Origin of the sequence: Exiguobacterium alkaliphilum 12/1 (genome assembly GCF_000714435.1) — a bacterium.
Taxonomy (GTDB): domain Bacteria; phylum Bacillota; class Bacilli; order Exiguobacteriales; family Exiguobacteriaceae; genus Exiguobacterium; species Exiguobacterium alkaliphilum.
Genome location: NZ_JJMW01000064.1, coordinates 1 through 57,671, shown reverse-complemented (window position 1 = coordinate 57,671; position 57,671 = coordinate 1). Strand labels below are relative to the sequence as shown.

General features: G+C 55.2%; 55 protein-coding genes, 2 pseudogenes and 2 other annotated features (1 of these 59 running past the window's edge). Of the genes and pseudogenes, 12 read left to right on the top strand and 45 right to left on the bottom strand.

Going from position 1 to position 57,671, the window contains the following annotated elements; all coding sequences use genetic code 11:
• A protein-coding gene (locus RT52_RS13715) for a DASH family cryptochrome (RefSeq protein WP_034817977.1) crosses the window boundary here: on the bottom strand, positions 1-694 show its 5' portion. 521 nt of this gene lie to the left of the window's left edge; the window shows 694 of its 1,215 coding nt (coding positions 1-694); the start codon lies at positions 692-694; its stop codon lies beyond the left edge, outside the window.
• A 342-nt stretch (positions 695-1,036) separates the two neighbouring features.
• On the opposite strand from RT52_RS13715, the gene RT52_RS13710 reads away from it, so the two are divergent.
• On the top strand, positions 1,037-1,684 hold the full coding sequence (locus tag RT52_RS13710) for a YczE/YyaS/YitT family protein (RefSeq protein WP_034817976.1): 648 nt from the start codon (positions 1,037-1,039) through the stop codon (positions 1,682-1,684).
• Between the two features lie 47 nt (positions 1,685-1,731).
• Here the strand turns inward: RT52_RS13710 and RT52_RS13705 are convergent, their stop codons facing one another.
• Positions 1,732-2,766, bottom strand: a complete 1,035-nt coding sequence (locus RT52_RS13705; RefSeq protein WP_034818029.1) for a zinc-binding dehydrogenase — start codon at positions 2,764-2,766, stop codon at positions 1,732-1,734.
• Positions 2,767-2,850: 84 nt separating this feature from the next.
• On the bottom strand, positions 2,851-4,563 hold the full coding sequence (locus RT52_RS13700) for an ABC transporter ATP-binding protein (protein WP_034817975.1): 1,713 nt from the start codon (positions 4,561-4,563) through the stop codon (positions 2,851-2,853).
• 118 nt (positions 4,564-4,681) lie between these two features.
• On the opposite strand from RT52_RS13700, the gene RT52_RS13695 reads away from it, so the two are divergent.
• Positions 4,682-5,032 carry an iron-sulfur cluster biosynthesis family protein gene (locus RT52_RS13695; RefSeq protein ID WP_034809652.1) on the top strand — a complete coding sequence of 117 codons (351 nt, stop codon included), beginning with the start codon at positions 4,682-4,684 and terminating at the stop codon, positions 5,030-5,032.
• Positions 5,029-5,220, top strand: coding sequence for a hypothetical protein (locus RT52_RS13690; RefSeq protein WP_034817974.1), 192 nt, complete (start codon positions 5,029-5,031; stop codon positions 5,218-5,220). The genes RT52_RS13695 and RT52_RS13690 overlap by 4 nt, the downstream gene beginning before the upstream one ends.
• Before the next feature lie 110 nt (positions 5,221-5,330).
• On the opposite strand, the gene RT52_RS13685 is transcribed toward RT52_RS13690, so the two are convergent.
• From RT52_RS13685 to secD, 8 genes and pseudogenes are all read right to left on the bottom strand, one after another.
• Positions 5,331-6,473 (bottom strand): hypothetical protein, encoded by a 1,143-nt coding sequence (locus RT52_RS13685; protein ID WP_034817973.1) that lies wholly within the window; start codon positions 6,471-6,473, stop codon positions 5,331-5,333.
• A gap of 108 nt (positions 6,474-6,581) precedes the next feature.
• On the bottom strand, positions 6,582-8,354 hold the full coding sequence (aspS, locus tag RT52_RS13680) for an aspartate--tRNA ligase (RefSeq protein ID WP_034817972.1): 1,773 nt from the start codon (positions 8,352-8,354) through the stop codon (positions 6,582-6,584).
• Entirely contained in the window at positions 8,351-9,631 is a 1,281-nt protein-coding gene (gene hisS / locus RT52_RS13675; RefSeq protein ID WP_034809658.1) for a histidine--tRNA ligase, read from the bottom strand. Before hisS ends, aspS begins: the two co-directional genes overlap by 4 nt.
• A 39-nt stretch (positions 9,632-9,670) precedes the next feature.
• Positions 9,671-9,906 (bottom strand) — a binding site (T-box leader).
• A gap of 38 nt (positions 9,907-9,944) precedes the next feature.
• Complete coding sequence (gene dtd / locus RT52_RS13670) at positions 9,945-10,388, bottom strand: D-aminoacyl-tRNA deacylase (RefSeq protein ID WP_034809659.1); 444 nt, start codon at positions 10,386-10,388, stop codon at positions 9,945-9,947.
• A 16-nt stretch (positions 10,389-10,404) separates the two neighbouring features.
• The gene (locus RT52_RS13665) at positions 10,405-12,594 is read right to left on the bottom strand and encodes a RelA/SpoT family protein (RefSeq protein ID WP_034817971.1); all 2,190 of its coding nucleotides are present in this window, start codon (positions 12,592-12,594) and stop codon (positions 10,405-10,407) included.
• Between the two features lie 187 nt (positions 12,595-12,781).
• Positions 12,782-13,300 carry an adenine phosphoribosyltransferase gene (locus tag RT52_RS13660; protein ID WP_034809662.1) on the bottom strand — a complete coding sequence of 173 codons (519 nt, stop codon included), beginning with the start codon at positions 13,298-13,300 and terminating at the stop codon, positions 12,782-12,784.
• A gap of 1 nt (position 13,301) precedes the next feature.
• The gene (recJ, locus tag RT52_RS13655) at positions 13,302-15,596 is read right to left on the bottom strand and encodes a single-stranded-DNA-specific exonuclease RecJ (protein ID WP_034817970.1); all 2,295 of its coding nucleotides are present in this window, start codon (positions 15,594-15,596) and stop codon (positions 13,302-13,304) included.
• 102 nt (positions 15,597-15,698) lie between these two features.
• Positions 15,699-17,916 (bottom strand): annotated as a pseudogene (secD, locus tag RT52_RS17685) (protein translocase subunit SecD).
• Positions 17,917-18,141: 225 nt separating this feature from the next.
• On the opposite strand from secD, the gene zupT reads away from it, so the two are divergent.
• Positions 18,142-18,996, top strand: coding sequence for a zinc transporter ZupT (gene zupT, locus RT52_RS13645; RefSeq protein ID WP_034817969.1), 855 nt, complete (start codon positions 18,142-18,144; stop codon positions 18,994-18,996).
• A gap of 73 nt (positions 18,997-19,069) precedes the next feature.
• Here zupT and RT52_RS13640 read toward each other — a convergent pair whose 3' ends face one another.
• On the bottom strand, positions 19,070-20,842 hold the full coding sequence (locus tag RT52_RS13640) for a methyl-accepting chemotaxis protein (protein WP_034817968.1): 1,773 nt from the start codon (positions 20,840-20,842) through the stop codon (positions 19,070-19,072).
• Between the two features lie 177 nt (positions 20,843-21,019).
• Between RT52_RS13640 and RT52_RS13635 the strand changes: the two genes are divergently transcribed.
• Positions 21,020-22,171 (top strand): FAD-dependent oxidoreductase, encoded by a 1,152-nt coding sequence (locus RT52_RS13635; RefSeq protein WP_034817967.1) that lies wholly within the window; start codon positions 21,020-21,022, stop codon positions 22,169-22,171.
• Positions 22,172-22,195: 24 nt separating this feature from the next.
• Here RT52_RS13635 and yajC read toward each other — a convergent pair whose 3' ends face one another.
• The 8 genes from yajC to RT52_RS13595 form a co-directional block, all read right to left on the bottom strand.
• Positions 22,196-22,474, bottom strand: a complete 279-nt coding sequence (gene yajC / locus RT52_RS13630; protein ID WP_034817966.1) for a preprotein translocase subunit YajC — start codon at positions 22,472-22,474, stop codon at positions 22,196-22,198.
• Positions 22,475-22,555: 81 nt separating this feature from the next.
• Positions 22,556-23,701 carry a tRNA guanosine(34) transglycosylase Tgt gene (gene tgt / locus RT52_RS13625; protein ID WP_034817965.1) on the bottom strand — a complete coding sequence of 382 codons (1,146 nt, stop codon included), beginning with the start codon at positions 23,699-23,701 and terminating at the stop codon, positions 22,556-22,558.
• Positions 23,698-24,756, bottom strand: a complete 1,059-nt coding sequence (queA, locus tag RT52_RS13620) for a tRNA preQ1(34) S-adenosylmethionine ribosyltransferase-isomerase QueA (RefSeq protein WP_034817964.1) — start codon at positions 24,754-24,756, stop codon at positions 23,698-23,700. Before queA ends, tgt begins: the two co-directional genes overlap by 4 nt.
• 4 nt (positions 24,757-24,760) lie before the next feature.
• Positions 24,761-25,756 (bottom strand): Holliday junction branch migration DNA helicase RuvB, encoded by a 996-nt coding sequence (gene ruvB / locus RT52_RS13615; RefSeq protein ID WP_034817963.1) that lies wholly within the window; start codon positions 25,754-25,756, stop codon positions 24,761-24,763.
• 10 nt (positions 25,757-25,766) lie between these two features.
• A complete protein-coding gene (ruvA, locus tag RT52_RS13610; protein ID WP_034818028.1) occupies positions 25,767-26,354 on the bottom strand; it encodes a Holliday junction branch migration protein RuvA in 588 nt (195 codons plus the stop codon).
• An 83-nt stretch (positions 26,355-26,437) separates the two neighbouring features.
• Positions 26,438-27,517 carry a quinolinate synthase NadA gene (gene nadA / locus RT52_RS13605; RefSeq protein ID WP_034817962.1) on the bottom strand — a complete coding sequence of 360 codons (1,080 nt, stop codon included), beginning with the start codon at positions 27,515-27,517 and terminating at the stop codon, positions 26,438-26,440.
• The gene (gene nadC / locus RT52_RS13600) at positions 27,480-28,349 is read right to left on the bottom strand and encodes a carboxylating nicotinate-nucleotide diphosphorylase (protein WP_034817961.1); all 870 of its coding nucleotides are present in this window, start codon (positions 28,347-28,349) and stop codon (positions 27,480-27,482) included. The genes nadA and nadC overlap by 38 nt, the downstream gene beginning before the upstream one ends.
• Positions 28,303-29,736: an L-aspartate oxidase gene (locus RT52_RS13595; protein WP_034817960.1), complete on the bottom strand. Its 1,434-nt coding sequence runs from the start codon at positions 29,734-29,736 to the stop codon at positions 28,303-28,305. Before RT52_RS13595 ends, nadC begins: the two co-directional genes overlap by 47 nt.
• 95 nt (positions 29,737-29,831) lie before the next feature.
• Here RT52_RS13595 and RT52_RS13590 point away from each other — a divergent pair, with 95 nt between their 5' ends.
• The 4 genes from RT52_RS13590 to RT52_RS13575 all read left to right on the top strand — a co-directional run bounded on the left by RT52_RS13590 (position 29,832) and on the right by RT52_RS13575 (position 33,060).
• Positions 29,832-30,962: a cysteine desulfurase family protein gene (locus tag RT52_RS13590; protein WP_156028825.1), complete on the top strand. Its 1,131-nt coding sequence runs from the start codon at positions 29,832-29,834 to the stop codon at positions 30,960-30,962.
• A complete protein-coding gene (locus RT52_RS13585) occupies positions 30,940-31,479 on the top strand; it encodes a transcription repressor NadR (RefSeq protein WP_034809685.1) in 540 nt (179 codons plus the stop codon). The genes RT52_RS13590 and RT52_RS13585 overlap by 23 nt, the downstream gene beginning before the upstream one ends.
• Before the next feature lie 111 nt (positions 31,480-31,590).
• Positions 31,591-32,172, top strand: coding sequence for a DedA family protein (locus RT52_RS13580; RefSeq protein ID WP_034817958.1), 582 nt, complete (start codon positions 31,591-31,593; stop codon positions 32,170-32,172).
• Positions 32,173-32,283: 111 nt separating this feature from the next.
• The gene (locus RT52_RS13575) at positions 32,284-33,060 is read left to right on the top strand and encodes an NUDIX domain-containing protein (protein ID WP_034817957.1); all 777 of its coding nucleotides are present in this window, start codon (positions 32,284-32,286) and stop codon (positions 33,058-33,060) included.
• Positions 33,061-33,096: 36 nt separating this feature from the next.
• Here the strand turns inward: RT52_RS13575 and RT52_RS13570 are convergent, their stop codons facing one another.
• The 25 genes and pseudogenes from RT52_RS13570 to RT52_RS17680 all read right to left on the bottom strand — a co-directional run.
• Positions 33,097-34,362 carry a hemolysin family protein gene (locus tag RT52_RS13570; RefSeq protein ID WP_034817956.1) on the bottom strand — a complete coding sequence of 422 codons (1,266 nt, stop codon included), beginning with the start codon at positions 34,360-34,362 and terminating at the stop codon, positions 33,097-33,099.
• A 42-nt stretch (positions 34,363-34,404) separates the two neighbouring features.
• Positions 34,405-35,694, bottom strand: coding sequence for a GTPase ObgE (gene obgE, locus RT52_RS13565; protein ID WP_034809692.1), 1,290 nt, complete (start codon positions 35,692-35,694; stop codon positions 34,405-34,407).
• Positions 35,695-36,135, bottom strand: a complete 441-nt coding sequence (locus tag RT52_RS13560; RefSeq protein WP_034809695.1) for a Spo0B domain-containing protein — start codon at positions 36,133-36,135, stop codon at positions 35,695-35,697. It lies immediately after the preceding gene.
• A 66-nt stretch (positions 36,136-36,201) separates the two neighbouring features.
• Positions 36,202-36,483 (bottom strand): 50S ribosomal protein L27, encoded by a 282-nt coding sequence (gene rpmA, locus RT52_RS13555; RefSeq protein WP_016508537.1) that lies wholly within the window; start codon positions 36,481-36,483, stop codon positions 36,202-36,204.
• Between the two features lie 12 nt (positions 36,484-36,495).
• A complete protein-coding gene (locus tag RT52_RS13550; RefSeq protein ID WP_034809697.1) occupies positions 36,496-36,831 on the bottom strand; it encodes a ribosomal-processing cysteine protease Prp in 336 nt (111 codons plus the stop codon).
• A gap of 3 nt (positions 36,832-36,834) precedes the next feature.
• Complete coding sequence (gene rplU / locus RT52_RS13545) at positions 36,835-37,143, bottom strand: 50S ribosomal protein L21 (RefSeq protein WP_016508528.1); 309 nt, start codon at positions 37,141-37,143, stop codon at positions 36,835-36,837.
• Positions 37,144-37,158: 15 nt separating this feature from the next.
• Positions 37,159-37,230: a sequence feature (ribosomal protein L21 leader region), on the bottom strand.
• 55 nt (positions 37,231-37,285) lie between these two features.
• The gene (locus RT52_RS13540; RefSeq protein WP_034809699.1) at positions 37,286-38,608 is read right to left on the bottom strand and encodes a ribonuclease E/G; all 1,323 of its coding nucleotides are present in this window, start codon (positions 38,606-38,608) and stop codon (positions 37,286-37,288) included.
• Positions 38,609-38,651: 43 nt separating this feature from the next.
• The gene (gene minD, locus RT52_RS13535) at positions 38,652-39,509 is read right to left on the bottom strand and encodes a septum site-determining protein MinD (protein ID WP_051622741.1); all 858 of its coding nucleotides are present in this window, start codon (positions 39,507-39,509) and stop codon (positions 38,652-38,654) included.
• A 5-nt stretch (positions 39,510-39,514) separates the two neighbouring features.
• The gene (locus RT52_RS13530) at positions 39,515-40,186 is read right to left on the bottom strand and encodes a septum site-determining protein MinC (protein WP_034809700.1); all 672 of its coding nucleotides are present in this window, start codon (positions 40,184-40,186) and stop codon (positions 39,515-39,517) included.
• A 2-nt stretch (positions 40,187-40,188) separates the two neighbouring features.
• Positions 40,189-40,683, bottom strand: coding sequence for a rod shape-determining protein MreD (gene mreD / locus RT52_RS13525; protein WP_051622742.1), 495 nt, complete (start codon positions 40,681-40,683; stop codon positions 40,189-40,191).
• 1 nt (position 40,684) lies between these two features.
• Entirely contained in the window at positions 40,685-41,575 is an 891-nt protein-coding gene (mreC, locus tag RT52_RS13520) for a rod shape-determining protein MreC (RefSeq protein ID WP_034817955.1), read from the bottom strand.
• 13 nt (positions 41,576-41,588) lie between these two features.
• Complete coding sequence (locus tag RT52_RS13515) at positions 41,589-42,626, bottom strand: rod shape-determining protein (RefSeq protein ID WP_034809705.1); 1,038 nt, start codon at positions 42,624-42,626, stop codon at positions 41,589-41,591.
• Between the two features lie 202 nt (positions 42,627-42,828).
• Complete coding sequence (locus RT52_RS13510) at positions 42,829-43,665, bottom strand: DUF2785 domain-containing protein (RefSeq protein ID WP_034817954.1); 837 nt, start codon at positions 43,663-43,665, stop codon at positions 42,829-42,831.
• A gap of 115 nt (positions 43,666-43,780) precedes the next feature.
• Positions 43,781-44,221, bottom strand: a complete 441-nt coding sequence (locus tag RT52_RS13505; RefSeq protein ID WP_034817953.1) for a hypothetical protein — start codon at positions 44,219-44,221, stop codon at positions 43,781-43,783.
• A 62-nt stretch (positions 44,222-44,283) separates the two neighbouring features.
• Positions 44,284-44,913, bottom strand: coding sequence for a RadC family protein (gene radC, locus RT52_RS13500; protein WP_034817952.1), 630 nt, complete (start codon positions 44,911-44,913; stop codon positions 44,284-44,286).
• 23 nt (positions 44,914-44,936) lie between these two features.
• The gene (locus RT52_RS13495; RefSeq protein WP_034817951.1) at positions 44,937-45,524 is read right to left on the bottom strand and encodes a Maf family protein; all 588 of its coding nucleotides are present in this window, start codon (positions 45,522-45,524) and stop codon (positions 44,937-44,939) included.
• A gap of 136 nt (positions 45,525-45,660) precedes the next feature.
• A complete protein-coding gene (locus RT52_RS13490) occupies positions 45,661-46,368 on the bottom strand; it encodes a hypothetical protein (protein WP_024369860.1) in 708 nt (235 codons plus the stop codon).
• Positions 46,365-47,936, bottom strand: a complete 1,572-nt coding sequence (gene pilM / locus RT52_RS13485) for a pilus assembly protein PilM (RefSeq protein WP_034817950.1) — start codon at positions 47,934-47,936, stop codon at positions 46,365-46,367. The genes RT52_RS13490 and pilM overlap by 4 nt, the downstream gene beginning before the upstream one ends.
• 12 nt (positions 47,937-47,948) lie before the next feature.
• Positions 47,949-48,710, bottom strand: a complete 762-nt coding sequence (locus RT52_RS13480; protein WP_245175554.1) for a prepilin peptidase — start codon at positions 48,708-48,710, stop codon at positions 47,949-47,951.
• Positions 48,711-48,782: 72 nt separating this feature from the next.
• The gene (locus RT52_RS13475) at positions 48,783-49,280 is read right to left on the bottom strand and encodes a prepilin-type N-terminal cleavage/methylation domain-containing protein (protein ID WP_051690375.1); all 498 of its coding nucleotides are present in this window, start codon (positions 49,278-49,280) and stop codon (positions 48,783-48,785) included.
• Positions 49,281-49,420: 140 nt separating this feature from the next.
• Positions 49,421-50,638 (bottom strand): type II secretion system F family protein, encoded by a 1,218-nt coding sequence (locus tag RT52_RS13470; RefSeq protein WP_034817948.1) that lies wholly within the window; start codon positions 50,636-50,638, stop codon positions 49,421-49,423.
• A gap of 4 nt (positions 50,639-50,642) precedes the next feature.
• A complete protein-coding gene (locus RT52_RS13465; protein ID WP_034817947.1) occupies positions 50,643-51,680 on the bottom strand; it encodes a type IV pilus twitching motility protein PilT in 1,038 nt (345 codons plus the stop codon).
• Positions 51,681-51,684: 4 nt separating this feature from the next.
• Positions 51,685-53,343: a GspE/PulE family protein gene (locus tag RT52_RS13460; protein WP_034817946.1), complete on the bottom strand. Its 1,659-nt coding sequence runs from the start codon at positions 53,341-53,343 to the stop codon at positions 51,685-51,687.
• Between the two features lies 1 nt (position 53,344).
• Entirely contained in the window at positions 53,345-53,629 is a 285-nt protein-coding gene (locus RT52_RS13455; protein WP_034817945.1) for a hypothetical protein, read from the bottom strand.
• Between the two features lie 191 nt (positions 53,630-53,820).
• Positions 53,821-54,057 (bottom strand): annotated as a pseudogene (locus RT52_RS17680) (G5 domain-containing protein); the annotation flags it as partial.
• A gap of 960 nt (positions 54,058-55,017) precedes the next feature.
• On the opposite strand from RT52_RS17680, the gene RT52_RS13445 reads away from it, so the two are divergent.
• From RT52_RS13445 to RT52_RS13435, 3 genes are read left to right on the top strand one after another with little or no spacing between them, the layout of a single operon-like run.
• Positions 55,018-55,467 (top strand): type IV pilus modification PilV family protein, encoded by a 450-nt coding sequence (locus RT52_RS13445; protein WP_034817943.1) that lies wholly within the window; start codon positions 55,018-55,020, stop codon positions 55,465-55,467.
• A complete protein-coding gene (locus RT52_RS13440; RefSeq protein ID WP_081852726.1) occupies positions 55,406-55,969 on the top strand; it encodes a prepilin-type N-terminal cleavage/methylation domain-containing protein in 564 nt (187 codons plus the stop codon). Before RT52_RS13445 ends, RT52_RS13440 begins: the two co-directional genes overlap by 62 nt.
• Positions 55,970-55,987: 18 nt before the next feature.
• Entirely contained in the window at positions 55,988-57,643 is a 1,656-nt protein-coding gene (locus tag RT52_RS13435; RefSeq protein ID WP_034817942.1) for a hypothetical protein, read from the top strand.
• Positions 57,644-57,671: the final 28 nt, after the last annotated feature.

Genomic DNA, 57,671 nt, shown 5'->3' with positions numbered 1-57,671 from the left:
CGTTCGCAAGGTAAGCGGATAGTTTCGAAGAATCGTCGACCCCAAACCCGTTGCGCGTCTCTTTGTACGTCCGGACCGGCCCGTTCAAATAGTGGGCCAGTCGTTCCCGCCCGGCCCGCTCCCCGCCTTGAAACGGGAACGCCGATCGTTTGTCCGTCTCGACCGGTCCGTGATCGATTGGAAAGTCAACCGGCGAAGTGGCCTCCGTGTACGCACGTTCAATCAACCGATTCGGCGCGGCGTCCGACTCGATCTTCTTTCGAAACTCGGTGAACAAAAACGGCATCCGCTCAAACGGAATCTCGTCACGCGGATAGAGGGTGAATCCGTCGAACACCTGCCACTCGCCTCGCCAAGCGCTCTTGACGTCTCGCTCGATGCGGCGCTCATTAAAGCCAATCGAGGATTGGAACACCAGTCGATCATTGGGGTCAAGGACGTCTAGCGGATGACCGACATGGACGTAGAGCGGGATATCGAGCGCTTTAAGTGAACCGGCTAAATCTTCGAGCGTCTCCTTTAAAAACTGCAGGCGCCGTCGTCCGAGCGGGATGACACCGTACCGGTTTTCCTTCAACTCATCGGGCCGAATCACGTAATGGCCTTCAATCGGGTCGTCATGTCGGAGCGCTTCTTCAAGCGGCAAATGATCATCGACGCGAAGGTCGTTGCCATACCAAATAATCGTCTTCATCTTTACACCTCCACTCTCATTATGACGCCATCGTCAGACGACGAAACGGTCAAACCTGCAAAGGATATGTTTTCAATTCTGCAACTCGTGGAATATATGTCTTTAGAAGAGAAAGGGGTGCTACAACATGGCTAGAAAAGGGAAATTCGGTACATTGATTAAAGTCGCGACGGCGGTCGCACCGTTCGTCTACGATTATTATAAAAAGAACAAGGCGAAAAAATCGCCGACACCTAAAAAATAATCACGAACGCTTCAGACTTCGTCTGAGGCGTTTTTTTCTTGCCTGCCGTTCGAATGTGATATGATGATGGAACATTTTAGGGAATCGAGGCGACACACATGCAGGCGGTATGGGTTCAATCTTTACGCATCACATTGAAGTGGGCATTATTCATGGGCGGCTTGTTCCTGCTCGCCCTCGGGTCATCGATGATGATCACGGCCGATCTCGGCGTGTCGACATGGGACGTGCTCCATCTCGGCCTCGCCCGTCATACCCCCATCTCGGTCGGGACGATCATTCTTCTCGTCGGGCTACTGCTCGTCTTCGTTAAATATCTGCTCGACCGCATCCGTCCGCAGTTCGGCACCCTCGTCAACGCCATCTTCGTCGGGGTGTTCATGAACCTCATCCTCGACCACCATTGGTTGCCGCGACTTGACGGCATCGCCTTGAACGTCGGGTGGCTCGTCCTCGGCATCTTCGTGATTGGCATGGGAGCGGGACTATACGTCGCCATCGGTTACGGAGCCGGCCCGCGTGACGGGTTGACGCTCGCCTTGGCAGACCGCTTCCATACGTCGGTCCGCATGATGCGAACGTGGATGGAACTGACGGCCTGCCTGATCGGCTGGGTGCTCGGCGGACCGGTCTTTTTCGGGACGGTGCTGTCGATTTTCTTGATTGGTCCGTTCTTTCAGTTTTGGCTCGAACAGTTTCGTCGGCTCGTCTCGGTCATCGACCGGGCGAAAGTCGATCCAGCATGAAAAAGCGAGGAGATTGGACGTCACCGTCCGGTCTCCTCGCTTTTACGTTATGGGACGAGCACAATTTTTCCGAACTTGCCCTGTTGCTTGAAATACGTCTGGGCGTCACGCGCTTCATCAAGCGGGAACGTGCGATCGACGATGGGACGGATTTCCCCCGCCTGAATCGCTTGAAGCATCGCGTTAAACTCCGAGCGCGTACCGAGTACTGAACCGTACATTGTGATGTGCTTCAAATAGAGCGTCCGGAAATCGAGATGCGTCGTCTGACCGCCGGCCGAGCCTGAGATGCAGAACTTCCCGCCGTTCTTCAACACGTCGAGCGCCGTCTTGAACAAGGCGTCCCCGACGACGTCGAGCACCGCATCGACCGGTCCCCCGTTCGCCTCGACAATGTCATCAGCGAGCGTCTCGGATCGATACGAGAAGACGCGGCTCGCGCCGAGTTCTTTCAGTTTCGCCTCATCTTTCAAATCCCCGACGATGGCGAATACGTTCGCACCGTGGACGTTCGCCGCGATTTGGACGTTGAACAACCCGACCCCACCGCTCGCCCCCGTGACGACGATCGTCTGCCCCGGCTGAATCTCGATCTGTTCGTTCATATGCCACGCCGTCAACCCGCTCACCGTGAACGCGGCGCTTTCGACGAAACTGTCGAGCGGCATGTCGTAGCAGAGGTCTGCCGGCCAGGTGACGTATTCGGCATAGCCCCCGTCATATTCGGAGCCGATGAACGACATATCGTCTGCGATATGTTCGCCGCCGTCTGGTCCGCTCGACGTGAACGGGAACAGGATGACACGGCGACCGACCATCGTGTCATCGACACCACCGCCGACGTCCACGATCTCGCCCGTAATATCAGAACCCGGGATCCGGGGGAACTGGACCCCTTCCGGACGCCAACCCGATTCTTTGTCCGTCCCGTACGCCCCTTCCCGCATCCAAATCTCCGTATTGTTGATCCCGCAGGCTTTGACGCGCACGAGCACCTCTCCTTGTTTCGGTTTCGGGGCCGGGATGTCGACGACCTGTAACTGGTCGACATCGCCATAACCGATGACTTGAACGGCTTTCATCATCTATTTCCTCCTCGTCTTCATTTGATTGTCTATACCCATCTAACGCGCGATAGCCACCAGAAGTTTGGTGGCTGCTCGCTATTACAATTGCTGGCGGCGAAGCAGCCCGGCGAAGACGCCGCCTTTTTCGCTCAGTTCGTCATGCGTCCCGTCCTCGACGATCCCGTCCGCTGTGACGACGAGGATGCGGTCCGCATTTTTCACCGTCGCGAGACGGTGGGCGATGATGAGCGTCGTCCGGTCGGCCGCGAGTTCATTGAGCGAGTCTTGAATGATCGCTTCCGTCTCTGTGTCGAGCGCCGACGTCGCCTCATCTAGAATGAGGATCGGTGGGTTTTTGAGGAACATCCGGGCGATGGCGATGCGCTGTTTCTGTCCACCTGACAGTTTCAAGCCGCGTTCCCCGATTTGTGTGTCGAGCCCGTATTGCAACTCGTCAACGAGCGAATTCAAGTGCGCCTTCTCGACCGCATGCATGATCTCCTCGTCCGTCGCGTCGAGCTTGCCGTAGGCGATATTCTCACGGAGCGTCCCGGCGAACAAGAAGACGTCTTGTTGCACGATCCCGATTTGACGACGGAGGCTCTCTTTCGTCATGTCACGGATGTCCATACCGTCGATCGTGATCACCCCGTCCGTCACGTCGTAGAAGCGCGGGATGAGCGAACAGATCGTCGTCTTCCCGGCCCCACTCGTCCCAACGAGGGCGACCGTCGTACCCGAATTGATGTCGAGGTCGATGTCAGTCAACACTTGGCGGTAGTCTGAATAGCCGAACGAGACGTTTTGGAAAGCGATATCGCCTTTCAGTGTCTTCACGTCGACCGCGTCCGGACGGTTCTCGATGTCCGGCGCCTCATCCAACAGTTGCGTGAAGCGTTTGAAGCCGGCCATCCCTTTCGGATACATCTCGAGGAGCGCCGTGATCTTCTCAATCGGTTTGATGAGCAGGTTCATGTAGAGGATGAACCCGACGAGCTGTCCATAAGACAGTTGACCTTGATACGTCAAGTACGCCCCGTAGACGAGGACGAGTAACGTCATAAGTCGCGTCGTGATGTAAATGCCCGCGAGCGACTTACTCATGACACGGTACGCCTCGATCTTCGAGCCGCGATAGAAGTTGTTGTCTTTTTGGAACCGGTTGATCTCGAACGTCTCGTTCGTGAACGATTGGACGACACGTGCCCCAGAGACGCTGTCTTCGACCCGCGCGTTCACTTCGCCGATGTTCGTATACATCTTTTGCCACGCCTTATTCATGTTCTTGTTGGCGTATGTGATTATCGCGACCAAGAACGGAACGGCGACGACCGTGACGAGTGCGAGCTGCGGATCGATTGTGAACATGATCCCGAACGCGCCGAGGAGCGTCATGATGGCGATGAAGAAATCTTCTGGCCCGTGGTGCGCCACTTCGCCGATATCGAACAAGTCGTTCGTCACCCGGCTCATCAGATGGCCGGTCTTATGATTATCGAAGAATCGGAACGATTGTTTATGGATATGGGTGAACAGCTCTTCCCGCATATCGGTCTCGATGTTGATCCCGAGTTTGTGTCCCCAATAGTTGACGACGTATTGCATCATCATGGCGAGTATGTAAAGGATGAGTAGACCGATGCTGACGATGATAATCCAGTTCCATTCCCCACCTGGCAATAGATCATCGATGAACCACTGGACGGCGAGCGGGAACCCAAGTTCGAGCAGACCGACGAGGATGGCGAATGAGAAATCAAGGATGAATAACTTCTTATGTGGACGGTAATAACTAAAAAAACGTGAAATCATGTCGTTTCCCCCTTCTAAACAAATAGTTTACGCCTTTTTGCAGGAAGTGGAAAATGGGAAGCACGTCTTTTTCAATCTTTTTTCAGTCGCGGTATAATACAAGTAAGGAGTGATTCAGATGAACGTACAGATTACTGACAGCGCCAAGGCACGCATCGACGCCTTGAAAGGTGAACGTGACGGACAGATGCACTTGTTTTATGAGACGGAAGGTTGTGGTTGCGGCAATAGCGGCATCTTCGAGATTCGCTACGTGACCGAGACGACATCGGAGGACGTCGAGATTGACTCGAACGTCGGACCGATCCTCATCAAAAACTGGACGAAAATCTTTTTGGACGAGGATATGATCATCGACTATCGTGACGATAAGCGGACGCTCGTCTTGAAGAGCAACGGCCAAGTGTTCAACTCGAACTTGCTCGTGACCGACGGGACCGGTTGCCAGTTGAACGTGCCAAGCCGATGAAACAAGCGTTACGAAACTATCCGAGCCTCTGGCTTTGGTTCCTCCTCAGCTTCGGACTCGGCTTGTTCGGAATTTACCTTGCCTTCACGGATTCCGTCTATTCGATGACGGCCGTGATCGCCTCGCTGTTCGCGTTCGGATTCGCGCTTCAGCAGACGGCGAAGAAGATGAGTGACCAAGAGGAGTAGAAGAGAAAAGCGGACTGGCCTTCGCTACTCTTATTCGCAAAAAAATATTGTGTTATTAAGAAGAGCAGAAAGACGCCACTCCAAAAAACGGAGTGACGTCTTTTAACGTTTCAATCAACTTGAATCGTATTAAACGTAATCAACCCATCCTCTTTGAGTACACCATAGGCCACACGCCCGTCGACGTAAATTGGTTTCGACGTCGTCCCGCTCGTGTTCGGTAACGTCGCTACACTTTCTTGGCCTAGGTCTGCAATCAACAACCGATTCATCCCTTCCCGGAAAAGGATCCGGTCGTCGTCTAGGAAACGAAACGCATCAAACGTTATTTTCGTCTGTGATCCTCTATATTCAAACGTCTGGGAAGAGGATTTCGAGACAAACTCCGTTCGGCCTTCTTTGCCGAGCGCGACATAATCGGTCCCCATCCCAAAATCAATCAATGCGCCCATCTCTTCGTCAAACGAACCATCGATCGACACGAGCCTCGTCGTTTTGTCCCCTTGATCGAAAAAGCTCTGATGGATCAGCGCACCATCCACACTACCACGGTAGTCGAATGGGTATTCCCCGTCTCGTTTCTCCCCTTCTTGGAGCGTGTACGTCCGTAACGCTTCAACCGACCCTATCGTCGGCGAATACTGCACCAGACTTGACGTCGTCACTGTCTCTGACGCCACATAGTCGACCCACATAAAGCCGCCTTCTGAAGTGACCACATTAGGAGGGGGAGTCTGAAACGCGCTGATGCCTTCGTAAAGTTCAGTCGGTTTCGTTTCACTCATCTTCATCCGAAAGATCGTCCAGGCAAAAGCTTCACCCTCAATTATGTCGTACTCGAGCCAAACCAATTCGTCATCGATGCCGACGAGATTGCCAATCGTTTTGGACGTTTTGTAAATCGATTGGTTCGACGCTTGTTCCGTGTCATAGACGAACACTTCATGCGTCGCCTCACCCGTCGTATACGTATAGACAATCCGCGTGTCGACAAGATGCTCCGGTGCGATCATCGGTGTTTGATCAGCGAAGAATAGCGACAGGTCATACGTCATCATTTCCCCGACTGACTCGATTTCCCCGGCGCTAGATAACAAAGTCGTGTCCTCATGCTCTGGAACTGATTTTGTCACCGTCTCATCGACGGATTTCTCGGTTTGTGGTGTTGCTTTCGATTCTGCGAAGCAACCGGACAAGGCGACCGACACGGCCATCGTGAGTCCGACCCATATCATGCTTTTGTTTCGTTTCATAATTATCCCCTACTATACATACAATTTATTCCATAATCATAACATCATTTCCCTTCTTTAGATATACGAAAAAAGACCCGCCAATTGACGGGTCCTTGTGACGAACACTTATTTCTTCTCTTTCACGGCTGTGCGAATCGACAACTCCTCGAGTTGTGCGTCCGCGACCGGGCTCGGTGCTTGTGTGAGCAAGTCGCTCGCCGACGCCGTTTTCGGGAAGGCGATCGTGTCACGAAGGTTCGAACGACCCGCGAGGATCATGACGAGACGGTCGAGACCGAGCGCGATACCCGCGTGTGGCGGTGTGCCGTATTCGAACGCTTCGAGCAAGAAGCCGAACTGGTCGACCGCTTCTTGTTCGGTGAAGCCGAGCAATTTGAACATCCGCTCTTGAATGTCACGCTCATAAATCCGTTGCGATCCACCGCCGAGCTCATATCCGTTCAAGACGAGGTCGTACGCGAGAGCGCGAACGCTCGCAGGGTCCGTCTCAAGCAAGTGGAGGTCCTCACGGTTTGGCATCGTGAACGGGTGGTGATTGGCGTAGAAACGGCCGTCTTCTTCTTCGAACGTGACGAGTGGGAAGTCCGTCACCCAAAGGAAGTTGAACTTCGACTCGTCGATCAGACCGAGTTCATGTCCGAGCTTGACGCGAAGCGCGCCGAGGCTGTCCGCGACGACAGTCGGTTTAGCCGCCACGAAGAGGAGAAGGTCGCCCGCTTCCGCGTTCGTTGTTTCAATCAACTTCTGCGCGTACGTCTCATCGAAGAACTTAGCGATCGGTCCGTTCAAGCCTTCCGGTGTCACTTTGAGCCATGCGAGGCCTTTCGCACCGTAAACGGCCGTGAACTCTTGAAGCTTATCGATGTCCTTACGTGAGAACTTGTCGGCTTCCCCTTTAACGTTGATTGCTTTGACGTGGCCGTTTGACTCAAGTGCCATATCGAACACTTTGAAACCGGCTCCCGTGACCGCTTCCGCGACATCGATGAGTTCAAGTCCAAAGCGTGTATCCGGTTTGTCTGAACCAAAACGGCGCATCGCTTCCGCATAAGTCATCCGTTCAAACTTCGCTGGCGTGTCCGTCCGACCAAGCGTCGCTTCCATCACTTGTGCCATCATCGATTCCATCATCGCCATCAAGTCTTCGACGTCCATGAAACTCGTCTCGATGTCGACTTGTGTGAATTCCGGTTGACGGTCAGCCCGAAGGTCTTCGTCACGGAAGCAACGTGCGATTTGGAAGTACCGATCGAACCCGGCTACCATCAAGAGTTGTTTGAAGAGTTGTGGAGATTGTGGGAGCGCATAGAACTCACCGCCGTGGACACGACTCGGGACGAGATAGTCACGCGCGCCTTCCGGTGTCGACTTCGTCAAGATCGGTGTCTCGACTTCAAGGAACTCTTCTTCCGTCAAGAAGTTACGAATCGTGTTCGACGCTTTTGAACGGAGACGGAACGTCTCTTGGAGCGCCGGACGACGGAGGTCGAGGTAACGATATTTGAGACGGAGGTCTTCCGATACGTTCTCCGCCTCGTCGCCAATCGGAATCGGTGTCATCTTCGCCGCGTTCAAGATGTTGATCTCTGAGGCGATGACTTCGACGTTTCCTGTCGGCATGTTCGGGTTCTTGTTCTCGCGCTCGAGGACCGTCCCTTTAATGTCTAGGACGTACTCGCTGCGGATCGACTCGGCGAGCTTGTGCACCGCCTCGTTTTCCGGGCGGACGACGACTTGGACGATGCCTGTGCGGTCACGAAGGTCGATGAAGATAAGTCCTCCGAGGTCACGACGTTTTTGTACCCATCCTTTAAGCTGTACGTCTTGGCCGATCAGTGACTCGGTCACGCGGCCGTTCATATGTGTGCGTCCAATCATTGTGCTGCTCCTTCCGATAGTTCACGAATTTTGTCTGCGACGGCCGAGAGTGGCACGTCGACTTGTTCCCCTGTCGCCATCACTTTGAGCGACGCCGAGCCACGCTCGACTTCGTCGTCTCCGAGGATGACGGTGAATTTTGCCTGTAAGCGGTCGGCTTGCTTGAATTGGCCTTTGAACTTGCGGCCGAGATAGTCGCGGTCCGCCTTGAAGCCTTCGATGCGAAGCAGTTGCAACAGGCGCGTCGCCGTCACTTCAACTTCTTTTCCGCCCTGGGCGACGACGAAGACGTCGAGGCCAGTCTCGAGCGTCGGGAGCACGCCTTCGTTCTCGAGGGCGAGGATGAGCCGTTCAAGGCCAATCCCGAAGCCGATCCCCGGCATGTCCGGTCCACCGATGTCTTGGACGAGGCCGTTATAACGTCCACCGCCACAAAGCGTCGTGATGGCGCCGAACCCTTCTGCCTCGGACATAATCTCGAACGCCGTGTGTGTATAGTAGTCGAGACCACGGACGAGCGTCGGGTCGACCTCGTACGCGACGCCGAGCGCGTCGAGTTGCTCGAGCACCGTCTCAAAGTACGCCTTCGACTCCGCGTTCAAGAAGTCGAGGATCGACGGTGCCGTCTTCATCGACGGGTGGTCGCGGTCGACTTTACAGTCGAGCACGCGGAGCGGGTTTTGATGAAGCCGCGTCTGACAGTCTTGGCACAGTTCATGCGCGACCGGCTCAAAGTGGCGGATGAGCGCTTCGCGGTGCGCGTTCCGACTCTCGGCATCCCCGAGCGAGTTGACGACGACTTTGATTTTCTTCAAGCCGAACGACTTGTAAATCGAGTAGGCGAGGCTGATGACCTCGGCATCGACGGCCGGGTCACTGCTGCCGATCGCCTCGACACCGTATTGGTGCAACTGACGGAAGCGACCTTTTTGCGGACGCTCGTAGCGGAACATCGGTCCCATGTAATACAGTTTCGTCGGCTGGTCGGGGCTACCGAACAGCTTGTTCGTGACGAAGGCACGAACGACCGAAGCCGTCCCTTCCGGACGGAGCGTGTACTCGTCCTTACCTTTTTTCACGAGCGTGAACATCTCTTTTTGGACGATGTCCGTCGTCTCACCGACGCTTCGTTTAAATAGGTCGGTCGTCTCGAAGATCGGGGTACGAATCTCTTTATAGTTGTAACGGGCGCTGATGTCGCGTAATTTCGCTTCGACATATTGCCACGTCTCGACCGTGCCCGGGAGCAGGTCCTGTGTGCCGCGTGGTGCTTTCATCTAAATTCCCTCCTTAAAATACAAAAAGGCCCTCGTCCGCAAAGGGACGAGAGCCTGTTAAAGTTTCCCGTGGTACCACCCTCGTTGCAGAGCCAATACTTGAAACTCCGCCACTCGAAATCGGTTAACGCCCGATGAAACGGCTTCCCCTACTATGCGTTCAAGGAAGCACCTCCAAAGTGTCATTCGGGTCATCATCCAGTCGATGCTCTCAGCCGTGGCATCGCTCTCTTTGCTGGTGGGGTGACCGTACTCTTCTTTATCACAGGTGTTAGGTTATATGCTTCATGATGCCGAATCACGACTCGTTCTGTCAAGCGTTTTTTTCGAGCATGAGCGTGACCGGCCCGTCATTGACGAGGGCGACATCCATCATCGCCCCGAACTTCCCGGTCTCGACGACGAGCCCATGTGTCCGCAGCCGGTCATTGAACTTCTCGTAAAGCGTCTCTGCGATATCTGGCTTCGCCGCTTGCGTGAACGCGGGACGGCGTCCTTTTTGCGTATCGCCATAGAGCGTGAACTGCGACACGGACAACACCTTACCGGCGACGTCTTGAATCGACAAGTTCATCTTCTCGTCGGCATCCTCGAAGACGCGGAGGCCGGCCACCTTGTCGGCGAGCCAGTTCACTTCCGCCTCGGTGTCCTCATGCGTCACCCCGACGAGGAGAAGGTACCCGGCATCGATCGCACCGACGATTCTATCATCGACTGTGACCGATGCTTGTTTCACTCGTTGCAACAATACACGCACTGAAATCTTCCTCTCGTCACGTCATCATGACTCGGCTGACCGAGTACACGTCCGAAATCTGTTTGATTCGGTCGACGACTTTTTGCAGATGGTTCACGTTCGGAATCGAGATCGTCATCGAAATGCGGGCCTGTTTGTTCGTATCCCCGCGACCGCTGACCGCCACGATGTTCGTGTTCGTCGCCGAGACGGCTTGAAGCACGTCGTTCAAGAGGCCAGACCGGTCATATCCCGTGATCTCGATGTCGACGTTATAGTTCTTCTCTTTCGCTTGTCCGGCTTCCCACTCGACGGTAAGAAGGCGTTCTGGGTGTTGCTCGTTGATGATGTTCAAGCAGTCTTTCCGGTGAATCGAGACGCCACGTCCGCGCGTGATATAGCCGACAATCTCATCGCCCGGCACGGGGTTACAACAGCGGCTCATCCGGATGAGCATGTTGTCGATCCCTTTCACCGTCACGCCGGCCTCGGCCGTCTTCTTCTTCGGCGACTGGCTCACTTTCAGCTCGTTGATTGCATCAGACAGTTCGAGCTTCGGCTCTTTCCGTTGCTTCTCTGTCAACTTATGCGCGACTTGGGCCGCGGTGATACCGTGATAGCCGACAGCCGCATACATCTCTTCCTCGTTGCCGAAGTTGAACTTCTCGACGACGACGGCGAGCGCCTGGTCGTCGATGACTTCCTTCGGTTCGAAGCCAAGTTTCTTTATCTCGACCTCGACGAGCTCTTTCCCTTTCTCGACGTTCTCTTCGCGCTGTTGGCGCTTGAACCATTGACGAATCTTATTTTTCGCTTGGCTCGAGACGGCGAGTTTGAGCCAATCCTTGCTCGGCCCGTAACTGTGTTTCGACGTGATGATCTCGATGATGTCGCCGGTCTCGAGTTTATGGTCGAGCGGTACCATCCGTCCATTCACTTTCGCACCGGTCATCCGGTGACCGATCTCGGTGTGAATCCGATACGCATAGTCGATTGGGACAGAGCCTTTCGGCAACTCGAAGACGTCGCCTTTCGGTGTGAAGACGTACAGCATGTCGCTAAAGAAGTCGACTTTGAGCGACTCCATGAACTCTTCGGCATCGGTCGTATCTTTTTGTAACTCGAGAATCTCGCGAAGGTGGGCGATTTTTTCATCGAACCCGTTCGTCGCGACGTTTTTTCCTTCTTTATACGCCCAGTGCGCGGCAATCCCGAACTCGGCGATGAAGTGCATGTCTTTCGTGCGAATCTGCACTTCGAGCGGTTCACCTTTCGGTCCGATTACAGTCGTGTGAAGCGATTGATACATGTTCGGTTTCGGCATGGCGATGTAGTCCTTGAAGCGCCCTGGCATCGGTTTGTATTGCGTATGGATGATCCCGAGGACGGCGTAGCAGTCACGAATCGAATCGACGATAATCCGAACAGCCATCAAGTCATAAATCTCGTTGAATTCTTTTTTATGCTTCACCATTTTATTATAGATGGAATAGATGTGTTTCGGACGTCCGTTCACATCGGCCTCGATCGACACTTCTTCGAGGACTGCGTTCACTTCCGTGATGACCGACGTGACGAGTGCTTCTCGCTCGGTCCGTTTCTGCTTCATCATCGAGACGATCTTGTAGTATTGCTGCGGGTTGATATAACGTAACGAAATATCTTCGAGCTCCCACTTGATCGTCGAGATCCCCATCCGGTGTGCGAGTGGGGCAAAGATTTCTAGCGTCTCTTCGGCTTTTTGGACTTGCTTCTCTTTTGGCATATGTTGAAGCGTCCGCATATTGTGCAATCGGTCGGCGAGCTTAATCAAGATGACACGCACGTCTTCTGCCATCGCGATAATCATCTTACGATGGTTTTCGGCGAGCTCTTCTTTCTTCGACTTGTACTTGATTTTCCCGAGCTTCGTGACGCCATCGACGAGCATCGCCACATCCGCACCAAATTCATCCGCCAACTCCTTGAGCGTCACGTCCGTGTCTTCGACGACGTCGTGAAGGAGCGCCCCGATAATCGTCGTCGCGTCGAGTCCGATATCGACGAGAATCCCGGACACTTGGACCGGGTGGAGGATGTAAGGTTCGCCGGAACGTCTGAACTGACCGGTATGATGGCGTTTTGCGTATTCGTAAGCGCGCTTCACTTCGGCAATGTCGTCTTCACCCATATACTCCCCGAGCGCGTCGAGAAGGTCCTCAATACTTACGATTTGTTTTTTGGTCATAACATTCGACACCCTTTTTCTTACCGCCCCAATCGTCTCGGATTCGACGCAGCATCATAGTAGTGAACGTACATGTACATTCTAATTTTACTTACTATTATCAAAAAAATCTGACGACCTGTCAAAGGTTGCGGGTTATTTTACTCAAAAACTATTCAAAAAAGGGAAGCGTTCGCTTCCCTTTCAATCAATCTTCGTAACGGATGAGCGAGAAGACGTCATATCCTTCAAGACGCTCACGTCCGCCGAGGCCGTCAAGCTCAATCAAGAACCCGATTCCCGCGACGACACCGCCGAGTTGTTCGATCATTTTGATTGTCGCTTCAATCGTTCCACCTGTCGCGAGCAAATCGTCCAAGATGACGACTTGTTGACCTGGTTTGATTGAATCTTTGTGCATCGTCAAGATGTCCGTCCCGTACTCGAGACCGTAAGCGACACGCACCGTCTCGCGCGGCAATTTGCCTTCTTTACGGACCGGCACGAAGCCGAGCTCGAGTGCGTATGCAGCCGGGCAACCGACGACGAATCCACGCGCTTCAGGACCGGCGATGAGTTCTGCGCCGCGCTCCTGTGCGTAAGTGACGAGTTCGTCGACCGCTTTCTTATACGCGACACCGTCTTGCATAAGTGACGTGATGTCTTTGAAGCTGATTCCTTCTTTCGGGTAATCCGCTACTTCTTTAATATGTTGTTTGAAATCCATTTTATGAGTAAGCCTCCTGCATCTTGTTCGATCGCAACGTTTGTAACCGCTCTTTCAGTTCCGCCAACGACGCATAGACGTAACGCTCTTCGAGTTGTTGTTTACCGACTCGACGTTTGTAGCATGGCGCTTCCGTCAAATCACGCTTCGGCGCTTCCGGATTTACTCCAGGCAGTCCGTCTTCCATTGTAACAAGAAATTCGAGTTCAGAGAATACTTGATGCATAAATTGAATCGTATTTTTTGACCATTTTCGCTCGATTGACAGGCGAATCAAGTTTTCACGCAAGTTTTTCCGTTCGCACGTCGCCATGTGGACGTAATATGTTCGGAAATCCTCCCGTGTCGGCAACTTCTCGAACAGCGAGTCGCCTTGTCCGAACGCACAGTACACACGCTCGACCCCGTCATGGAGTCGGTCCGCGAGTTCAGATTCATCGTCCGGCAAGTCGAGTAAGACGACGAAGCGGTTGAGCGGCTCGTCACCTTCGTGGAGCGGGAACGGTTTAGACGTCCCTTGGAACGAGACGAATGACGTCGCATCTTTCGGCAACTCGTCGAGCTCTTGGAGCGACTTCTTCTTGCCGCGATAGTCGAACACTTGGAAATCGTCGACGCGCATATCTTGAATCATGAGTTGTGGTTTGCGCATCCCGTTCCATTCGTTCACCTGGAGGCTGCCCATGAGCGAGACGTGGGCCATCTTCGAGATTTCCGAGATGACGTGCCCAAAGCCGAACCCGATGCCGTCGAGTTCACGCTTGTCCCCGGCGAGCTGCACTTTCAAGTGTGAGTTGTCCCGGCCGATTTGGCGAATGTCCCGGAGCCGTGCGTCCGCGACGACGACACGCGGTGACGGGTTCCCCATCCCGAACGGGGCGAGCTTGTTAATCTCGGCGATCAAATCGAGCGTCACGTCGTTCACGTCGAGCTTCAAGTCGACGTTGACCCGGGCGACGAACGTCTCGTCCGGGATCGTTTCTGCCTGTTCGTTCAATCGTTTCCGGAGCTCGGCGACGTTCTCAGACAAGAGCGTCATCCCGGCCGCGGCCGGGTGTCCACCGAAGTGAGGGAGGATGTCTTCATTTTTCGACAGCTCCTTGAACAAGTCGAAGCCGTCAATCGAGCGGCCAGACCCCTTCGCCTTCCCCGTCTTCGGGTCGTGACAGAGCAAGATGACCGGGCGGTAATACGCCTCGACGAGTCGTGACGCGACGATTCCGACGACGCCAGGATTCCAGCGCTCGCTTGCGACGACGAGGACGCGGTCGTCCGTCATCGAGGCCTCGACGAGCTCGGTCGCCTCTTTCGCAATCGTCTTGACGATATCTTGGCGCTCTTTATTTTGTTTATCGAGTTGCTGCGCGAGCTCGAGCGCTTCGGCTTCCGTCTCGGCGAGAAGCATCTGCAAAGCCGGCATCGCGGAGTCGAGGCGTCCGGCTGCATTGATGCGAGGCCCGAACGCGAAGCCGACCGACTCCTCGGTAAGCGGCGCGTCCGTCAACGCGCACACTTCGCGCAACGCAAGGATACCGGGCCGTTTCGACTCGTCGAGCGCCTTCAGGCCGAGCTTCGCGAGGAGACGGTTCTCCCCGTCGAGCGGCACGAGGTCAGCGATCGTTCCGAGGACGGCCAAGTCGAGGAGCTCTGCCGGCATGCGGCCGAGCACCGCATGGGCGACCTTTAAGGCGACGCCGGCACCGGCCAACTTGTCGTACGGATAGGTAGCATCGATGTGCGGATGAATGATCGCGAACGCGTCCGGGAGCGTCTCTTTCGGCTCGTGGTGGTCGGTGAGAATCAAATCGACCCCGAGCTCTTTTAAGAGTGCCGTCTCTTCAATCCCAGAGATGCCGCAGTCGACCGTGATGATGAGCGTGAACCCTTCATTCGCGGCCCAACTGAACGCCTCTTTGTTCGGCCCGTACCCTTCTGTGAAGCGGTTCGGGATATAGCATTCGGCCATGACGCCAATCTCGGTCAAGGCGTGCCACATGACGGCCGAGGCGCTGACGCCATCGACGTCATAGTCCCCGTAGATGAGGACCATCTCGCCGTCGTCCGCGGCCCGTTTGATGCGCTCGACGACTTTCGTCATCTGTTCGAATAAGTATGGATCGTGAAACGTGAGCTCGTACTCGACGTGAAGAAACGCGCGCGCCGCCTCGACGTCAGCGTGCCCCCGCTCGACGAGCAACGTCGCGAGTTGAGGCGATATATTTAATTCGGTTTGGATTCGTTCAATCGCGGTCGCATCCGTCTCCGGATACACCCACCGTTTTTTTGCATGATACATGTCCTTCACTCCAATCAACTGTTGATTATATCAGAAGGAGCGAACGATGTGCCGTCTTGACATTTAAAAAGGTCCCCCGACCGAAGTCGGGAGACCTATGGATTACGCCTCTGGGGCGGGCTCTGCTTTCTTTTTGTTGAGCGTCATTTTTTTCAAAAGGAGCCAGAGGTATGAGGCGATGAAAATCGACGAGTACATACCCATGAACAGACCGACGAGAAGCGCGACCGAGAAGCCGCGAATCGATTCGGCGCCGAACACGTACAACGCGAGCGCTGTAAGAAGGACAGTGATGACCGTGTTGACCGAGCGGACGATCGTCTCTTGAATCGACTGGTTGATGATTGAACGGTAGACGTCCATCGATTTGATTTTCCGTTCTTTCTCATACGCCTGAATGTTCTCACGGACACGGTCGAACGTAACGATCGTATCGTTGACCGAGTAACCGATAATCGTCAAAATCGCAGCGACGAAGTACAAGTTGACTTCGATGCCAAAGATGGAGAACGCGACGATCATGAAGAAGGCATCATGAAGCATGGCGACGACAGTCGCGACCGCATACGAGAACTCGAAACGGAACGTGATATAGAGAATAATCCCGAGCGACGCGAGTGCGACCGCATAGATGGCGTTTCGGGCGATGTCACGACCGACTTCGGCCGAGACGGTGCTGATGTTCGGGTCGCTTCCGAACGTCTCCGTAAAGACGTCTTTGACAGATGCGACGTCTTGTTGCCCGAGCTGTCCGACGAACGTCACGTTTGCGAGCGTGCCGCCCTCCGCGTATTGGACCGACGAGATCGATTCGTCGACGCCCGCCTCGCGGAACGCTGCCTCGAGTTCTTCTTGTGACACTTGTGTCTCGGTTTGAACTTCAACCCGCGTCCCAGACGCGAAGTCAATCCCGAGGTTGAGGCCACGGAACAACAAGATGCCGAGACCGATGATGACGATGGCGCACGAGACGAGGAACATCGTACGCATATGTTTCACATAGTTCCATTCAGTGAGCTTAAAGTTCACGGATTTCACTCTCCTTCACACCAAACCATCCTTTGCGTTTGTCGAACAGACGACTTGAAACGAGGAGGTGCATCAAATAACGTGAGATGAAGACGTTCGAGATGAACGTCATCGCGATTGAGATCATAAGCATGATCGCGAAGCCTTTGACCGAGCTCGTCCCGAAGTAGAACAAGACCGCGGCCGAAATGAGCGTCGTCAAGTTGGCGTCAATGATCGTGCTAAGCGAGCGGCGGTTACCGGCACGGAACGCCGACAACACCGATTTCCCGGAACGGAGCTCATCTTTGATTCGCTCTGCCGTGATGATGTTCGCATCGACCGCCATCCCGACACCGAGGACGAGTGCGGCAATCCCTGGCAGCGTCAACACGGCATTGATGCCGTTAAAGAACAGCATGATCAAGTTGATATAGAGCACGAGCGTGATAATCGAGACGAGGCCCGGCAAACGATAGAAGAACAACATGAAGAAGAAGACCGCGGCAATCCCGATTAAGGACGCGAATACCGTCTTGTCGAGGGCGTCTTGGCCGAACTGAGCCGAGACCGACGTCGAGTAAATCTCTTCAAGTTTGACCGGGAGCGCACCGGCGTTCAAAATGTCAGCAAGGCGTTGGCCACTTTCGGCGTCGATGCCGCCACCTGAGATGATTGCTTTATCCGACAAAATTGGAGACGTGACGGATGCGTCCGAGACAATCTTCGAATTCTCTTTTTGAATCTCTTCTTCATATGTGTCGCCTTCTTCATAGTCTAACCAGATGACGAGACGGTTTTCTGGTGGTTGACGCTGCGCGATTTGCGATGTCACTTCACCGAACTTATCGGCCGACTGAAGCGTCAACTCAACGACCGGTTGACCTTGTTGATTATAGCTGAGGGCGGCCCCGCGCGGTGCGAGGTCTTTCCCGTCGAGGAGGACGTTGTCATCGATGTCACGGAACGTGAGCTGCGCTGTCGACGACAGCACTTCCCGCGCATCGTTTTGGTTCGATACGCCCGCGAGCTGGACGCGGATTCGGTTGCTGTCCTCGATGCGGATGTCTGGTTCCGATACCCCGAGGACGTTGACCCGGTTATTGATGGCGCGAACGGTTGCATTCATCGCCGACTGGTCGATGACGTCCCCGTCTTCGAGTGGCTGTACTTCATACAGCACTTCGAACCCGCCCTTTAGGTCGAGACCGAGGTTCGTGTTCTTCACGACCCACGGCGCCGTGAAGACGGCAAGTAGAATCGTTGCAATCATGATGACCGCAAAGATCGCGATATTCCCTTTTTTGTACATACGACAATTTCCTTTCTACACCACAGGTTCTGTTTGAAAATCTTCTCTCGTTAACATTACAAATATTCTAAACATTTATCAATCGTTTTCCTAAAATTGTAACACCAAAGCGACCATTTCCCACGTTTTAATTTGCGCAAGCGACTAAATGTTGCGCAAGGGCAAAACTTGATGTATGCTGAATTTATCGAAAACTCAAATTTTATGACAAAGGAGCTTTAACTTATGGATAGCACAATTGTTTACGCCTTTTTACTCACCTTGTTCGCCGGACTCGCGACCGGCATCGGGAGTATGATCGCGTTCTTCGCCAAACGGACGAATACGGCCTTCTTGTCCGTATCCCTCGGTTTCTCTGGCGGGGTCATGATTTATGTCTCGTTCGTCGAGATTTTCCCGAAAGCGCTCGAAGAACTGATCGGCGCCCACGGAGAACAGGCCGGGACGATTTATACCGTGCTCGCCTTTTTCGGTGGAATGCTCCTCATCGCGCTCATCGACAAGTTCATCCCGTCCCCTGAGAATCCGCACGAGGTCAAGTTCGTCGAGACGATGCAACACGACCCGTCCACACACGAGTTGGCTACGACAGCAACGGCACAGGCGCCTTTAAAAGAAGCGTCAAAAAAACGTCTCCATAAGATGGGACTGTTCATGGCGCTTGCGATCTCGATCCACAACTTCCCGGAAGGGCTCGCGACGTTCGTCTCGGCATTGAATGATCCTGCCGTCGGTCTCGCGATTGCTATCGCAATCGCCCTTCACAACATTCCAGAAGGGATTGCGGTGTCGGTCCCAATCTATTATGCGACCGGTTCCCGGAAAAAAGCGCTCAAGTATTCCTTCTTGTCAGGGCTTGCCGAACCGGCAGGCGCCATCGTCGGGTTCCTCATCCTCATGCCGTTCTTGAACGACACGATCTTCGGTCTGTTGTTCGCCGCGGTCGGAGGCATCATGGTGTTCATCTCGCTCGATGAATTGTTGCCAGCCGCACGAGAGTACGGTCGCGCCCATCATGCGGTCTATGGCATGGTCGCAGGGATGATGGTCATGGCGACGAGCCTCGTCCTGTTGATGTAACTGTTTGATTCACACGCGCATGAAAAAAGAGGTCGGAGAAACGTTCGTTTCTTCGACTTCTTTTATGTGTGTCTCACTGCTGATCTGACGTTTTGAATAAATGCACGAGGTCTTTTAATTCAACAGACATGTGGCTCATCGTTTCGGCGATGCCGTTAATCTCTTGAATCGCCGCAAGTTGCTGCTCGACGTTTGCGCCTGCTTCTTCGACACGTTGTTGTGTCGACATGGCGTTCGTTGACATATCCTCGACCGAGACGGCGACTTCCGTCGTGTTCGCGCTCACTTCTTCGGTCGCGGCCGCGATCTCGCCCATCTGACGGGACGTCTCTTGAATGACGGAGACGATCTCTTTGAACGCTTCCGCGACCTCGCCCATTTGCGCCACCCCGTTCGTGACGTGTCCGCTCGTCACGTCGAACGCCGACTCGACTTGTTTCGTGTCGCGCTGGATGTCACCGACGACCGCCTGAATTTGTTTGGCCGACTGTTTCGATTCCTCAGCGAGCTTTCGGACTTCGGCCGCGACGACGGCGAATCCTTTCCCGTGTTCCCCGGCTCGGGCGGCTTCGATTGCGGCGTTCAATGCGAGCAAGTTCGTCTGCTCGGTGATGGCCGTAATCGAGCGTGTGATCTTCTCAATTTCGAGCGACTGATTCGACAGACGTTTCACCATCTGCTCGGTCAAATCGTTCGCCCGTTGAATCTCTTGCATTCTCGCCTCGGCGAGTTGAATCGTCTCGAGTCCCCCGCTCGCCGCTTCGAGCGTATGGATCGTTTGCTCGTTGACGCCTTGGGAGGCCGCTGCGATTTGATTCAGACCGAGGACGGCTTGGTTGACGCCTGACGTCCCTTCCTCGGCCCGTCTCGCCGATACTTGGGCGGCGAGGTTCATCTCTTCAAATAAACCGGCGACACCTTGCGTCGTCGTGGCGACGTGATCGGTGCTCGAATATAGGTTCTCCGAATAGGCGGTCACTTTTTCAGACGCTGCCCCGACTTGACGAATCAAGCCGACAAGATTTCGTTTCATATCATTGAACGCTGACACGAGGTCACCGAGTTCGTCGTTTGACTCAACGTCGATATCCCCTCCTGTCAAATCACCTTCTGCGACGACGCGCGCTTCTTTCACAAGACGATTGATCGGTCGAAGGAACAGCTTTTGTAGGGCGATGAGAGAAAAGACGCCCACTCCGACACCGATGACACTAATGACGATCATCCAAACAATCGATTGTCCTGCCCCAGCCTGCACCGCATCCGTCTCCTCTGCCAGAAGTTCAGTTTGGTGAGCGACAAGGTCGGTCACGGTCATCCGGACGCGATCGGTCGTCGGCGTCACGCTTGTATTGAGCACCGTTTTGAAGCCGATCTCGTCTTGTTGTTGCCGCAGGTCGATCGCGCGAGCCATCTCTGTGTCGAGGTGTTGATTGAATTTTTCTAAGTCGGCAATCTTACCGAGTACCGTCTCGTCGGCCGAAGCTGCTTTTAACGAACTCATCAACTCGTCCCGCTTGGATTGCGTCGCTTCCAAGCTGATGAGCGTCTTCGGGTTTGAGACGAGCAAATAGTAATTTAAATACCGCTCCGCATCGGTCACGGTGAGCGCCAAGTCTTCGGCAATTAACATCTGCTTGACCCCTTCATTTAAGACCCGGTCATAGTCAGACGTCGCCCGCTGTAGCTGGTACGATCCAAGTCCCCCGACGAGGAGGAGTGCGATGATTGTCGGTACGAGGGCGACCGCCATCTTCCGGCGCATCGACGCCCGTCCTCTCTGTTTCTTCGGTCGCACCCGCCGTCTCCAGTTCGTCAACGGGCGAAGCAATCGTTTCACGTCCATATCCATTCTCCTTCGTTTCCAAATTCTTCTCAATATGACATTAATGCAAACGTTTTCATGATTCAATTTGATTTTTGGAAATGAGGTCGATGTTTCGACGTATTGACGAAGTTTGACAAAAATCAGTCACTTCCGTTATTCTTTTAATCGTAACGATTACTATTTAAGAGGTGCATGATGATTTCTTCCCATACACGTTTATTGATTATCGGCGGCGGGATCCACGGAACGACGCTTGCCGTCTCCTATCTCGAACAAGGCGGCGCTCTCGACGACGTCTTGATCATTGATGCGGACGAACGACTGCTCGATAACTGGAAACGGCAGACGTCCACAATCGAGATGACGCATTTGCGGTCGACGCGTGTGCATCACGTCTCGTCGAACCCCCACGCCTTGAAACAGTTCGCAAGCCGACACGACTACGGCTCGCATCACTTCAAAGATCGCTTCGGACGACCCTCGCTCGCCATGTTCAACGACCACTGTGAACAGACGATTGAAGCGTTAGGGCTTCCTGCCCGGTTTATTGGAAACGAGGCAGTCGAATCAATCGAGCGACACGAGACGTTCGTCATTCAAACGACGAATCGACGCATCACGGCCGATACGGTCATCGTTTCGACCGGACAGTCGAACACGATGCACGTGCCAGAATGGGCGACTCTGTCGACATGTCGCCACGTCTTCTCAAAATCAGAAAGTGAGGAACAGGAGAACGTGACGGTCGTCGGCGGCGGGATTACGGCACTCCACTATGCGATTGCCCGGGTGAACAAAGGGCATCACGTCACGCTCGTCACGAAACGTCCGCTCGAAGTGAGTCAATTCGACGCCGACCGCAGTTTCATGGGACCAAAAGGGCTACGGGCCTTCCATCGTCTTGAAGACAATTGGCGTGACAAGCGAGAATTCGTGAAGCGAGAACGAAAACCTGGCTCGTCACCGAACGATCTCGTCTTAAAGATCAAACGGCTCATCTTGACGGGCCGAGTCCGCCACCTAATTGGCGAAACGGTCCGTGACGGCGAGACACTCTATGTCGATGGACAGGCCGTCCCGTCTGAAGAGGTCGTCTGTTGTACCGGCATCCGTCCGCTCGAGCCGAGCCAATCGTTCTTACGTCCGCTCCTAGAGCAGTTGTCTTTACCGCTCACCCCGTGCGGTACGCCGGTCCTCGACGACACGCTCGCTTGGACTGACGGTCTCTATATGACCGGACCCTACGCCGACCTCGTGCTCGGACCGTTCGCCCGGGCCATTTATGGCGGCCAAGAAGCGGCACGACGCATCGTCCCGCAACTCTTGAAGGCAAAACAAAAAGTCTGACCGGATTCGGTCAGACTTTTTTGCTTACTCCGCGAACGAAGCGTTTGCTTTTTTGACGACTTCAGCGATCGCGCTCCGGTTGAAACGGAGAAGCGACTGGTCGCACTTCAAGACGACTTGCGTGTCTTCGATTTGGTGGACGACGCCGTGAAGGCCGCCGATTGTTACGACGTGATCCCCACGCTCAAGCGCGTTTTGCATCGATTGAACTTCTTTCTGACGTTTCGTCTGCGGACGAATCAACAAGAAGTAGAATACGACGAAGATAAGGATCATCGGTAATAGTGCTACGAGAGTTTCCATGCGTAAATTCACCCTTTCCTTCAATATCAGGTTCATTATACCGTGAAACTGAATCGTTGTCACACAATGACTGTGGAAGAATTAGAAATTCTTGGCGTTCGGTTTGTTATACCCATATTCTTCGAAAAACTCTTCCTTGAAATCAAGGAGACGGTCTTCACGAATCGCTTGGCGCACTTGCTCCATCAACTTGACGAGGAAATGGAGGTTGTGCGTCGAGCAGAGGTGGAGGCCGAACATCTCGTCGGCACGAATCAAGTGGTGGACGTATGCGCGCGAGTAGTTTTTACACGTGTAGCAGTCACACTTCTCATCGATTGGACCGAAGTCGGTCTTATGTTTCGCGTGCTTGATCGTGACGCGCCCTTTCGACGTCATGAGCGTCCCGTTACGGGCGATTCGCGTCGGCAAGACGCAGTCGAACATGTCGATCCCGCGAATCGAGCCTTCGATCAATGCGTCCGGCGAGCCGACGCCCATCAAATAGCGTGGCTTATCTTCGGGCATGAACGGCGTCGTGAACTCGAGCGCGCGGTACATGACGTCTTTCGGTTCACCGACTGACAAGCCCCCGACCGCATAACCCGGGAAATCGAGCGACACGAGGTCGGCCGCACTTTGACGACGGAGATCTTCGTACTCACCGCCTTGAATGATCCCGAACAACGCCTGATCCTGCGGACGTTCGTGCGCTTCGAGGCAACGCTCCGCCCAGCGGCTTGTCCGTTCGACCGATTTCTTCATGTATTCATGGGTCGCCGGGAATGGCGGGCACTCGTCGAACGCCATCATGATGTCCGACCCGAGCGCGTTTTGAATCTCCATCGCCTTCTCTGGTGAGAGGAACAGCTTGTCCCCGTTCAAATGGTTGCGGAAGTGGACGCCTTCTTCCTGGATGTTACGAAGGTCGGCGAGCGAGAACACTTGGAACCCGCCCGAGTCCGTCAAGATGGCGCCGTCCCAGTTCATGAACTTATGAAGGCCGCCCGCTTGTTTGACGACTTCGTGTCCCGGACGAATCCATAAGTGGTACGTGTTCGACAGGATGATGTTCGCGCCCATCGCCTTGACTTGTTCCGGCGCCATCGTCTTGACGCTCGCTTGCGTCCCGACCGGCATGAAGACAGGTGTCTCGAACGAGCCGTGCGGCGTATGGACGATTCCGTGCCGCGCCCCTGTCTGTTTACATGTGTGGATGTGTTCGTATGTGACTGCGTGTTTGGTCATTTGTTCTCTTCCTTCCTCGTGATGAGCATCGCATCTCCAAAACTGAAGAAGCGGTAACGTTCTTGTACCGCGGTACGGTAGGCGTTCAAGATGATGTCGCGTGACGCGAACGCCGAGACGAGCATGACGAGCGTCGACTTCGGCAAGTGGAAGTTCGTGATGAGCCCGTCAATCGCCTGTAGGTCGACCCCTGGGTAGATAAAGATGTCCGTCCAGCCCGATGACTCGACGAAGTCCCCATGGTCGCGCACGATCGTCTCGAGCGTCCGGGTCGATGTCGTCCCGACGGCGAAGACGCGGCCGCCGTTTGCACGGACGTCGCGAAGTGCGTTTGCCGACGCATCAGACAACTCGAAATATTCACTGTGCATCGTATGCTCTTCTATCGAATCGGCCGTCACCGGACGGAACGTGCCGAGCCCGACGTGGAGCGTAAGCGGGATGAGCTTGACGCCTTTCGCCTGTGCCGCCTCGAGCAGTTCTTCCGTGAAGTGCAGTCCCGCCGTCGGTGCGGCCGCACTCCCGCGCTCTTTCGCATATACCGTCTGATAGCGGTCCTGATCATCGAGCTGTTCGCGAATGTACGGCGGGAGCGGCATCGTACCGAGCTCATCTAAGATCTCATAGAAGATGCCGTCATAGTCGAACTTGAAGCGACGTCCGCCTTCCGGGAGCTCCTCGACACACTCGGCACGGAGCAGTCCATCACCGAACTCGACGATGGCGCCGACGCGCACTTTCTTCGCCGGTTTGACGAGCGCTTCCCAGACGTCGTCCTCTGTCTGTTTCAAGAGCAGCAGCTCGACTTTCCCACCCGTCTCTTGTTTCGCCCCGAACAATCGGGCCGGCAAGACGCGCGAGTCGTTGACGACGAGGGCGTCGCCTGTCTGTAAATAGTCGAGCACGTCACGGAAATGACGGTGCTCGATGTCGCCCGTGTCGCGGTCGAGGACCAAGAGGCGTGAGCTCGTCCGGTCGAGAAGCGGCACTTGGGCGATTAGTTCTTCTGGCAACTCAAAATCATAGTCGTTGACGTTTAATTGAATGTCTTGCATAGCGTTACTCCTCTTCATAACCAAAATGCGTCTTTGCGTACTGGGTGATCATCCGTCCACGCGGGGTGCGCTGGAGGAATCCTTGTTGCAACAAATACGGCTCATACACGTCCTCGATCGTCTGGGCGTCTTCCCCAATCGTCGCAGCGAGCGTCTCGAGCCCGACCGGTCCGCCGCCGAATCGTTCGACCATCGCCCGCAATAGCCGGTGGTCGACCTCATCGAGCCCGAGCGCGTCGACGTGCAACCGGTCGAGCGCGCTTGAAGCGAGCTCTGGATTGATCTCTTTCGTCCCCGCCACTTGGGCGAAGTCACGGACGCGGCGCAATAGCCGGTTGGCGATTCGCGGCGTGCCGCGCGAGCGTTTCGCAATCGCCCCGCTCGCCTCTGGTGAGATCGATAGTCGGAACAGTTGGGCCGTCCGGCTGACGATGGCGGCGAGCTCGTGCGTCTCGTAATATTCGAGTTTGAGCGTCACACCGAAGCGGTCACGGAGCGGGGCCGATAACATGCCGGCCCGTGTCGTCGCGCCGACGAGCGTGAACGGCGGCAAGTCGATGCGGACGCTTCGTGCCATCTCGCCTTGCCCGTAGACGATATCGAGACAGTAGTCTTCCATCGCCGGATAAAGAATTTCTTCAATCGTCCGGCTGAGTCGATGAATCTCGTCGATGAACAAGACGTCACCCGGTTCGAGCGTCGATAAAATCGCCGCTAGGTCACCTGGCCGCTCGATCGCAGGACCCGCTGTCGTCTTGATGCCGACGCCCATCTCGTTGGCGATGATTTGGGCGAGCGTCGTCTTCCCGAGCCCCGGAGGACCGTAGAGGAGGACGTGGTCGAGCGTTTCACGGCGCAACTTCGCCGCCTGAATGAAGATCGACAAGTTGCCCTTTGCCTTCTCTTGTCCGATATACTGCTCGAACTTTTGCGGGCGCAGGCTCCACTCTTCTGAGTCTTCATATTGTTGATGGGATTGTGACAACAACCGTTCGTCCATAGCTTCCTCCTTATTTCAACAACAACTGCAAGGCGCGCTTTATGTAAGCGTCTGTCGTCAGGATTTCTGAATTCAGTTCTTTACGGACACGGGCAATCTCACGCTCCGAGTAGCCGAGGGCGACGAGCGCTTCGCATGCCTCGTCGAGTTCCGATGCGCCTTGGGCGAACAAGCCTGTCTGCGGCACATAGTCCGGTGCGAGTTCGGAGAGCTTCCCTTTCAAGTCGAGCGCCATCTGTTTGGCCGTCTTCTTACCGACGCCCGGGAACTTCGTCAAATACTTCTCATTCTCCGTCTCAATCGCATCGATGAGCGCATCCATGTCGCCCGATGCGACGATGGCGAGCGCCCCTTTCGGTCCGATGCCGTTGACGCCGAGCAATTTATTGAACAGCTCGCGCTCCCGGCGTGACCGGAAGCCGTATAGCGTCTGTTGGTCTTCGCGCACGTAATGATGCGTAAATACGATTACATGTTCGTCTTGTTCACGATAAAAAAACGGGTTAGGCACATGTACTTTGTAGCCGACGCCCGAAACATCCAACGTTATATATTCCGCACACACATAGGCGACGGAGCCTTTTACGAATTCAATCACGGTCATATCTCCTCTTCATAGGAAAACTGCATTCATTGTACCATAACCATCGTCACGAAAAAAGGACAGGCGATTGCCTGTCCTTAGCGTGCGAGCATCCGCTCGAGAGCGCGCGTCGCCCATTTCGTCGTCTCTTGATCGACGCGGATGATATTGACGGGTTCTGTCTCGAGTGACTCGAGTGCCCAGAGAAGATGCGGTAGGTCGATGCGGTTCATCGTCAGGCACGGACACATGTACGGGTTGAGCGAGACGATGTCCTGCTCGGGGTGCGTCGCGGCGAGTCGGTTGACCAAATTCATCTCGGTGCCGACGGCCCACTTCGTCCCCGGCGCGCTCACCTCGATTTGGTCGATGATGTACGACGTCGACCCGGCCTCGTCCGCCGCCTGAACGACGTCGAACGTACATTCCGGATGAACGATGATGCGTCGCTCCGGGTCATGCTTCCGTAGCGCTTCGATTTGGGCGACGTTGAACTTCTCATGGACCGAGCAGTGCCCTTTCCATAGAATGACGCGGACGTCCTCGATGTCACCCTCATAGACGAGACGTTCCCGGAGCGGGTCCCAGACGGCCATCGCCTCGAGCGGCACGCCCAAGTCATATGCCGTGTTCCGCCCGAGATGTTGGTCCGGCAAGAACAAGATCCGTTCGCCCGCCTCGAGCGCCCAGCGCACGATGTCATGCGCGTTCGACGACGTGACGGTCGCCCCGCCATGTTTCCCGACGAACGCCTTGATCGCCGCCGTCGAGTTGACGTATGTGATCGGGATGATGCTGTCACCGAGCAAATCTGTCAGCTCTTCCCACGCGACTTCAGTCTGATCGATATCGGCCATGTCGGCCATCGAACACCCGGCCCGCATATCCGGCAAGATGACGAGCTGATCGTCTCGCGTCAGCATGTCGGCCGTCTCGGCCATGAAATGGACGCCACAGAAGACGATGAACTCCGCCTCGCTCATCTGTTCGGCGAGCCGTGCGAGCTGGAGCGAATCCCCGGTCGCGTCCGCGAACTGGACGACCTCGTCCTTTTGGTAATGGTGGGCTGGCAAGAACAGGCGGCTGCCGAGCCGTGCCTTGATGGCTTCGATTCGTTGTTCCATCTGTTCAACCGTCAAATCAGCGTATCGCGCTGGCATCGTTCCGAGTAACTGCATGTTTGATTCCTCCTAATAAATTCAAGCTACAATCGAGCGCCGTCACCGAATGGGTCAACTGCCCGACCGAGATGACGTCGACGCCCGTGCCGCGATAGGCAACAATCGTCTCGACGGTGATGCCGCCCGACGCCTCCGTCTTGATGTGACTTGGGACGAACGTTCGCCACACCTTCAGTTCTTCTGGCGCCCGGTTGTCGAATAGGATGATGTCGGCGTTCGCCTTGATCGCCTCATGTAACTGCTCGAGCGTCTCGACCTCGACTTCGATCGGTGTCGTATGGCCGACGAGCGTCCGCGCCCGGGCGACCGCGTTCGTGATGCCGCCGAGCGCCGTGATATGGTTGTCTTTAATCATGACGGCGTCGTCGAGGCGGAGCCGGTGATTCTTCCCGCCTCCCGAGCGGACGGCGTGCTTCTCGAGCATGCGCAGTCCCGGTGTCGTCTTCCGCGTGTCCGTGACGGCGATCGTCGGGTCATCGAGCGCCTCGATGCAGCGCCGGGTCATCGTGGCGATGCCACTCAAGTGTTGGACGAGGTTGAGCAGCACCCGTTCCGTCTCGAGAAGCGTCCGTGTCTTCCCCCGCAACGTGAAGAGCTCATCCCCGATTGAGACGTTCGTGCCGTCCGAGAGGCATGATTCGACGACGAGCCGTTGCATGTGGGCCAGCTCCAAGACGACGTCCATACCACAGAACACCCCGTCCATTTTGGCGGTGACCGTGGCAAGTGACGTCTCGCGCTGGTCAATCAGTCCACTCGATAGATCACCGAAACCGATGTCCTCATGTAGATACGCCGTCAGCTGTTCGCGTAAAGCAATCTTGTTCATATGTATCCTCCGTCCTGATCATGGCATGGGCCAAGAGCCGCGCCGCTTGCAGACTCAACGTCTGTTCACTTAATTGTCTTGTCACGTGTTTCGTCCGTGCCAGTTGTTGGGTATTTTCTAAGAAACTAGCGATTTTGCCTACATGCGGCGAGATTGTCAACCATTCCCCTATCTGTTGCCGATAGCGGCCGAACAGATCATCCGACACCTCAAACCCGGTCGTCTCGTTCACCGTGAACGGCTTCTCCTCCACTACCATCGCCGCCGCCACCCGTTTTCCGAACACCCAGCATTCGAGTAATGAGTTTGACGCGAGCCGATTCTGTCCATGGACGCCCGTATCGGCGACTTCACCGACCGCGTATAGTCCTGCGACCGTCGTTCGTCCATAGGCGTCAACGCCGACACCGCCCATATGGAAATGCAGTCCCGGTCGGACCGGGATGCGTCGGACGTCAATCCCGTGTGCGACACACGTCGCCATCAGTTTCGGGAACCGCTCCCCGATCCGTTCGACACGACTCGTATCCAAGTACACCGGGCCTGTATGGTCCGTAAGCTCACGGGCGACCTCATCCCTCGGGGCGAGGCTGCCGAGGGGGTGCTGTTCCATCACATGTCGTCCGGACGCGTCGACGAGTTTGGCGCCCGCCCCGCGTAGCGCTTCCGTCACGAGATGGGGTGAATCGACCGCGAGCAGCGTCGGATGAAACTGGATCCGGGACAAGTTCGAGAGTCGTGCCCCGACCGCTGCCGCCAAGACGAGCCCGTCCCCTGTGACCGATCGACAGTTCGACGTCCAGTCGACGAGTCCCCCGATGCCGCCTGTCGCGAGGACGACGGCCCCGGCCTGCACGTGGAGACGCGTCTCGCCGTTGAAACCGGTCGCTCCGCTCACACGGTCGTCCGTCTTCGTCAACGTATCGATGAGGACGTGCTCCATGACGGTCACGTGATCCGGGAGCTTGCGGCGAAGCGTCGCCATCATATGGCGCCCCGTCTCATCGCCACCGACGTGAAAGATGCGATTTTGGCCATGTGCCCCTTCTCGCCCGACCGCGTACCCGGTCTCATCGCGGTCGAAAGGGATACCGAAACGTTCCAGCTCTTGAATCGCCGTCCGTCCTTCCTCGACGAGCGTATGGACACGGTCGGGTTCGGCCGCGTGTTTCGAGGCGACGAGCGTATCCCGCTCATGATCGACGCTCGACGGCTCCAAGTACGAGCTCGCAATCCCTCCTTGGGCCAAGTCCGAATTCGTACTCGTTCGTTCATGCTTGGAGACGAGCAGGACGCTCAACGTCGGGGGCAGATGGAGGGCGACCGTCACGGCCGCCAAGCCGGTGCCGATAATCAACACATCGACTTTTTCAAACTGTAAAGACATCTGTATATCACCTGTTTTTCATATGTAATGTTGACTTGTAAACTAGTTTCGCATAATTTTGTGAAGAAGACAACATGAGAAAAGAGGGACATCTGATGAATCGATACTTTGATTATGCCGCCACCCATCCGATGACGAAGGCTGCGCTCGACCATTACGTGGCGATGGCCCGGGGCGTCTACGGCAACCCGTCCTCCCTCCATATCGCCGGATTCATGGCGGAAGATTATTTGACCGAGGCGAGACGACTCATCAAACAAGCGCTCGGCCTCGACATGCTCCGCGGCAAACTGCTCTTCACCGGGAGCGGCTCCGAGAGCAATTACATCGCGCTGACGAGTCTGCGGAAACGCATGAAAGGCAAAGAAGTGATCACGTCGTGGCAAGAGCACGACTCGGTGTCGCTCCTCCTTGACGAATGGGAGGCCGAGGGCGTGACCGTCCACCGCTTGAAATTGAAGGACGGCCGTTTCGACCATGAGACGTTCACCCGGCTCCTTGACCGGGACATCGGCCTCGTGACGTTTCAGCACGTCAACTCGGACACGGGTTGGGTCTTGCCGCTTCATCACATCCTCTGCCAATTGAAATATAAAAAAGTGCTCCTTCACGTCGACGGTGTCCAGGCGCTCGGGAAGATTCCCGTTTCCGTCGACGGGATTGACGCCTACTCGTTCAGCGCCCATAAAGTCGGGGGTCCAAAAGGCATCGGCGGGCTATATATGGAACGCCTGCTTCCCCCGCCCTATTATCCGGGCCATCACCAATACGGGATTCGACCGGGGACGATCGACGTGCCCGGAATCTGCGCCTTCGTCAAGGCGTTCACCGAACGGCACGAGGCACGGACACGTCATGAAAGAAATTACGTGGCGTTTCGTGCTATCTTGAAAGAGAAGACATCGTCTTACGTAACATGGCTCGAGTTCGAGCAGCAGAGCCCGGCCATCTTTTCGTTCGTCTCGAGCCGGCGCGACGGGCAATGGTGGATGACCGAACTCGACGCGCTCGGGTTTCAAGTCTCGGCCGGGTCGGCTTGCCGGGCCGGTCAGAACGGGCCGAACCGCATGCTCGAGTCGCTCGGTTTCGAGACGAGCGCCTGTCACGGGCTCGTCCGCATCTCGTTCGGGGAAGGTACGACCATCGAGGCAACGTCGGCGCTCGCCGACGCCATCGTCACTTTAGCAAGGAGAGTTGAATCGTATGAACAAACGCTTAGCCGGTGAAGAACGCCGGCGTACGCTATTAGAACTGATTGAATCGAGCACGGAGCCCATCACCGGGGCCGAGCTCGCCCGCCACGTCGCGGTCAGCCGACAAGTCGTCGTCCAGGACTTGTCGCTCTTGAAGGCGAAAGGCCATCAAATCGTCGCGACGGCGCGCGGGTATGTCTACCTTCCCGGTGAAGGGGCACCATCGGCCTACACCCGAAAGATTGTCTGCCGTCACACACCCGAAGAGATGGAAGTCGAGATGAACGCCATCGTCGATGAAGGGGTCACGATTCGCGACGTCATCATCGATCATCCCGTCTACGGCTCCATCACCGGACAGCTCATGGTGAAGAGTCGTCGCGACGTCCGGGCCTTCTTAGAACGGGTCGCCGCCAATCAAGCCGCTCCGCTGTCGCATTTGACGGACGGGCTCCACATCCATACGCTCGAGGCGGACAGCGAGGACGCGATTCACGCCGCCGTCGAGGAGCTCGATCGGCTCGGCATTCTCGTGTCGGCACTCGACTAAAAAGATGTCACGTTTTTGTGACATCTTTTCTTTTGCTTTTTCGTCCCGTCCGGTATACTGATGGATGGGTATGATTTCCTATTAACTTATTTGAGAAAGGAGTGACGCGGCATGTGGCATTTCCTCGAACAACTGTTGGTCGGTTGCGGTGTGTTCAGCATCCCGCTCGGCATCTTCATCCAACTGATCCCGAACGAGCTCGTGCTCGCTTACGGCGGTTATCTCGTCGGGTCCCTTGACGCGTCGTTCCTCTTCATCTTCCTACTTGCCTGGTCCACCTTCGTGACGAGCCAGGTCGGCTTATATTGGATCGGCCGCTACGGCGGGCGCCCGGTCGCGTTGAAACTGTATCGCTCGTTCCGCATCAAGCCGGAGAAGCAGCTGCAGGCGGAGGCGTGGTTCGAGAAATATGGCGCCTGGATCGTCTGCCTGAGCTTGATTTGGCGGCAACTGTTCGCCATCAGTGCCGGCGTCATGCGTTTGTCGTTCCGAAAGTTCTTCGTCGTGACGACGATCGTCTTCGCGGCCTGGTCGTTCGTCTTCATCAAAGTCGGGCTGATGCTCGGCAGCAACTGGCGGCAGATCGGGGAGTTCATGCACGGGTTCGGCCCGTACGTCCTCCTCGCGATTTTGTTGTTCTTCGGCGTCCGTTACGTCATGTCCCATCCGAGCATCTTAAAAAAGTCAGCTTGAGCCATCGCTCGAGCTGACTTTTTGAATAGAGGGAAATCACCCGTCTGCGGCGAATAGGTCAACGTGCAGTCATCACGCGAATAGACGGCAACCGTCAAAGGAGGAATCACCATGTTCCATCGTCGAAAAACGTATACGATTCGCCCAGAACGTCTTGAAGAATTCACGTCATTTTTCCATACATACCTGTATCCGATTCAGGTATCGCACGGCGCACGGCTCGTCGGCCGTTGGGTGACCGAAGACCAGACCGAGGTCATGGCGCTTTGGGAGTACCGCGACCGCGAGCATTACGAGCAAGTCGAACGGGACTACCGCGCGAGCTCGCTCCGCCGCGAGGCGATGAAGAAACGGGCCCGGCTCGGGAAGGACCTGTATATCAAATCAAGCGAGGAGTTCATGATGCCGACGGGCCATTACACGCCGCCGCGCACCATCGTCTCGGTGACCGCTTACGTCACGAACGATGCGGGCGAGGTGCTCCTCGTCCAAAATATGCACCGGAACGACACGTACGAGATGCCGGGCGGTCAAGTCGAAGAGCACGAGTCGCTCGTCGACGCCGTCCATCGTGAAGTGAAGGAAGAGACCGGGGCCGAGATTGAAGTCGAAGGCATCACGGGCATCTATCAGAACGTATCGTCTCGTGTGTTGTGTGTCACGTTCCGGGCCCGATACGTCTCTGGCGACCTCGCTCCGCAACCGGGCGAGACGCAAGAAGTCGGCTTCTACAACATCGATGCGTCGAACATCTCGGATTACATCAAACGCGAGCACTTCCAGATGCGCGTCCTCGACGCGATGGACCCGACGTATTTGCCGCACGCCATTTACAAAGTCCGCCCATACGAGCTGCTCGAACGTGTCGAGCGCCATCCTACCGTCTGACGACAAAAGGGACCCCCGGCTGGAGGTCCCTTTCGTTTATGCTTCTTCTGCCGGATCGGGCTCGGATTGGTTCGTTTCGACCAACAGCTTGCGCACACGGCGTTTTTCGACGTGGAGAACAGTGAACGTCATGTCCTCATACGTGACACGCGCCCCTTTCTCCGGGATGTCGCCGAGCAATTCGACGAACCATCCTCCCATCGTATTCGAGTCTATTTCAGGTTCTTTAATGCCCATCTCTTCGGCGAACTCATCGACGTCCATGTCGGCCATACATTCGTACACGCCTTCACGGAGGCGTCGCAAGTAGACGACCGATTCGTCGTGCTCGTCCCAAATGTCGCCGACGAGCTCCTCGAGCATGTCCTCGAGCGTGATGAGACCGGCCGTCCCCCCGAACTCATCGAGCACAATCGCCATATGCGACTGCTTTTGCTGCAAGATCGGGAGCAGCTCAATCAATTTCGTCTGAGGCGAGACGTACGTGAGCGGTCGGATGAGCGCCCGGACGTCCGTCACTTCCTCGCGTACCATCGAGCGGAGGAAATCCCGCTCGGACAGTACGCCGATGACGTTATCGATTGAATCTTTATAGACCGGCAGGCGCGAATGCCCGCCACTGAAAATGGTTTGTTTGATTTCTTCAAGCGAATCATCGATATCGACGGCAAGGATGTCGATGCGCGGCGTCAACACGTCATCGACTGTGATGTCGTTGAACGCGAAGGCGCTGTGCACGAGCTCGGCCTCGGTCTCCCCGAGCACCCCTTCCTCTTCCCCCATATCGACGAGCACTTTCAGCTCTTCTTCCGTCACGGACGGCTCTTTGTCCTTCATCCCGATGACACGAAGCGTCAGACGCTTCAGTCCCGTGAAGAGGATAGTGATCGGCTTCAACACCTTCACCAAGAAGATGAGAATCCCGCTAATGAGAAGCGAGTATTTCTCGGCGAACTCCTTGGCGAGCGATTTCGGGAGAATCTCACCGAAAATCAAGATGAGCACCGTCGTCGCGAACGTCGAGATGAGCAGGCCCGTCCCGCCGCTGAAGATGGATGTCGCGATCGCCGTCGCGACCGTCGCCGAGCCGATGTTGACGACGTTGTTCCCGACGAGAATCGTCGAGAGCGTGTCGTCGAACCGGTCGACGAGATGCAAGACGCGCTTGGCGGCCTTGTCCCCATCTTCCGCCATGCGAATCATGCGGACGCGGTTCACACTCGAGAGCGCGGTTTCCGCTGACGAGAAGAAGGCTGACAATAGAATCAGTACTGCATAAAGAATTAAACTAGACGAGGGCACAGGGTCCACGTGTACTTCACACTCCGTTCCTAATTGAAAAGATTATTCGACGAACTCGAACTCGAAGTCGAGAATCGCTACGACGCTGCCATCTTCGGCACCGAGTTTGCGGAGATCGTCGTCGATTCCCATCTGACGCATCTGACGGGCGAATCGTTTGATTGACTCGTCGTGGTCGAAGTTCGTCATCTTGAAGAGCTTCTCGATGCGTGGCCCCGTGATGACGAAGCGATCGTACTCATCGATGTTGATTTGATACCCTTTCTCTTCCTTCTCATAACGATAGACGACGCGCGGTGTCGCAGTCTTCTCTTCGAGCTCTTCGAGTGGGAACTCAGGCGTAGCATCCACAAGGTTAGCTACTTCGATAAGCAGATTGCGAAGTCCTTCTTTCGCGAGCGCTGAAATCGGGAATACTTTGACGTCATCACCGACTTTTTGTTGGAACTCGGCGAGATGCTCTTCTGCATCCGGCATGTCCATCTTGTTGGCGACGACGATTTGTGGACGCTCGAGGAGGCGTAAGTTGTACGACTCGAGCTCCCGGTTGATTGTCGTGTAGTCTTCGAACGGGTCGCGCCCTTCCATGCCGCTCATATCGATCATGTGGACGATGACTTTCGTCCGTTCGATGTGACGGAGGAACTGGTGACCGAGGCCGACGCCTTGGCTCGCCCCTTCGATGAGTCCAGGAAGATCGGCCATGACGAAGTCACGGTCATCTGCCGTCTTGACGACACCGAGGTTCGGTGTGATCGTCGTGAAGTGGTACGCGCCGATTTTCGGGCGTGCCGACGAGACGACCGACAACAGTGTCGATTTCCCGACTGATGGGAAGCCGACGAGGCCGACGTCCGCGAGGAGTTTCAACTCGAGGCGAAGTTCGCGCTCTTGTCCTGGTTCCCCGTTCTCGGCAATCTCTGGTGCCGGGTTGGCCGGCGTCGCAAAGCGACAGTTCCCGCGTCCACCGCGACCGCCTTTGGCAATCGTGGCGCGTTGGCCGTGCTCCGTCAAATCGGCGATGACGGTATCCGTCGCCGCGTCAAAGACGATTGTGCCTGGTGGGACTTTGACGACGAGCGGCTTCGCGCGACGTCCGTGCATCCCTTTCGACATGCCTTTTTCACCGTTTGAGGCGATGAATTTTTTCGAGAAACGGAAGTCGACGAGCGTACGCAACCCTTCTTCCACTTCAAAAATGACGTCGCCACCGTGACCACCGTCACCGCCGGCAGGGCCTCCGTCCGGGACATACTTCTCGCGGCGGAATGCGACCATCCCTTTACCGCCGTCTCCAGCTTTTACAAAAATATTAACCTGATCGACAAACATTTAATTCCCCTCCTTTAAACGAAACGTAGAACATTCTACGGTCTGTTCGTACACTTCCTCTGGCGTGAACACGCCTTCCGGCACGTTGCCGAAGACGCGCACCGTCAGTCCGTCCGTGAACGTCACATGAATCGGTCCATCCGTTCCTGACAGAAGACGGACGAGCTTGTCCGCCACGCACGCATCGTCTAACGATACGCGGTCGGTCGATACCGAATAGGTCAACCGCCCTTCCCAATTCGCTTGAATGACGACGAGACTCGTCGCCGGTACGTTCAACCGAATGAGCGCACTCTCTTCGTCGGCGTGCTGACGATATCGCTCGTACAACCCCTCGAGTTTATCAGGTTCGAGCGCCGCATACAAAGAGATCATCTGAAGCCGATTCATCCATTCGTGACGGACGGTCGATACGAGTTTCAGTGCTTCTTGTGAGTCCATTTGATCCTCTCCTAGAAAAAAAGACTCTAACCAAATAAGTGGCTAGAGTCTTCTGCGTGGTTCTACTTACGCAACTGGGTAAACGCTCACTTGTTTCTTGTCGCGACCAAGACGCTCGAAGCGTACTACGCCGTCAACTTTAGCAAACAATGTGTCGTCGCCACCACGGCCGACGTTTTCACCTGGGTGAATCTTCGTACCGCGTTGACGGTAGAGGATTGATCCAGCTGAAACAGTCTGTCCGTCAGCGCGTTTAGCGCCGAGGCGTTTCGAAATCGAGTCACGACCGTTTTTAGTCGATCCTACTCCCTTTTTCGATGCGAAGAACTGAAGGTTCAATTGTAACATGAGGTCCACCTCCTATTGTTCAATTTGGATATAATCACCGTAACTTTGGGCGACCGTGTCTAGTTGCACGAGCATCCCTTCTAGTAACAGCTGGGTGCGAGTCATATCCTCCGGCGATAAATCAGGATACGTCTCGACATAAAAGTAACCACCCTCTGTTTTGTCTGCCATTTCTACGAGAAGCGACTGACCTGCGAGTACCTCGACCGCGTTATACGCCCCAAAGATGATGGCGGAAACGCCGGCACACACTAAGTCAGAACCGGGTTCAGCAAAGTTGGCGTGACCTGTCACTTCAACGGAACGAATCGACTTCGTCTCGTCTCGTCTGACCATTACTCGAATCATAGCTTACGCTTCGATTTTCTCGATGCGAACTTTCGTGTAAGGCTGACGGTGACCTTGCTTACGACGGTAGTTTTTCTTAGCTTTCATTTTGAAGACAGTGATCTTCTTCGCGCGACCGTGTTTAACGACAGTTGCGACGACTTTAGCGCCCTCTACGAGTGGAGCTCCGACTTTAACATCGTCACCACCAACGAAAAGAACTTCACCGAATTCTACAGTACCCTCGACATCAGCATCGAGTTTTTCGATGTAGATCTCTTGACCTGCTTCAACTTTGATTTGCTTACCACCAGTTTTGATGATTGCGTACATATACGTGCACCTCCTTGTTTAACTCAGACTCGCCATCCAGGGCAGGGCAAAACCGTTTCAACCCGTTCTGTGCGGTTGTAGCCATTTGGGTGCTTCCAAACGAACTAACGTTATAGATGATACCACTCTCGTTCAAACGTTGTCAACGACGTTGTACGAAATTTTGACATTCCTCGTCCGTCCCGAAAAAGGCGATCTCTGCTTCCCCGTCAACGAAATAAATTTGAAGCCCGAACGCATCCCACTTCCCATCCTGCCATTTCGGCGGGAGCGCCAAGACGACGGCCTCATGCGCCGTCAAATCGAGAAGGTCACGCTCAAGCTTTGAGAAGACGGCGAGCTTCGACGGACGCCCGTCCCGCACCATCCGGTCTTGAATCGAGCGGCCGGTCCGTTCTCGGGACAGTTCGAACAACCCCATCTTCGTGAAACCGTACACTTCGACGCGACGCGGGTCGCGGACGCCGACTTCCTTCATCTTTTTCAAAATCCGGGCTTGTCCGTCCTTTGAACCGCGCAAAAAATCGATGACGACCATGCCGCCGATGTTGCGTAGCCGGAGTTGCTCCATAATCGTATAGAGCGCCGCCTCGTTAATCGTGTCGGCGGCCCGGCCTTTGTCTTTGACGGCGACGTTCTTGCCGCTGTTGACGTCGATGACGGTCATCGTCTCGACTTGTTCAATCAAGACGTACGCCCCGCCTTCGAGCCAGACGACCCGGCTCGTCAGCTTCGCAATCGCGTCATCAAGCCGACGTGCCTCGTTCATCCGGCCTTTGCCGACGAACCGCTCGACCGGGATTTCAAGTAGGTCGAGACGACGTTTCGCCTCGGCGTCGTTCGTCGTGACCGATTCGACCGTATGTTTCCGGGCGAACTGTTCACAGAGCAGCTCGTCTTGTCCGAAACGCGCGGACGCGACGTCTTGGGCCCGGGCACGCAGACGCGCAAGCTCGTCTCGTAACGCTTCAGGGTTCGCCTGGCCCGACTCGGTCCGGAAGAGCACCCCTTCCGCTTCCTCGAGATCGAACACTTTCGACAACCGGTCTTGTGTGACGAGGTCGAGCTTCCGGCTATAAAGTGTACGTCGTCCATACGGGAAATAGACGAGATAGCGTCCGCCGAAGCGGATGTTTTCCGTCACTTTATGATGTTTGCCGTTGATGCCTTCCTTCGTCACTTGAACGAGCCGTTTCTCGCCGACGACAGCCGCTTGACCGATCGTCGGGACGTCCGGGTACGACGCGAGCGCCTTCAGCGTCTCGGCGATCGGGAGGAAGAACGTCGTCGCGCCGTCGGTCAAAAACGCGGCCCCGAGCGATGGATGAATCCGTTCGACCGCCGCCTCGACGATTGTGCCGACGGCGAGTTGGTCGAGGAAGCGCTCTTCGACTTCGAGCAACCGCTCCCCGTCGACGAGCATCGCCCTCTCGATGGATGGGGTCCGTTCATAGATGAGTTTCATAGTTCGCTCTCCTTTCGACACAAAAAGGCAACTTTCGTTGCCTTTACGCTTTTTTCATTCCAAATTTCATCATGAGCTTTGTCCAGAAGCCGACCGGTTTTTTCTCCGTCTGAATCGACATGAGTGGCACCGATTCACCGAGGATGCGACGCGTGATGTTGCGGTACGCTTGTCCGGCGTTATTGTCCGGGTTCATCGTCACCGGCACCCCGCGGTTCGCGGCGGCGATGACTTCTTCGTCATCGACGACGACGCCGAGCAGGTCGATCGACAAGATGCGCATGATGTCATCGATGTCGAGCATGTCGCCCGATTCGACGAGATGGTTCTTGACGCGGTTGACGATCAATTTCGGTGCGGCGACGTGCTCGGCTTGCTCGAGCATCCCGATGATGCGGTCCGCATCTTGGACGGCCGCTTTCTCGGGTGTCGTCACGACGACGGCCTCGTCCGCTCCGGCGATGGCGTTCATGAAGCCTTGCTCGATACCGGCCGGGCAATCAATCAACACGAAGTCATATTGCGTCTTCAACTGGTCGATGATCTCTTTCACTTGTTCCGGTTGGACCGACGTCTTGTCTTTCGACTGGGCGGCCGGGAGCAAGTACATCTCTTCGAACCGCTTGTCGCGGACGAGCGCTTGATGCAGCTTGCATTGACCGCTAATGACGTCGACGAGGTTATAGATGCTCCGGTTGTCGAGTCCAAGCACGATATCCAAGTTCCGAAGACCGATGTCCGTGTCGACGAGACAGACCGAATGTCCAGACAATGCGAGACCCGTCCCGAGGTTCGCGGTCGTCGTCGTCTTCCCGACGCCACCTTTCCCCGACGTCACGACGATAGCCCGGCCTTTCTTCACTTCTTTCGCTGTATGTACAGGCTCTACTACTTGCTCCATCAAACTCACCCTCTCTGTAATTCCATTGCATATGCATCTTTCAATCCCGTCATGACTTGACGGAGACGTGTCATTTCAATCCCTTGATTCGTCTGATACGCGCAACCCATCTCGATTTCCGGAAGCTCTTCGCCGTCGTCCGACGCGAGAACGTGCTCGCCGATCGCCAAGAACTTCGGATGCAAGAGACTTGCCGTGATGACCGCGTCACTCCATCCTTCGACACCGGCCCGTACATTTCCTCGTATCGTACCTAAACAATAGATGCTACCTGTCGCCCGAACCTCGGACCCCGGGTTGACGTCCCCGATGATGAGGACGGACCCGTCAAACGAGAGCACTTGTCCGCTGCGGATTGTCCCGCTATGGTAGTGGAACGTCTTTTTGCCGTAAGTCGCCTTCGCCTCTTCGGTCAGCATGACCTCGCTCGAAAGCTCCTCGATATAAAAAACGCCATGACGAGCAACGACTTCACGAATTTGACGTGACAGCTCCTCGTCTAAATAACGAGTTCCCGCGTGCAACTTGAGTGCAATCTTCCCAGAGGGCGGCTCCATTTCTTCTAACGTGGCCTCAAGCTCTAGGAGCACGTCGTCGATGCCACTCCGTGGATTGAAGTGGATGGCAATCCCGTTGCGATGTCCTTTAATCGTAATGTGTCGTTTACGCTCCATCATGGCTACCCTCTCTTCGCTACAGGGCGCGTCGCCACGTACCGCGTCATCGGGTAATACAGTACCGCGATGGCGATTGCATTGACGAACAACGTCCCTGGAATCTGTTCAACTAAAAGTGTCTGCATGGTCATGGTCGTCCCGCCGATTGCTGCCATCACACTATAAATCGTGAACGAATAGACAAGAATCATAAACGTGAACGTGATGACGACCGAGAAGAAGTTCTCACCTATATATTTTAACACGAAGCTGACTAAGAGAGGAATGAGTGAAAAAGTAAATAAGTAAATTCCGAGCAAGTCGGTGTAGACGATGTCATACAGTAATCCGAAAACGAGCCCGAAACCGAACGCCGACTCAAAGCGGCCATACAAACTGATATACATGAGTCCGATCAACGTCAAGGCGAGGAACGGGGTCATGTAGTGCCAAGAAAAGATGGCCGCCCATGTCCCTTCAATAAGAAAGAGGAGGAACAGGGCGATGAACACTCTCATGTTACTCACCGGCTGCTCCTCCTTCCTCAGGTGCCGTCAAGAACGGTTCGACGAGCGTCCGATCGATGACGTACATTTGCGAGAACTCGTTGAAGTCCGCCTCTGGCTTGATGCGGGCCACTTGCGACACCCCGTACTCATCGGTCTCAATCGACTCGACCGTCCCGATGACGAGTCCGGCCGGATAACGGCCGCCAAGACCTGACGTCGAGACGATTTCGCCTTCTTTCAATTCGACGCTGTTCGAGATCTTCGTGAAGAAGAGCTCGTTCGTCTCACTGTCGAAGCCGTCAATCGTACCGTACGTCGCCTTCCCGTCCGCATCGTTGACGACGGCCGAGACGTTGTTCGTCCGGTTGTTGTCGCTGAGCAGTTGGACTTGCGACGTATACGCGCTCGTCTGGATGACGCGTCCGACCATGCCGCCGGCTGCCGTGACGGCCATCCCTCGCTCGACGCCACGCTCTTCCCCGACGTTAATCGTGATGTAACGTTGCCAATCGTTCGGCGTCCGTCCAATCACTTCGGCCGGGATGAGGTCGAAGTCCCGAAGTGACGTCTCGCTCGCGTCAATCATTCGACGCAGCTCCTCGTTCTCCCGGCGCAAATCGTCGGCTTCGACCGACACTTCAGCGTACTTCGTCAAATGTTGCTTCAATTGACGATTCTCTTCATAGATGTCGCGGACGTCCGTAATCGAGGACACCGTGCTGTCCATCCAGCCGATCGGCACGGTGAACACCCGTTGGAACGTCCCGACCACATCACGCGTGACGTCTTGGTACCATGCAGATTCCGACCGTCCTCGAATCGAAACCCCTAAAATCACGACGAATAAAATGATACCGATTAGCGTGATGATGAGCTTTTTATTGCGTACGAACCGGCTCATCACTGATCACCTCTCATCGACGTGACGAAATGCCTGATTTTGAACGGAGGACGTCCATCATTTCGAGAGATTTTCCAGTCCCGATGGCGACACAGTCGAGTGGCTCATCCGCGACGAGCGTCGGGATGTGTGTCTCGTCTGAGATGACGTCATCCAAGTTTTTAAGGAGCGCGCCGCCGCCTGTGAGGACGATGCCGCGGTCCATGACGTCTGCCGCGAGTTCTGGTGGTGTCTGCTCGAGCGTCTGCTTGACGCCTGCGAGAATCGCCTCGACCGTATCCGAAAGTGCTTCGCATACTTCAGCCGCTGACACTTCGATTTGTTTCGGAAGGCCCGTCACGAGGTCGCGACCGCGGATTTCCATCTTCTCGCCTTCGTTCGACGAATCGATTCGTGCTGAGCCGACTTCCATCTTGAGTGTCTCGGCCGTGCGTTCCCCGATCATGAGGTTGTATTTGTTTTTGATGTAACGAATAATGGCGTCATCCATTTCGTCACCGCCGACGCGAATCGATTGGCTCGTCACGATGCCGCCGAGTGAGATCACTGCGACTTCGGTCGTACCGCCACCGATATCGACGACCATCGAGCCTGTCGGTTCCCAAACCGGGAGACCGGCGCCGATTGCTGCCGCGAACGGTTCTTCAATCGTGTACGCCTCGCGTGCGCCCGCTTGTTTGGCCGCATCTTCAACGGCGCGCTTCTCGACCGAAGTGATGCCGCTCGGGACGCAAATCATGACGTTCGTCTTCGAAGAGAACAAACCGCTCTTCGACTTCTGCGCTTGCTCCATGAAGTACTTGATCATCGTCGCAGTCGTTTCAAAGTCCGCGATGACGCCGTCTTTCATCGGACGACGTGCCGTCACGTTGCCCGGTGTACGGCCGATCATATCTTTCGCCTGGTTACCCACGGCCTCGATTCTACCTGTATCTGTACGGAACGCCACAACAGACGGTTCACGAACGACGATGCCTTGACCTTTTACATAAACGAGCGTGTTAGCCGTTCCAAGGTCGATTCCGATTTCTCGGTTGAAACTACGAAACATAGGTGTTGCCCCTCTCTTATTTACACTATTTTTTATTATAACGGAAAAATCATGTTTGAAAACGTTCATTCGATTACAGGTTATTTACAATCCCTGCATCCAAGTCCTGTCTCACCGTCTACTAGTTTGCCTTCTTTTACCGAAAAACGCAAATCAAAAAAGCAAGCGCATGAAAGCGCCTGCTTCGATTTCGACTCATTTCTCAAACATTCTTTAGTGTGAGAAGCACCGCCGTTTGAAGCGCGTGACGGTCCGTCTCGTTCAACTTGACAAGAAAGCTTTTTAAGAACGTTTTCACATTATGGACGACGTGCCAATACTGTTCGGCTTCGAGCTCTTGTTTGTGGACGCTCAGTCTAGCGGGCAAGTCTTCTAGCAACACGATCAGTTCTTGCTCGTCCATCCCGCGGTCAAGTAGTCCGAAAATCGGGTTTAGAAGCCGTTCATCTTCATCGTGCACATAGATGGTCGAAATCCTCACCTTGCTCCATAACGCTTCAAGCACATCACTAAACTCGGTCTCGTCGAGTTCCGGGTGTAAGACGAGCTCGTCAAATGTATCGGCCACGTGTGCAATCGAATGGGCCCAGCCTTTACCGGTCACATATCCTCTCGTATCGATCTCGCATTCAAGATACGCCAACAGCTTCGCCTTCAATCGCTCGAGGTCCGCTTCCGACAAGAAGCGCTGTTGCCGGTCCTGATACAAAATCAAGGCGAGCAACAGCGTCGAGAACGACCGGGTGAAGACGGTATCCGTTCCCGTCTCCCCGATACCATGGAACAAATGATACTTGAGCGTCGTCTGAAACAGGTTCGTCAACTGTTCAGTCGTCATTAACTCATCTTCAATGATGAACCGGAAAAAGAGCGTATAAATCAATTGATCTCGAAGTTCGGCGTCCGTCGAACCGATATGATGGAGCATCGACTGGATGACCCGTGCCTCATCGATTTGGTGCAAGCGAACGGTCCCGCTCTTGACGTCCGTTAAAATCCGCTTTAAATCTTCTTCTTGATAAATCATGTCTTCAAACATGTCGCATCACGTTCCCTTTTCATCCGCCTTATAATACCGTTTTCGACACCACGTGGACCGACTCCTTTACATACGAAAAGCAGGCACGATTCGCCTGCTTCGGATATGACCTGATTCAAGTTCGCGTCGAAAATGAAAGCAACAACATCGCCCCGTAACAAATGACCGAGATCAAAAGCACCGGTTGAAAGAAGCGGGACGGCTTTTGCCGTGTCGCCCCGGCAAGAAACCCCGATACCGTCACAACAAACACATACACCCCGACGTACATGAAGAGGAGTTGTCCAATCATCTGCCAGACTTGTGAATCGATTGTCGCGTTCCCCCATGCAAGAAACAGCGCCAAATAGGCAATGAAGGCGACGATGCCAAGTGCAATGACGAACAGCGGCGACAAGCGGTCGAACCATTCATTTTGTGGAAGCTGCTGGAACAGTGCGATGCTAACCAAGACGAACAGCATGAAGACGACGAACGTCAAGGCGATCGGTTGGAGTGGGACAAAACTCGCTAACAGTGCCATCCCAACAATTAAAAGCCAAGTTAATTTTTTCATGTGAACACCTCGTCTGCCAGTATAGCAAACTTGGTTCTCATTTGGAAATATCCTTCCAAAAATCAGCCGTTCATATACCCTCGCTGTTTCATGCTGACGTAATGGTCTTCCCCGATGATGACGTGATCGAGACAAGCGATGCCGACGATGTTCCCCGCTTCGACCAACCGTTCCGACACTTCGATGTCTTCCCGGCTCGGCGTCGCGTCCCCGCTCGGATGGTTATGGACGGCGATGAAGCACGCCGCCGACAGCTTGAGCGCCTCGCGGAACACGTCCCGCGGGTGGACAATCGACGAGTTCAACCCGCCGACGAAGAGCGTCTTCCGGGCGATGAGTTGATTTTTCGTGTTCAGGTACAGACAGACGAAATGCTCTTGATTGAGGAGCCGCAACTCGTTCCGGAGCAGCTCGTACGCGTCTTGCGGCGAACGGATCGTCGGCATCTCAGACTTCGGTTCTTCGACGTAACGGATGCCGATCGTGAACGCCGCGAGCAACTGCTCGGCCTTTTTCTTCGTCATCCCTTCGATTTGGCACAAGTCGCTCACGGACGCCTGCGATAGCGCCCGAAGCGTCGGATAGACATCGGATAATCGCCGGGCGGTCGCGTGCGGGTCCCCGCCCCGTCCCCCGATTTGAAGCAGACTGGCGATGGCGGTTTCAGCACTTCGGTCGAGCACCATGGTCATTCCTTCACCTACTTTCGCAGCAATCACAGAAAGCGTGGCGTCACCCCGTGACCTTCGAGCGTCCGGACGAGCGGCATGAGCGGCAGGCCGACGACGTTATAGTAGTCGCCTTCTAACCGTTCGACGAACAATCCGCCCGACCCTTGGATGCCGTAGGCGCCGGCCTTATCATACGGCTCAGCGGAATCGAGATAGCCGTCGAACCACGCCTCCGGGATGTCGATGAACGTGACGCGCGTCGTCGTGACGAACAAGTCTTGGCGCTCGGGTCCGATGATGCTGACCCCGGTCAGGACGTCATGCGTCGCACCGGAAAGACGACGGAGCATCCGCCGCGCCTCTTCCCGGTCGTTCGGCTTCTCGAGGATCTTCCCGTCTAGGACGACGACCGTATCCGATCCGATGACGACGGCGTCACGATTGTCTCGCGCGACATTTATCGCTTTCTCACGGGCGAGGCGCCCGACGTATTCATCTGCCGCTTCGCGCCCGTTGACGCCCTCGACGACGTTCGACGGGATGACCTCGTGGTGAATGCCGGCCTTGGCCAATAGTTCGGTCCGCCGCGGTGACATCGAGGCGAGGATGACACGTTTCTGTGTTGGTTTCATTGTATCGACTCCTTCTCATCTTAGATAACGGGCTTCCTTCCCGTTTCATACTTCCCTGTTGATTGTAGGCAAAAGGGCAGCCGAACACAATGTCAGCCGACTGAAAAACGCCCCTTCATTTCGAAGGGACGTCTCGTTATGGCGTCGTGTAGTCGTATACCGGGATGTCTTTGCGTGGGAACGTTTGCGTCGGCACGAACCGGTCGTCGACGAGTTGCGTCAAGTCCGGGCGGTAGAAGGCGTCGAGTTCGACCGTGAAGTCGAGCGGCGCGATCACGTCCGTCGTGTTCGGTCCCGTCTCGGCCGGTCCCGTGAACTGAACGGTCCGCAAGATGTGGATCCGGTTCATCGACTCGACCGACTCGAGGAAGAGGACGAGCGCGTCGTACGTCTCGGCTTGAAGCGAAACGGTCGTCCGCACCGAGGACGCGTTCACCGGGGTGATGTCGACCGGTGTCGCCGGTTCAGACGTCGCGCTGACGTCTTCCGGTTCCGGTGTCTCGATCGTCTCCGGCACTTCTGATTCGGCGAGAACACCGTCCGCAAAGGCGATGCTCGTCACGTTGACGCTTGAGAGCTGGCTCGCCTGCGACAACGCCTCGACGACGGTGTCTAACGCTGGCTCGGCCGGGACGCGCGTCTGGAGGCGCTGCGAGTCGGCAACGTCGACGGCGCGACCTTCCTGGCGCATGAGCTCGAGCTTCGTCTGTTCGAGCGACAGTTCGCGCTCGAGCGCTTTCACGTCACCTTGTTTTATGAAATACGTATAGCCAAAGTAAGCCGGGACGGCGAGAGCCGTGAACAGGCACAAGGTGAACACTAAGTAAATCGTCGAACGTTTCATTGGCTCACCACCTCCTCATCGGTCGCCGCTTCGGTCTCAGGCTCTTCGACGTCGACAAACGTGAACGTGAATTCACCGATGTAACGCGGGAGCGGCTCGTCCGTCAGACGAGTCGGTTCGTCCGTGTCCGTCTCCGTGTCGACTTTCGTCTCGGTCGTGACGCCGAGCAGCTTGACGTTCTCAAAGCGCGGGTCGGTCAAGAGCGCGCGTTGGAACGCGTTCAAGTCCGGCAACGTCTCGAACTGGGCGCGGACGCTCATGAGCGAGCCGTCGGCGTAATTGTACGTCAAGACGTATCCGGTCGGCGGCAACTGTTCGGTGAGCGCTCGGAGCGCCGGCACCGCTTGTTTCTCTTCGTTCGTAAGCGACGTCACCGTCTGTTCGAGCGACAGCACTTGTTGCCCTTTCGAGTTCACTTGTTCCGTCTGATAAATGCGGACGAGCTGCAACTGTTCGTTCACTTGCGCTTCTTGCCGTTCGAGCCCTTGCACTTCGTAGTACAAGAAGCCGGCGAGCCCCCCACCGATGAGAAGAGACGCGAGACTCGCGACGATCGGCCAGCGGAGCGTGACGTCGGTCGAATTGATGAAGTTGGCGTCGCGGTCACGATCGAGCGTCGCCATCCCGAGGAGCGGCAACATCTGGTGCGACAGCGGCGTCGCGTGTGACAACGGGAGCGGGTCGTCGATCCGTTTGACCGGCACCATCGCTTCCGCCTCGATCGTCCGGACGAGCTCATCGAGTTCCGGGACCGTCCCGGAGACGAGGAGCTCGTCAATCGGGCGACCGTCCGTGCGGAGCGAGTAGCGATAAAAGTCGAGGAAGCGCGACAGCTCGTTCAACCAATCGTCGGTCTGGCTCGAAAGCGTCTCGTTCGAACCGTTGAACGTGTATGTAACCCCGCCGTCTGTCGTATCCGAGCGGTATGAAAGGTCGGTCTCGATGGCGCGGATGAAACGGACCTGTCCTTCCTCAAGGACGAGCAACTGGTGCGCGAACGGTGTCACGTGCCAGAGGAGCGTCGATTTGAGCGGGTCGAGCGTCTCGAGACGGGCCACGCCGTTCGCAATGGCGACCGGGCGCGGGACGATCTTCTTCAAGACGAAGCCGCGTTTTTTCATGTAACCGCGGATCGCTTTCGTCAACTCGACCGAGACGGCGTGCAGCATGACTTCGGTCTTCATCTCCGTCTCGCCGAGCACCTCATAGTCGAAGGCGACGTCGTCGAACGGCAAGATGATCGAACTGCCGATCTCCATGAACAAATAACCGCGGATCTCGTCTTTCGGGATGTTCGACGGGATGTCAACTTTACGCGACAACACTTCCGTCTCGGCCATGTCGACGGCGCAGACCATCCCTTTTCGTACTTTCAATTTTCGGCACAACTCGTCGAAGGCGAGGCCGAACGCGTTCTCGTCCTGAATCCGCCCTTCAGCGTAGGCATTCTTCGCCAACTGGACGGAGGCGCTCCGTTTGAAGACACCTTGTTTGATCACGGCCCCGTGGATGCTGAGCGCATCGAACGAGAAGTACGCGACCGTCCCTTTCTCTATAGCCCGGCTCATGCTAGTTTCCCCCTACAATAAATCAAAATACCAATCAAAAAAGCGTTCGCTGAACCAAAACGTCAGCATCGTCCCGAGCGCGATCGACGGGACGAACGGGATCGGCTGTTTGCGACCGATCCGTTTCAACCCGATCAGCGCGAGACCGACGACGGCACCGATCAAGCTCGCGAGGAACAACGCGACGAGCACGTCACGCGGTCCGAGCACGAGTCCGATCACTGTAAATAGTTTGACATCGCCGGCCCCAAGTCCCCCTTTTGAGACGAAAAAAACGGTGGCGAGGAACGAAAATCCTAACAACGCCCCGGCGAGCGGGCCCCACCACGTCGCCCCTGATACGTAAGCGAGAGCGAGCAGGACCGGCGCCGTATAGAGCAAAATGACGTTCGGCACGAGCATCGTCGACAAATCGGACATCGCCAAAGCGAGCAGCGTCGACAAGAAGACGAACGCGAGCAGCGTTGTCCCTGAGAAGCCGTACAGCCAAAAGCTGTAGCCGTAGCCGATTGCCCCGAGCAGTTCGAACAGCGGATACGTCGGCGCGATCCGTCCGCCACAGCCGCGGCATTTGCCACGGAGGAATAAGTAGCCGAACACGGGAACGAGTTCCCATGCCGACAAGACGTGGCCGCAAGACGGGCAGTGCGACCGTGGCGTCACGATCGATTGCTTCTGTGGCACGCGGAGCCCGACGACGTTCGTGAACGAAGTGATGACCGCTCCGAGCACGATGCTGTAAATGAGTCCAATGAGGTCAAGCAATTTGGTCACTCCTTCTGTAAGTATATGCCAAAAATAGAAAACCGGCTAGGCTGAGCGAGTGCCCAGCGCCAGCCGGAAAACTTATTGTGTAGTTGGAGGCGTAACTGTAGCTAAATTCGCACCATCTTTATTGAGAGCATTTTCAGCCTTATTTTCAAATTTAAACTTTGAGCCTACTAAAGTAGTACTGTAAATATATTTACCACCATCTTCAGTGATTTTTACTAAAGCAGTCGTATAGTCTGTTCCGAACGGATCTTGAAGTTGTGAAATGTATTGCGAACCATCTGCCTTAGTAGCATTATTGCTCGCATTTCCTACAAACACCAATTCAACTGGAGCGTCTTTTTTAACTGGGTTAGAAGCTGTATATAATTTCGCTGAACTCACCATTTGCTTCGCATCGGCAACCATCGCATCTTTACGTGAGTTCTCGATAATTCCACCAATCGCGACGACGGCGATGGCTGCGATAATGCCTAAAATTACGACGACGACGAGCAACTCGACGAGTGTGAGGCCGCGCTCATCTTTCAACTGTTTCGCATCTTGCCAAATCATTTTCATTTTTTCCAACATGACTGATTCTCCCCTTTTGTGTGTTTTGCTATGTTGTATGCTGCATGTATTACATAAGACCTAGATTAAGTAGAACAATTTTACTATACATTCAAAATTTGGAGTTGAAAAGTAGTATATGTGCATAAACTAAGAATTTTCTACTGATTTTGGATATCCCCATAAATTTGGAACATCGGAACGACGACGGCGATGACGATGACCCCGACGATACTTGCCAATACAACGATTAGTAATGGCTCGATAATCGACTTCAACCGGTCCGTCGTCGTCTCGACCTCGGTCTCATAAAACTCGGCGACTTCGTTCAACATCGAGTCCAAATCCCCGCTCTCCTCGCCGACCGCGATCATTTGCGTCATGAGCGGCGGGAAGTTCGTGTTGCGCATGAGCGGCTCGTGAAGCGGGATGCCTTGCGCCATACTGTTGCGCGCCTCGGCGAGCCCTTTGCGGATGACGCGGTTCGAGACGATTTTCTCGGTAATCTCAATCGCCGACAAGATCGGCACGGCCGCTTGAAGCAGGACGGCCAAACTTCGGGTCAATAACGCGATTTGTGACTTTAGGACGATTGGTCCAAAAATCGGTAGTTTCAGCAACAACCCGTCGATGATGAACCGTTCCTTATCTCGCTTCAACATCCACGTAAACACGAGGACACCGAGTATCGCGATTCCGAAGATGAGCCACCAATAGGCGGCGACGAAGTCGGAGACGGCGACGACGATCCGGGTGATGAGCGGGAGTTCCCCGCCGAGTTGGCCGAAGATGCTCGCGAACGTCGGGACGACGCTCACCATGAGGAAGGCGACGACGCCGATGGCGACGATGGAGACGACGAGCGGATACGTGAGCGCCGAGATGACTTTCCGTTTCACGTCGTACTGTTTCTGGAGTTGGAGCCCGATTTGGTCGAGCGCCTCCTCCAAGTTCCCGCTCGCCTCGCCCGCGAGCGCCATCGAGCTGAAGAAGTTCGAGAACACGCGCGGGTGTTTCTTGATCGCTTCGGAATAGGCGATCCCTTCCCGTAAATCGTCCTCGACTTGGCTGAGCGTCTTCTTCAATACTTTCGACTCGGTCTGGACGCGCAAGATGGACGTCGCCCGGACGATTGGCACACCGGCCCGGATGAGCGTCGCGAACTGACGCACATACATGATCAAATGTTCAATCTTCACCCGCTCCGGGAGCAGGTTGATTTCGGTGTTTAGGCCTGTCGACTCGAGCTCCGACAGTTCCGTGACGAGAATCGACTCCTCGCGGAGCTTCTCTTTCGCCTCGCGGAGCGAGACGGCCGTGATGCGGCCTTTCTTGCGGCGCCCATTCAAGAGCTTGCCTTCGTATTGGAATATGGCCATACGCTTACCTCATTTCTTCGTTCGGCACGGCGTTCGGATTGATGACGCCTTGCCGGATGAGTTGCTCGATGGACGCGTCCATCGACTGCATCCCGCTCTGCCGGTTCGTCTGGATGACGGTCGGGAGCTGGAACTCTTTTTCATTGCGAATCAAGTTGGCGACGGCCGCATTGCCGAGCAGAATCTCCATCGCGGCGACGCGGCCTTTCGCGACGTCGACACGCGGGAACAGGCGCTGACTGACGACGCCGAGCAACACGTTGGCGAGCTGCGTCCGAATTTGGTCTTGCTGCTCGGCCGGGAACGCGTCGATGATGCGGCTGACGGTCGACATCGCGCTCGACGTATGGAGCGTCGCCATGACGAGGTGACCCGTCTCGGCCGCGGTCATCGCCGTCGAGATCGTCTCGAGGTCACGCATCTCCCCGAGCAAGATGACGTCCGGGTCTTGCCGGAGCGCGGCGCGAAGCCCACTCACGAACTTCATGACGTCCGAGCCGATTTCGCGTTGGTCGACGATGCTCTGGTTATGCGAATGCAAATACTCGATCGGGTCCTCGAGCGTGATGATTCGTTTTCGCTGCGTGCAGTTAATCTCGTGAATCATCGCCGCGAGCGTCGTCGATTTCCCCGATCCGGTCGGCCCCGTCACGAGGATGAGTCCGTGCGGTTTCTCGATAAGACGTTTCAACACGGCCGGCAAGTCGAGTTCGTTCATCGTCGGGATTTCCCCGGAAATGGAACGGAAAGCGATGGCGACCGTCCCCCGCTGATAATAGGCGTTGACGCGAAACCGTGAGACGCGCGGCACACCGAACGAGAAGTCGAGGTCGCGCTCTAAATCGAGCCGGGCCCGCATGTCATCGGTCATAATTTCGCGTAAGTAACTCTCAATGTGGGCCGGCAACACCTTCTCCTCACCCATCGTGACGAGGCTTCCGTCGATGCGGAAAATCGGAGGCGAGCCCGCGGTCAGATGGATGTCCGAGGCGCGCTGTTCGACCGCCTTCGTCAAAATCACTTCTATCGATTGATGGATCATCTCATCACTCCGTTATGACTGTTCTCAAAATCTCTTCGGTCGTCGTCAAACCTGACGCGACTTTTTCTAACCCGTCGGCGAGCAGGAACCTCGCCCCGTGCTGTTTTGCGTAGTCGACCATCTCGGCCTCGGTCGCCTGATTCATGATGAGACGGCGCAACCCTTCATCGATTGGCACGACTTCATGGATGGCCAGGCGGCCCCGATAGCCGGTGAAGTTACAAGACGCACAGCCGTTGCCGCGGACGACGTGGTCGATGGCGACCCCTTCGTTCGCGAACAGTTCTTGCTCACGCTTCGAGACGGGCTGCGGATGACCGCAATCCCGACAGACGCGTCGGACGAGACGCTGGGCGACGAGCCCGGACGTCGACGCGGCGACGAGGAACGGCTCGACCCCCATGTCGACGAGACGGGTGATGGAACTGATGGCCGAGTTCGTGTGGAGCGTCGACAGCACCAAGTGACCCGTCAGCGAGGCACGAATGGCGATCTCCGCCGTCTCCGTGTCTCGAATCTCCCCGACCATGACGATGTTCGGGTCTTGACGGAGAATCGAACGCAATCCTGAGGCGAACGTGAGCCCGACTTTCGCGTTGACTTGTACTTGGTTGATCCCATCGAGCTGATACTCGACCGGATCCTCGACCGTGATGATGTTTTTCGTCTCGTCGTTCAATTCTTTCAGTGACGCGTAGAGCGTCGACGACTTCCCTGAACCGGTCGGCCCGGTGATCAAGATGATCCCGTTCGGTCGCTTGAGCATGTCGCGGTAGACGCGCTCGTTGTGCTCGCCGAAGCCGAGCTTTGTCAGGTCGGTCAACCCTTCCGACGAGTCGAGCACCCGGATGACGATCTTTTCACCGTACATCGTCGGGAGCGTCGAGACGCGAAAGTCATACGGTCGGTCGCGGAGCGTATATTTGATGCGCCCGTCTTGTGGCAATCGGCTCTCGGTGATGTCTAAGTTACTCATGACCTTGATTCGGGTCAGCATGACGCTTTGAATTTTCTTCGGATAGACCGCCTCGGTGCGAAGGTCACCGTCGACCCGGAAGCGGACGTGGAGCTGCTTCTCATGGGGGTCGAAGTGGATATCCGAGGCGCGTTGGTCGATGGCGCTCAAGAACAGTTGATTGACGAGCCGGATGACCGGTGCGTCATCTCGTGACGCAGTCTCTTGCCGTTCCACTTCGGGCGCTTCTTCTTTTAAAATCTCGATGAGCGAGGCGTCCATCTCGTAATAGCGGCTAATCGTCTTACGAATCTGTTCTCGCGTCGCGATGCCGACCTCGATGTTCATCCCCGTCTGGAGCCGGACGTCATCCACCGCAATCAAATCAAGGGGATCCGCCGTCGCGATGAACAGCGTGTTCCCCTGTAACTCGATTGGCATGATATCGTGCTTTTGGGCGATCGCCTTCGGCACGAGCTTTGTCACGGTCATGTTGATGTCTTGCGCGTATAACGCGATAATCGGCACGTTCAACTGCTCATGAAGCACTTGAATGAGCTGCGTCTCCGTCAAATAGTTGAGCCGCATGAGCGTATCGCCGAGCTTTTCACCCCGTCGTTTTTGAGCGAGCGCCTCATCGAGCTGGGCCGTCGTGATGATCCCTGCCTCGATGAGCATCTCACCTAATCGTTTCTTCGTCCGTCTCACCTTACTTCACCATCCTCTGCGGTACCTCCTGTTGCACGACGTCTCGTTGTTCGATGAAGACGCTCAATGCGGCACCGCCGATCACGCCGAGGACGAGGAGGGAAATAGCCCACCACGTCCGCTCGAGTCCTTCCATGTACATCGTGTACACGCCGACCGCGATCACGGCGACGAGAAGCGCGATGACGAGTTTCGTCTCCCGTTTTCGCACGTTCGGGACCGACAGAGCGAATAGCGTCAACGTGGCGAGCACCCAGAAGGCGAGCAAAATCAAATATCCAATCATCCGACTGCCTCCTCGCTTGTTTCCGGAACGCTTTCAAATACCGGCGGTTCTTCTTCAAAATCATACAATCCGTCATTCTCTACATCGTCATCGAACGGGTCATCTTCCAGTAGTTCGTCGGGAAAAGTTGGGATGACCGGTTCGACCGGCTCTGGAGGCGGAAGCGGGACCGAGCTTTTCGTCACAATCTCCGGGACCGGCTCATAGAAGTCGAACCCAAGCATCTCGAGCGTCTCACCCGCTTCGGTGATGCGGACGCGGTACAGTTTCCCCGATTCCCCGGCTTGTCCCGATTGTGTCACGGACGAGCTGCCGGCCGGAAGTGACGGGCTGAAGCGGATGACGTTCTGATACGGAACACTCACAACTTCCTCGACACGTGACTCATACGCCGCCTCGAACGCTTTTCCGAGCAGTTGCACGGTCATCGTGTTCCCTTCGTTCAAGACGATGATGGCGTATGGCGTCTGTTCCGTGTTTTGAACGGCAAAGTTCGAACGGTCATCGACGAGCACGTCATAGCCGAGTTCGACCCCGCTCGGAAGCACTTCATGCGGGACGCGTTCTAAAATGTTGAACGGCGTCGCCGCGAACAGCTGGTAAAGGGAAGGGCCGAGCGTTGTCATGGCGTCGAAATCGTCACCGAACGCCTTCAAGCTAAAGATGTCCCCGGCGTTCATTTCAAACCCGTTCATCCGCTCGAGTACCGAGCGCATCGCCGGTGTCGGGCTGACCGTCATCGAAGCGACGACCTCGTTCTCTTCGGCAATCGTCTCAAGGACGATATTCGAATCAAGCTGAGATGCCGATGCGGTGATCGGTCCGGTCACCATCGTCATCGTCACCGGCTGATTGTCGAGGTACGGGGTGATCCGTTCTTCGTCAAGGGCAACCGCGAGCGGGTAATCCCCTGGTTCGGTGATCGTCTCGAGCGTACCGTCGACGTTGAACGTCACGACGTCTTTCCCGACTTCGAGCGTCGTCCCGTCGACGAGCGTCACGTTGAACGGCGCGTTTTGAAAATCTTTGACGGCGTTGTCAAGCCGGATCACCGCTTCTTGCTTTGTCATGCCTGACACATCGATGCCGGCGACGCGCGTGTCTTTATATGTAGCACTCGTCTTCGCGGCCACGTCCAAGTAGTTGACGAGCCCGATCGTCGGCAGCGACACGAGCAGGACGAGCCCTGCTAGGATGAGAACGTGCATCCCATATCGTTTCATAATTTAAATTCCCCCTAAATGGTCGATCCATGAGACTTTCGATGGACTATCCGAAATCACTGTAACTTTAGTATAATATGCATTGTACAGAAAATAACAATTAATTCAGGAAAACAGTCTGTTTTTGCCTACAGTTTTACTATTTTTGAAAAGGAGGTCAACGTGTTGCGTCGTTCTGAACAAGGTTTCACACTCGTCGAAGTACTCGTCTCGATTGTTATTCTATCTATCGTCTCGTTTTCCTTGTTAAATATATTCAGTCAAAGCCTGAAAACGACGAATGATAGCTTGAATCGCACAATTGCCAATCAAGTCGCACAGAATACGTTACATTCGTTAGACCGAAGAGCCTCGTCACTCGAAGAGGTACTCTCGCTTACGACCCTGACACCGGGTGGCCCTTGTCCGTTTTGTGCGGAGATTAACGGACAATCGTTCAATGTAGACGTGACGGAGATTGGCCCGACGCAATCCGACCATACAATCGAGCTTGAAGTAACGGTGACGACAGACACGATGTCCTCTCCTGTCCGGTTGAAAGGAGTGATCTCGAATGCGACGTTACGTGAGCCGTTCCCTGAAACAGCTGTCCCAGAAAGCGAAACAATTAAGTAACGAATCAAATGGGTTCACCTTAGTCGAATTGCTCGTTACCGTCGTTGTCGCCTCGATTTTGAGTGGCGTCATTATCACGGCTTTCATCTCAGGTACACTCGGATTTCGCCTGACGAATGAGACGAGTGAGCTCCGAAGCGAGGCAGACTATTTGGTCTCGTCGATCCTCTCGGAAGTGAACCGCAGTCAATTCGATGCGGTCACAGAAAGCGACAATACATTTCAATTCCATCGTCTATCCGACCCGAATATCTCGGAATCCGGCATGATTTATCGCAAGGCTGGCTATGAAGCTATCCCGCTCAACTTATCAGACGCGTCATATGAACCAAGCAATCCAAACATTGTGCTCGAATCTATCTCAATTCAACTCGTCGACCCGATATATGATCCAAGGCGCCCAAGCTACATGACGAGCGGCTTAATCGAGATTGAAATCGCGTTATCGTTAGCTGAGAACCCTGATTCGGTCAAAACGTTTAAAAGTTCGATTCCATTTTAACGAAAGGAGGATTCCCTCATGCGAAAACAAGAAGAGGGCTACGTCCTCGTTCTCGTCCTCGTGACGATGGCAGCACTCGCAGTCCTGTCGCTCGCAGCGATGCAAGTCAACCTCGTCACGAACAAGTTGACCGTCATCCGGACAGAAGACACGCAATTGAACGAAGACGCAAGAAGCGCCCTTCAGTTAATTGCAGCCGATGTTCGAAATCGTTTCCCCCTTCACGACTCAAACGATGTTCCCGAACATATGGCGTCCGAGACTGCTTTTAACGCGGCCGTCCACGAACTCCTCGCGACGGATGCGCCATTTGTAAAATTGACGAATACGAGTGACAGCACAATCACGTATTCGATTCAATTGAAAGAAGACGAGGACACGACTCAACTCGTGACGGCCCCGTTCACTAAGATTTTGCAAGTGGACGTCCGTGCCAGCCGTCAAGTGAACCCGGAACAGCCTCGACTGGCGGTTCACTATACACAAGACCTCTATTTGACGGCGTTACCTTCTTTCCTTTATTACGTACTCGGGTCCGATCAACAGTTAGCGGTCAACGGGATGCCGACCGTGAAAGGGAACATCTATTCAGGTGGCCCGTTCACGTTGATGCGCCCTGCCAACTATCAACTGAACGGTGAGGCGAAACAGCTCCAAAACTTGTCCACGAGCCGCTTTTATTTGGATGGACGAATCGACGTGCCGGACCTTGCCTCCTGCAATGTGTGTCGCCAGCCGAACTATTTCACAGCCGGCAACTCCTTCGCGAACGAGTTCCCGGACGCTGGACCTGTCACGAGCCAGTTCTCACCGTTCCAGTTCGATTATTCCATCATCGAGTTCGTGAACCGGCGATTGGCTCAAAAATTGCCTTACACGAACACGGTCGAAGCGACGCTATTCAAACAGTCGACACTCCCACGTACGAACCTGGTGTTCGAGACGGAACGTGTCATCAGTGACGACGGCTCGACGATTATCGAGCGGCCGAGTCCGTATTTGGTAAAACGTCTCTACGACCGTTTGAACGATCCCACCATCGTGACGTTACCGCCCGCTTTGACGGGTAGCGCAATGGTGATTACCGAATCGATTGCGAAAAACGAGAATCCGCTCCTATTTGACGGCGACCTCACAATCGATTCACTCAACCACATCTCGATTGATCGGCCGCTCATCGTAAACGGTGATTTGACGATTCAAGGAAATGTCTCGTTTGAATCGACCGTCTATGTGCTCGGTGACAGCGTCATTGATCGGGCGAACATTCGACCACTCGATGAAACTGGGCTCAACTCGCTCGTCCTTCTCTCAAAAGGGAAAATCTTATTGAATCGGATTAACGAGTTTGAAACGGGCTCGACGTCACTTCAAGCCTTTTTATATAGTGACTCTTTAGAAAAGACGCAAGTGTATGCGGTCGGATCGGAACTTCAAATCAAAGGTGGACTGTATAGTCGCGGTCCGCTCGACGTGAACGTGTTCCGTGGCCGTTACCCAGAGGCAGAAGGGCTTTCGGCGACCCAGTACTTTGAGCGAAACATCCCCGAACAAGCGCCCGAGCATTCTCGACTCCAACTGACGTATAACGACGCTGTGTTCAACCAATTGAATACGTTACCTGTCACCAATCAGCTTCAATTCTTCGTCAGCCAACCGGTCCAACTTCAGTAAACGACAAAAGACTCGCACTCAACCGTGA

Excerpts from the sequence above, each read along its gene's own strand:
- nadA (WP_034817962.1), bottom strand. The coding sequence starts at position 27,517 with ATGCAGTTACTCGGAACGATGCCAGCGCGATACGCTGATTTGACGGTT.
- pilM (WP_034817950.1), bottom strand. The coding sequence starts at position 47,936 with ATGAGCCGGGCTATAGAGAAAGGGACGGTCGCGTACTTCTCGTTCGAT.
- mreC (WP_034817955.1), bottom strand. The coding sequence starts at position 41,575 with ATGAGCCGGTTCGTACGCAATAAAAAGCTCATCATCACGCTAATCGGT.
- yajC (WP_034817966.1), bottom strand. The coding sequence starts at position 22,474 with ATGGAAACTCTCGTAGCACTATTACCGATGATCCTTATCTTCGTCGTA.
- RT52_RS13495 (WP_034817951.1), bottom strand. The coding sequence starts at position 45,524 with ATGAAACCAACACAGAAACGTGTCATCCTCGCCTCGATGTCACCGCGG.
- RT52_RS13700 (WP_034817975.1), bottom strand. The coding sequence starts at position 4,563 with ATGATTTCACGTTTTTTTAGTTATTACCGTCCACATAAGAAGTTATTC.
- RT52_RS13550 (WP_034809697.1), bottom strand. The coding sequence starts at position 36,831 with ATGATTCGAGTAATGGTCAGACGAGACGAGACGAAGTCGATTCGTTCC.
- RT52_RS13470 (WP_034817948.1), bottom strand. The coding sequence starts at position 50,638 with ATGGCCATATTCCAATACGAAGGCAAGCTCTTGAATGGGCGCCGCAAG.
- rplU (WP_016508528.1), bottom strand. The coding sequence starts at position 37,143 with ATGTACGCAATCATCAAAACTGGTGGTAAGCAAATCAAAGTTGAAGCA.
- RT52_RS13590 (WP_156028825.1), top strand. The coding sequence starts at position 29,832 with ATGAATCGATACTTTGATTATGCCGCCACCCATCCGATGACGAAGGCT.
- RT52_RS13665 (WP_034817971.1), bottom strand. The coding sequence starts at position 12,594 with ATGACCAAAAAACAAATCGTAAGTATTGAGGACCTTCTCGACGCGCTC.
- RT52_RS13580 (WP_034817958.1), top strand. The coding sequence starts at position 31,591 with ATGTGGCATTTCCTCGAACAACTGTTGGTCGGTTGCGGTGTGTTCAGC.
- queA (WP_034817964.1), bottom strand. The coding sequence starts at position 24,756 with ATGCAAGACATTCAATTAAACGTCAACGACTATGATTTTGAGTTGCCA.
- RT52_RS13575 (WP_034817957.1), top strand. The coding sequence starts at position 32,284 with ATGTTCCATCGTCGAAAAACGTATACGATTCGCCCAGAACGTCTTGAA.
- RT52_RS13635 (WP_034817967.1), top strand. The coding sequence starts at position 21,020 with ATGATTTCTTCCCATACACGTTTATTGATTATCGGCGGCGGGATCCAC.
- RT52_RS13585 (WP_034809685.1), top strand. The coding sequence starts at position 30,940 with ATGAACAAACGCTTAGCCGGTGAAGAACGCCGGCGTACGCTATTAGAA.
- RT52_RS13455 (WP_034817945.1), bottom strand. The coding sequence starts at position 53,629 with ATGATTGGATATTTGATTTTGCTCGCCTTCTGGGTGCTCGCCACGTTG.
- RT52_RS13710 (WP_034817976.1), top strand. The coding sequence starts at position 1,037 with ATGCAGGCGGTATGGGTTCAATCTTTACGCATCACATTGAAGTGGGCA.
- RT52_RS13530 (WP_034809700.1), bottom strand. The coding sequence starts at position 40,186 with ATGATGGAGCGTAAACGACACATTACGATTAAAGGACATCGCAACGGG.
- ruvB (WP_034817963.1), bottom strand. The coding sequence starts at position 25,756 with ATGGACGAACGGTTGTTGTCACAATCCCATCAACAATATGAAGACTCA.
- RT52_RS13540 (WP_034809699.1), bottom strand. The coding sequence starts at position 38,608 with ATGAAACTCATCTATGAACGGACCCCATCCATCGAGAGGGCGATGCTC.
- tgt (WP_034817965.1), bottom strand. The coding sequence starts at position 23,701 with ATGACCAAACACGCAGTCACATACGAACACATCCACACATGTAAACAG.
- nadC (WP_034817961.1), bottom strand. The coding sequence starts at position 28,349 with ATGAACAAGATTGCTTTACGCGAACAGCTGACGGCGTATCTACATGAG.
- RT52_RS13490 (WP_024369860.1), bottom strand. The coding sequence starts at position 46,368 with ATGAAACGTTCGACGATTTACTTAGTGTTCACCTTGTGCCTGTTCACG.
- RT52_RS13440 (WP_081852726.1), top strand. The coding sequence starts at position 55,406 with ATGCGACGTTACGTGAGCCGTTCCCTGAAACAGCTGTCCCAGAAAGCG.
- rpmA (WP_016508537.1), bottom strand. The coding sequence starts at position 36,483 with ATGTTACAATTGAACCTTCAGTTCTTCGCATCGAAAAAGGGAGTAGGA.
- RT52_RS13695 (WP_034809652.1), top strand. The coding sequence starts at position 4,682 with ATGAACGTACAGATTACTGACAGCGCCAAGGCACGCATCGACGCCTTG.
- mreD (WP_051622742.1), bottom strand. The coding sequence starts at position 40,683 with ATGAGAGTGTTCATCGCCCTGTTCCTCCTCTTTCTTATTGAAGGGACA.
- RT52_RS13560 (WP_034809695.1), bottom strand. The coding sequence starts at position 36,135 with ATGGACTCACAAGAAGCACTGAAACTCGTATCGACCGTCCGTCACGAA.
- zupT (WP_034817969.1), top strand. The coding sequence starts at position 18,142 with ATGGATAGCACAATTGTTTACGCCTTTTTACTCACCTTGTTCGCCGGA.
- RT52_RS13510 (WP_034817954.1), bottom strand. The coding sequence starts at position 43,665 with ATGTTTGAAGACATGATTTATCAAGAAGAAGATTTAAAGCGGATTTTA.
- RT52_RS13705 (WP_034818029.1), bottom strand. The coding sequence starts at position 2,766 with ATGAAAGCCGTTCAAGTCATCGGTTATGGCGATGTCGACCAGTTACAG.
- minD (WP_051622741.1), bottom strand. The coding sequence starts at position 39,509 with ATGGAGCAAGTAGTAGAGCCTGTACATACAGCGAAAGAAGTGAAGAAA.
- RT52_RS13685 (WP_034817973.1), bottom strand. The coding sequence starts at position 6,473 with ATGAAACGAAACAAAAGCATGATATGGGTCGGACTCACGATGGCCGTG.
- aspS (WP_034817972.1), bottom strand. The coding sequence starts at position 8,354 with ATGATTGGACGCACACATATGAACGGCCGCGTGACCGAGTCACTGATC.
- RT52_RS13595 (WP_034817960.1), bottom strand. The coding sequence starts at position 29,736 with ATGTCTTTACAGTTTGAAAAAGTCGATGTGTTGATTATCGGCACCGGC.
- RT52_RS13660 (WP_034809662.1), bottom strand. The coding sequence starts at position 13,300 with ATGGATTTCAAACAACATATTAAAGAAGTAGCGGATTACCCGAAAGAA.
- RT52_RS13640 (WP_034817968.1), bottom strand. The coding sequence starts at position 20,842 with ATGGACGTGAAACGATTGCTTCGCCCGTTGACGAACTGGAGACGGCGG.
- RT52_RS13690 (WP_034817974.1), top strand. The coding sequence starts at position 5,029 with ATGAAACAAGCGTTACGAAACTATCCGAGCCTCTGGCTTTGGTTCCTC.
- RT52_RS13475 (WP_051690375.1), bottom strand. The coding sequence starts at position 49,280 with ATGTTGGAAAAAATGAAAATGATTTGGCAAGATGCGAAACAGTTGAAA.
- radC (WP_034817952.1), bottom strand. The coding sequence starts at position 44,913 with ATGACCATGGTGCTCGACCGAAGTGCTGAAACCGCCATCGCCAGTCTG.
- obgE (WP_034809692.1), bottom strand. The coding sequence starts at position 35,694 with ATGTTTGTCGATCAGGTTAATATTTTTGTAAAAGCTGGAGACGGCGGT.
- RT52_RS13515 (WP_034809705.1), bottom strand. The coding sequence starts at position 42,626 with ATGTTTCGTAGTTTCAACCGAGAAATCGGAATCGACCTTGGAACGGCT.
- RT52_RS13435 (WP_034817942.1), top strand. The coding sequence starts at position 55,988 with ATGCGAAAACAAGAAGAGGGCTACGTCCTCGTTCTCGTCCTCGTGACG.
- hisS (WP_034809658.1), bottom strand. The coding sequence starts at position 9,631 with ATGAAAGCACCACGCGGCACACAGGACCTGCTCCCGGGCACGGTCGAG.
- recJ (WP_034817970.1), bottom strand. The coding sequence starts at position 15,596 with ATGTATCATGCAAAAAAACGGTGGGTGTATCCGGAGACGGATGCGACC.
- RT52_RS13505 (WP_034817953.1), bottom strand. The coding sequence starts at position 44,221 with ATGAAAAAATTAACTTGGCTTTTAATTGTTGGGATGGCACTGTTAGCG.
- RT52_RS13465 (WP_034817947.1), bottom strand. The coding sequence starts at position 51,680 with ATGATCCATCAATCGATAGAAGTGATTTTGACGAAGGCGGTCGAACAG.